General features: G+C 73.7%; 24 protein-coding genes (1 of these 24 running past the window's edge). 5 read left to right on the top strand and 19 right to left on the bottom strand.

Features of this window, described 5'->3' with window-relative positions; genetic code table 11:
* Window positions 1-1132, top strand: partial view of a galactose oxidase early set domain-containing protein gene (locus tag P3T41_RS33130; protein ID WP_280694310.1) — the 3' portion only. The gene continues 746 nt to the left of window position 1, outside the view; only the last 1132 of its 1878 coding nucleotides appear in the window; its start codon lies beyond the left edge, outside the window; it ends in the stop codon at window positions 1130-1132.
* 83 nt (window positions 1133-1215) lie between these two features.
* Here the strand turns inward: P3T41_RS33130 and P3T41_RS33125 are convergent, their stop codons facing one another.
* Window positions 1216-2085 carry an LLM class F420-dependent oxidoreductase gene (locus P3T41_RS33125; protein ID WP_280694309.1) on the bottom strand — a complete coding sequence of 290 codons (870 nt, stop codon included), beginning with the start codon at window positions 2083-2085 and terminating at the stop codon, window positions 1216-1218.
* Between the two features lie 421 nt (window positions 2086-2506).
* On the opposite strand from P3T41_RS33125, the gene P3T41_RS33120 reads away from it, so the two are divergent.
* On the top strand, window positions 2507-3487 hold the full coding sequence (locus P3T41_RS33120; RefSeq protein WP_280694308.1) for an aldo/keto reductase: 981 nt from the start codon (window positions 2507-2509) through the stop codon (window positions 3485-3487).
* Window positions 3488-3527: 40 nt separating this feature from the next.
* Here P3T41_RS33120 and P3T41_RS33115 read toward each other — a convergent pair whose 3' ends face one another.
* From P3T41_RS33115 to P3T41_RS33105, 3 genes are all read right to left on the bottom strand, one after another.
* Window positions 3528-4631, bottom strand: a complete 1104-nt coding sequence (locus P3T41_RS33115) for a chitinase (RefSeq protein WP_280694307.1) — start codon at window positions 4629-4631, stop codon at window positions 3528-3530.
* Window positions 4632-4832: 201 nt separating this feature from the next.
* A complete protein-coding gene (locus tag P3T41_RS33110) occupies window positions 4833-5906 on the bottom strand; it encodes an acyl-CoA desaturase (protein WP_280694306.1) in 1074 nt (357 codons plus the stop codon).
* A 191-nt stretch (window positions 5907-6097) separates the two neighbouring features.
* Entirely contained in the window at window positions 6098-6262 is a 165-nt protein-coding gene (locus P3T41_RS33105; RefSeq protein WP_280694305.1) for a hypothetical protein, read from the bottom strand.
* A 615-nt stretch (window positions 6263-6877) separates the two neighbouring features.
* Here P3T41_RS33105 and P3T41_RS33100 point away from each other — a divergent pair.
* The gene (locus tag P3T41_RS33100) at window positions 6878-7243 is read left to right on the top strand and encodes a tetratricopeptide repeat protein (RefSeq protein ID WP_280694323.1); all 366 of its coding nucleotides are present in this window, start codon (window positions 6878-6880) and stop codon (window positions 7241-7243) included.
* 127 nt (window positions 7244-7370) lie between these two features.
* Here the strand turns inward: P3T41_RS33100 and P3T41_RS33095 are convergent, their stop codons facing one another.
* Window positions 7371-8114, bottom strand: a complete 744-nt coding sequence (locus tag P3T41_RS33095; protein ID WP_280694322.1) for a TetR/AcrR family transcriptional regulator — start codon at window positions 8112-8114, stop codon at window positions 7371-7373.
* A gap of 232 nt (window positions 8115-8346) precedes the next feature.
* Between P3T41_RS33095 and P3T41_RS33090 the strand changes: the two genes are divergently transcribed.
* Window positions 8347-9360, top strand: a complete 1014-nt coding sequence (locus P3T41_RS33090; RefSeq protein ID WP_280694321.1) for a medium chain dehydrogenase/reductase family protein — start codon at window positions 8347-8349, stop codon at window positions 9358-9360.
* 116 nt (window positions 9361-9476) lie between these two features.
* On the opposite strand, the gene P3T41_RS33085 is transcribed toward P3T41_RS33090, so the two are convergent.
* The 8 genes from P3T41_RS33085 to P3T41_RS33050 form a co-directional block, all read right to left on the bottom strand.
* On the bottom strand, window positions 9477-10547 hold the full coding sequence (locus tag P3T41_RS33085; RefSeq protein WP_280694304.1) for an alkene reductase: 1071 nt from the start codon (window positions 10545-10547) through the stop codon (window positions 9477-9479).
* 58 nt (window positions 10548-10605) lie between these two features.
* Complete coding sequence (locus P3T41_RS33080) at window positions 10606-11538, bottom strand: pseudouridine-5'-phosphate glycosidase (protein WP_280694303.1); 933 nt, start codon at window positions 11536-11538, stop codon at window positions 10606-10608.
* Window positions 11535-12527, bottom strand: coding sequence for a DMT family transporter (locus tag P3T41_RS33075; RefSeq protein WP_280694302.1), 993 nt, complete (start codon window positions 12525-12527; stop codon window positions 11535-11537). Before P3T41_RS33075 ends, P3T41_RS33080 begins: the two co-directional genes overlap by 4 nt.
* The gene (gene upp / locus P3T41_RS33070) at window positions 12524-13189 is read right to left on the bottom strand and encodes a uracil phosphoribosyltransferase (RefSeq protein WP_280694320.1); all 666 of its coding nucleotides are present in this window, start codon (window positions 13187-13189) and stop codon (window positions 12524-12526) included. The genes P3T41_RS33075 and upp overlap by 4 nt, the downstream gene beginning before the upstream one ends.
* 52 nt (window positions 13190-13241) lie before the next feature.
* The gene (locus P3T41_RS33065) at window positions 13242-13925 is read right to left on the bottom strand and encodes a phosphoribosylanthranilate isomerase (RefSeq protein WP_280694301.1); all 684 of its coding nucleotides are present in this window, start codon (window positions 13923-13925) and stop codon (window positions 13242-13244) included.
* 300 nt (window positions 13926-14225) lie between these two features.
* Window positions 14226-15977: an acyl-CoA dehydrogenase gene (locus tag P3T41_RS33060; protein WP_280694300.1), complete on the bottom strand. Its 1752-nt coding sequence runs from the start codon at window positions 15975-15977 to the stop codon at window positions 14226-14228.
* Window positions 15974-21925, bottom strand: coding sequence for a type I polyketide synthase (locus tag P3T41_RS33055; protein ID WP_280694299.1), 5952 nt, complete (start codon window positions 21923-21925; stop codon window positions 15974-15976). The genes P3T41_RS33060 and P3T41_RS33055 overlap by 4 nt, the downstream gene beginning before the upstream one ends.
* Complete coding sequence (locus P3T41_RS33050) at window positions 21922-23784, bottom strand: methyltransferase (RefSeq protein WP_280694298.1); 1863 nt, start codon at window positions 23782-23784, stop codon at window positions 21922-21924. The genes P3T41_RS33055 and P3T41_RS33050 overlap by 4 nt, the downstream gene beginning before the upstream one ends.
* Window positions 23785-23950: 166 nt before the next feature.
* On the opposite strand from P3T41_RS33050, the gene P3T41_RS33045 reads away from it, so the two are divergent.
* Window positions 23951-24151 (top strand): hypothetical protein, encoded by a 201-nt coding sequence (locus P3T41_RS33045; protein ID WP_280694297.1) that lies wholly within the window; start codon window positions 23951-23953, stop codon window positions 24149-24151.
* Between the two features lie 36 nt (window positions 24152-24187).
* On the opposite strand, the gene P3T41_RS33040 is transcribed toward P3T41_RS33045, so the two are convergent.
* From P3T41_RS33040 to P3T41_RS33015, 6 genes are all read right to left on the bottom strand, one after another.
* Entirely contained in the window at window positions 24188-25579 is a 1392-nt protein-coding gene (locus P3T41_RS33040; RefSeq protein WP_280694296.1) for a hypothetical protein, read from the bottom strand.
* A 321-nt stretch (window positions 25580-25900) separates the two neighbouring features.
* A complete protein-coding gene (locus P3T41_RS33035; protein WP_280694295.1) occupies window positions 25901-29383 on the bottom strand; it encodes a beta-ketoacyl synthase N-terminal-like domain-containing protein in 3483 nt (1160 codons plus the stop codon).
* A 66-nt stretch (window positions 29384-29449) separates the two neighbouring features.
* Window positions 29450-44860: a type I polyketide synthase gene (locus P3T41_RS33030; protein WP_348533717.1), complete on the bottom strand. Its 15411-nt coding sequence runs from the start codon at window positions 44858-44860 to the stop codon at window positions 29450-29452.
* Between the two features lie 22 nt (window positions 44861-44882).
* Window positions 44883-54356 carry a type I polyketide synthase gene (locus P3T41_RS33025; protein WP_280694294.1) on the bottom strand — a complete coding sequence of 3158 codons (9474 nt, stop codon included), beginning with the start codon at window positions 54354-54356 and terminating at the stop codon, window positions 44883-44885.
* Window positions 54356-54586 carry a hypothetical protein gene (locus P3T41_RS33020; RefSeq protein WP_280694293.1) on the bottom strand — a complete coding sequence of 77 codons (231 nt, stop codon included), beginning with the start codon at window positions 54584-54586 and terminating at the stop codon, window positions 54356-54358. The genes P3T41_RS33025 and P3T41_RS33020 overlap by 1 nt, the downstream gene beginning before the upstream one ends.
* Window positions 54587-54596: 10 nt before the next feature.
* On the bottom strand, window positions 54597-57671 hold a 3075-nt coding region (locus P3T41_RS33015), incomplete at its 5' end, for an SDR family NAD(P)-dependent oxidoreductase (protein WP_280694292.1).

The raw sequence follows: 57671 nt of genomic DNA, 5'->3' as shown, positions 1-57671 counted from the left end.
GCAGGACATGGCGGTCGGCCGCTGGTACCCGAGCGTGGTCACCACCTCGGACGGCCGGCAGCTGATCATGTCGGGCCAGACCGAACTGGGTTGGGGCACGCCCACCCCGCTCATCGAGCGCTTCCCGGTGAACACCTCCGACGTCCCCTACGGCGAGAACTTCACCGCGAACAACCCCGTGTACCAGTGGAAGAACGCGGACGCGCCCTACCGGATGGACTATCCGCACCTGTTCGCGCTGAACGACGGCAAGGTCTACGGCTTCGGCCGCGACGCCGACCAGCAGTTCCTGTTCGATCCGGCCAAGGAGACCCGCAGCCAGCTGCCCAACCGCCCGGACGGCGGCCTGCGGATGTACGGCTCCGCCGTCGCGCTGCCGAACGGCACCGCCGGCCCGAACTCCGTCATGGTCCTGGGCGGCAACCACGACGACAAGAACACCTACCGGTTCGCGGGCGGCCGGTGGACCACGGACACCCCGCGGGCGTTCGGCCGCGCCCAGGACGACACGCTCATCCTGCCCAACGGCCAGCTGTTCACCGTCAACGGCTCCTACGGCATCCGCGACTACGGCTTCGGGGACTACAACCCCAACGCCGACCTGAAGTACCGCCAGACCGAGATGCGCGCCGCGAACGGCACCTGGACGCTCGGCCCGGCCGAGCGCCTGCCGCGCGGCTACCACTCCAACGCGGTGCTGCTGCCGGACGGCCGGATCATGGTGACGGGTGACGAGCTCCAGCAGCTCGCCAGCAACCCGGACATCAAGGACCCGAACGCGAACGGCACCATCGAGATCTACGAGCCGCCGTACCTGTTCCAGGGCCCGCGTCCGGAGCTGACCAGCGTCCCGAACACCCCGGTCGGCTACAACCACTACTTCCCGGTGGGCACCACCTCGACCGGGATCAGCAAGGCCGTCCTGGTCGCGCCGATCACGTCGACCCACTCGGTGGACACCAGCCAGCGGTACATCGAGCTGCCGATCGCCAACACCGGCCGCAACCAGCTCCTGCTGAAGTCGCCCACGAGCGCCGAGGCGGCCACCCCCGGCGTCTACATGCTCTTCCTGCTCAACGACAAGGGCGTGCCCAGCATGGCCAAGTGGGTCCAGCTCGACCCGAACGCCTGACCCGCACCCCGCTCTCCGGTCCTGCCGTGTCCTACTCTGCCCTGGCTGGTCTCCCCGACGGCGACCAGCCAGGGCAGGGCTGCTCACGGAGCATGGGCGAGCCACTGGTCGGCGAGGGCGCCCACCCAGCCGGCGGCCGCCTCCGGCCTCGCCGGTGGCGCGTCGACCACGACCAGTTCGGTCACGCCGGCTTCGGCCAGGCCGGGGAGCAGCTCGGGGGCGCCGTCGCTCAGCGCGACCGCGACGGTCAGCTCGTCCACCCGACGGCCCTGCCGTTCGCAGTACCCGGCAAGGGCGCTGAGGCGCTCCGCGACGGTGGCGGCCGGGAGGTTGAAGCCGTACCAGCCGTCCCCGAGGGCGGCGGTCCGGCGCAGGGCCGCGTCGCTGTTGCCGCCCACCACGATCGGCAGCCGTCGCCCCCGCACCGGCTTGGGATTGACCCGGATCGCCTCGAAGCGCACGAACTCCCCGTCGAACGAGGCGACGTCCTGCGACCACAGCGCACGCATCGCGGTGATGTACTCGGCGGTACGCCGACCACGCCGGGCGAAGGGCACCCCGAGCGCGGCGAACTCCTCGGCGGACCAGCCGACGCCGACGCCGAGGGTGAGCCGCCCCGCCGAGAGCACGTCCAGCGTCGCGGCCTGCTTGGCCACCACCACCGGATGGTGCTCGGGCAGCAGCAACACGCCCGTGGCCAGGCCGATCCGGCCGGTCACGGCCGCGGCGAAGCTCAGGGTGAGCAGCGGGTCCAACCAGTCGGCGGGGGCGGGGATCGGGATCCTCCCGTCGGCGGAGTACGGGTAGCGGGACATCGGGTCGTCGACCAGCACCACATGCTCGCCCACCCACAGCCTCGCGAACCCGCGAGCCTCGGCGGCTGCCGCCACCGCACGGATCACCTCCGGCCGAGCGCCGTTCCCGATGCCCAAGGCGTGCAGGCCGATCCGCATCCGTGCCACCTCCTGAGGCCGCAGCGCCGCGCCACCGCACCGCCGCGCCGACAGGGGCCCGAACGACCAGCGTATCGAGGGTTCGGACGGCCGGCCACGCGAGCGGACGTTCCCCTTCGGCAGAGCCGAACTGCCAATCATGCGAATCCAGTTGACCGTGGCCGGACGTCAGAGCAGCTTCCCTCGTCAAGCAGGGAAGCTTTCCTGACGGGAACTCCTCCCTCACGGGAGGGAACGCACATGAACAGATCGGCCAGAACACCGGGTACGCCCAGCAGCCGTTCGATCTGTCCGGCTACGCGGGGCAGACGGTGACGCTGAAGTTCACCGGGCGTGGCAGCGGCGTGGCAGCGGCGTGGTCCGCCGGGCGACGCGGGTACGGTGGCGGGAAACGTCACCTCCGAGCAGGGAGCACCCGCCCGTGTCCTTCGAGCACCTCGTTGCCGCCGCACCGACACCTCGGTTCGGGCTGGGCCTGGCCGCGCTGGGCCGGCCCGGCTACATCAACCTCGGCCGGACCGAGGACCTCCCGGTCGAGCGCACGGTGTCCGCGATGCGCGATCGCGCCTTCGAGGTGCTCGACGCCGCGTACGCGCAGGGCGTGCGCTACCTGGACGCGGCCCGGTCCTACGGCCGTGCGGAGGAGTTCCTCGCCGAGTGGCTGGACCGCCGCCCCGAGGCCCGGGACGTCGTGGTCGGCAGCAAGTGGGGCTACACCTACACGGCCGACTGGCGGGACGACGCGGAGGTGCACGAGGTCAAGGACCACAGCGTGCAGACCTACGACCGCCAGCTGATCGAGAGCCGCAACCTGCTCGGCAAGCGGCTGGACCTCTACCAGATCCACTCCGTCACGCCGGACAGCCCCGCACTCACCGACCCCGCGCTGCACCGCAGGCTGGCCCGGCTCGGCGCCGAGGGCGTGCTCATCGGCCTGTCCACCAGCGGTCCGTCCCAGGCGGACGCCATCCGTGCCGCGCTCACCATCCGGGTGGACGGCGCGCCGCTCTTCCGCAGCGTGCAGGCCACGTACAACCTGCTCGAACCCTCGGCCGGCGCGGCCCTCGCCGCGGCGCACGAGGCCGGCTGCGTCGTCATCATCAAGGAGGGCATGGCCAACGGACGCCTCGCCGGGGGCCCCGCCGACGCGGCGTCGACCGCCGTCCTGCAGCAGGTGGCCAAGGAGGCGGGCACCAGCTGCGACGCGGCCGCCCTGGCCGCTGTCCTCCACCAGCCCTGGGCGGACGTGGTGCTGTCCGGCGCGGCCACCGTCGAGCAGCTCACCAGCAACCTGCGGGCCGCCACCGTCCAGCTCGACGCGGAGCAGCTCACCCGGCTCGCCACGCTGGCCGAGCCTGCCGGCGCGTACTGGCAGCACCGGTCGCAGCTGCCCTGGAGCTGACCGCAACCTGCCAGGGGCCGGCGGTCGGTGCCGCAAGGGGTCAACCGGGCAGCTGCCAGGGATGGTTGACGGTGCCGGCGGCGCCCGTACCGCCGGCACCGGTCACGGCGTTGAAGGTGCCGGAGAACTGGTACGGGCGCTGCGCGGTGCCGCTGCAGGCGTCGGAGAGGGTGCCGGTGCTCGCGCAGGCCTGGTCGCGGCCGAGTGCCCAGAACGACAGCTCCTGGATGCCGTTGGCTGCCGCGAACCTCTCCAGGGTGGTGGCGTCGTCGGCGCTGAAGACCTCGTTGGTGGCGTCGTTGACCCCGATCATCGGCGTGTTGCCCTCCATCGCCCAGAGCTGGGTGGAGGTCTTGGCGCTCCAGATCCGGCCGAGCTGGTCGTGCAGCGCGCTCGCGGCACCGGTGGCGGCCTGCCCCATGTCCAGCGAGTCGCCGTAGTCCATGGTCATGATGTTGACCAGATTGACGTTCAGGCCCTCGCTCCGGGCGTTGCCCAGCAGGCTCAGCGCGTTGGCGCTCAGGCCGTTCGGGTTCACCGGCAGGGTGTAGTCCACGTCCAGCGTCCGGCCGTCGGCGGCGTACTGCTGCTGGAGGTTGGCCAGGGCCTGGTCGCGCCGGTCGTTGGCGTCGGTGTCGTCCAGCGCGGCGCCCTCGATGTCCAGGTCGATCCTGGTCAGGTTGAGCGTGTCGATCACCTGCTCGTACTGGGCCTGGAGCGAGGGGACGTCGGGACACGCCTGGGCCAACTCGGTGCCGGCCGCCCCGCCGAAGGAGGCGATGACATCGCCGCCGGCGGCGCGCAGGCTGTTGATGGCGCCGGTCCAGCTCGCGTCGTCGACGGCGTCGTCGCCGTTGAAGGTGGCGTTGCAGCTGCCGTCGCTGAGGACGAAGGCCAGCGTGAAGTACTTCAGACCGGTGGCCGACTGGACGGCGGTCATGGCCGAGGGGGCGTTCCACGTCTCGACGTAGGGTGCGGCGTACTGCGCCGGGAAGCCGGGGCCGGGTTTGGCCGCGGTGTGCGCGGTGTGCGCGGCCTGCGCGGCGTGTGAGGCCGTGCTGCCGCCGAGCAGCAGCGCGGTCGCGGCGAGCGCGACGGCAGCTGCCGGCAGCCTCCTTCGGGCGCGGGATCCGTATCGGGGCATGGTGGGTCCTCCAGCCGGCCGCAGGGCAGAGAGTCGAACTGATGGACCGTCAGTCGGCAGCTGGGGCAGCGGACTTCGCATCCAGAACGTGAACGCGAAGCACCGTTCCTTCGCCGCCTGGTTCAAGGCTTGATTGAACTGGTGCCGCATGGCCGCGTCAAGGATCCGGGCCGATGCCCGCCGGCACCGTTCTGATCACCGCTACTGCGCCGACCGCAGCGGTGCGCCCACCTCGTGCATGTGGCGAAACGCCTGCCGGTAGGAGTCGAGCAGTGACGTCTCGGCGTACGGGATCCCGACGGCCGCGCAGTGGGCCCGGACCAGCGGCTGGGCGAGCCGCAGGTGGGGCCGCGGCATGTTGGGGAACAGGTGGTGCTCGATCTGGTAGTTGAGGCCGCCGAGCGCCCAGTCGGTGACCAGGCCGCCGCGCACGTTGCGGGAGGTGAGCACCTGGCGGCGCAGGTGGCCCCAGCCTTCGCCGTCCGGGTCGGGCATCTCCATGCCCTTGTGGTTCGGGGCGAAGGTGAGGCCGAGGTGCAGGCCGAACAGGGCATGGTGCACCAGGGCGAAGACCAGGGCCCGGCCCGGGGAGAGCACGCTCAGCAGCAGCGCCGCGTAGCCGACCAGGTGGGCCACCAGGAGCAGCCCCTCGACGGCGCGTTCGCGCGGCGCCTGGCGCTTGAGGTCCTGGAACCCGTACACCTTCAGCGCGATGCCCTCCAGCAGCAGCATCGGCAGGAACAGCCGGGCCTGGTTGCGGGTGAGCCAGCGGGCGAAGCCCGCGCGCTGCTCGGCCTGCTGCTGGGTCCAGACGAGCGCGCCGACGCCCACGTCCGGGTCCTTGTCGACATGGTTGGGGTTGGCGTGGTGACGGTTGTGCTTGTCGTTCCACCAGCCGTAGCTCAGCCCGAGCAGCAGGTTGCTGTGCAGCAGGCCGACGGCTCGACCGGCCCGCTTGCCACGGGTGATCTGGGCGTGGCCCGCGTCGTGCCCGAAGAAGGCGGTGCGCGCCCACAGGACGGCCAGCGGCACGGCGAGCAGCACGGTCCACCAGGAGTCGCCGACGAGCACCATGGCCGCGACCGTGCCGGCCAGGGCCAGCAGGTTCGCCGTGGTGCCGGCCGCGTACCAGCCGATCCGGCGGTCGAGCAGACCCTGCTCCCGGACCGCCCGCAGCAGGGGTGCGAAGTCGCTGCCCGCACGGGGTTCGGCAGTGCTGGTCGGAGTGGTGCTGGTCGGAGTGGTACTGGTCAGGGTCGTGCTGGCGTGTGGCATGGCGTCTCCGGCCGGTCGTCGTCCCCCGCAGTGACCTGCGCTGACCCCATGAAACGTACGGACGCGGCACCTTCGACGACCATGACGGCACCACCCCGAAGCCGCCGGGGGCAGCCCCCGGGGCAGGGTGGTGCTAGCCCTACCGTCCGGTCCTGGTCCGGTCCTGGTCCGGCAAGGTCATTGACTACCGGTCAGCGGCCCCGGCTCCGGGCGTGCCGCAGCCCGGCCCGCGCGGCTTTCGCACCCGCCGTCGCGGCGACGGCACCGGCAACGGCGGCCCAGGCTCCCGCCGCGGCGGCGACGGCGCCGCAGGTGGCGGCCGCTCGCGTGGCCCAGCGGGTGTACGTGTCGTCCATCTCGGCTCTCCTCGCGACAAGGGGGCAGCGCCCCAGGCCGACCCCTCCCCCACCAGCATGCGCGACGAGAAGCGGATCGCCTCGTGGTGCCAGGCGGCAGCACCCCGCCGTCCCTGGCGACTACCGGCTGGCATATGCCGCGCCAGCCTGCACAGACGCCGCCCGGCGCGCCGGACGGGCCGGCGGACGGGCCCGGCCGGCGGACGAAGGATCCGGGCCGGACGACCTGATGGCCGGAACAGGACCCAGGAGTCCCAGCCGGTCTTGTGAGGCGCGATTCCTCCGCACAGACTCCATCACACAGAATCTGACCGAACGTGATCACTCCGTTTCCGTCCGTGGCCCTTGGGGCCCCTGAGGTCGACAGCGAACGACGCGTCATCCTCGCGGGAAGGGTGAGTCGTATCAGTGCCGCTGTTTCTTGAAGAGCACGAGGCCCTCGACTCCGCACATCGAGAGCAGTTCGCGGACACGGGATATCGGGCGGCTGATCGTGGGGAATCAGACGGTGAAGTTGATGGTTCAACCAGCCGAGGGCGAGGCAGCAGCCGACACCCTGGCACCACACCGGGAGGAGTTCTCGTGACCGTCCACTTCAACGCCTGGACCCCCGAGCTGCCGCCGTTCGACGGCGAGAACGGCTCGACCCGCACGGAGACCGTCACCGAGCGCTGGGCACGGGCGGAGCTGTTCTTCGACGCCAAGGACTACACCGAGGCGGCGCGCCTGCTCGCCACCATCGTCGAGCGGGTCCCCGAGCAGGTCGCCCCCCGGCTGCTGCTGGCCCGCGCCTACTACCACTCGGCGCAACTGCGGCGCGCCGAGGAGCAGTTGCGCGAGGTGATCGCGCGCGACCCCGTCGAGCACTACGCCCATCTGATGCTGGGCCGCACCCTGGAGCGCCAGGGCCGCGCCGCCGAGGCCGCGCCCTGGCTGCGCATGGCCGCCGCCTTCACCGGCGAGGCCGCTGCGCGGAGTTGAACCATCGGCGCCCCGACCGGGCTCACCGCCCGGCGGGCGCCGACCCGATCTCGACCACAGGGGCCCACTCGGGCAACACTCTTGCTGGAGGGCGGAGTCGGCCTCTGCCTACCGCCGACCACTCCCGCTACGCCCGTGAGTCGCCGGGCGGCCCGAGCTCGCCCGGGTGCGGGTGCTGTGCCTGGTGGATGAGGCCGTCGACCTCCGCCTGGTAGAGCAGGGCGGGGTCGACGCCGGTGGAGGTCAGGTGGTGGCCCAGTTCCAGGCTGATCACTCCGTGCAGCCTGGTCCAGCAGAACAGACCCAGGGCGAGGACCCGCGGGGGGAGGTCGGGCAGGGCGGTGCGTGCGGCCCAGGCGCGGATCTGGTCGACGAGGCGGTGGTCATCGAGGCCCTGGGCCGGGCCGTCGGCCGCGGCGCCGGCGAGCGGGGCGAGGGCGCTCAGCAGGGCGACCATGCTGCGCGAGGCCGCGGGGATGGTGCGGTCGGGGGCGAGGTCCTGGCCCGATCCGCTGGTGGTCTGGAAGATCAGCCGGTAGGCGTTCGGGTGCTCCAGCGCCCAGGACCGGCAAGCCTGCGCCACCGCGGTGAATCGCCGGACCGGGGTGCCGAAGGGGCGACCGGCGGCCTCGATCTCGTCGGCCAGCGCGTCGTACACCTCGACCACGAGGTCGGCCAGCAGGGCGTCGCGGTTGTCGAAATAGCGGTAGATGGCCGCCGGCGACATGGCCATGGTGCGGGCGATGCCGTTGAGCGAGACCGCGTCGGGGCCGCCGGCCGCGATCTGCTCCATCGCCAACGCCTTGATCTCCTGCAGCGTCTGCTCGCGCCGCTGCTCGCGCCGACTCGGCCGAGCCTCCCCTGCCACCATCTGCGTCACCCGTTCACTCTGCGATTGCCTTGACATCGTAACGGCCGCTCCATACTGTGATTGGTATTAACTTTTCTATAGAGCATAGCAAAGTACCGATCACCAACAAGGAGCGTGGGCCGTGAACAGCAAGCAGACCCAACAGGCCGAGAACGCCGCGCAGGCCGCACAGGCGGCGCAGGCGGCGCAGGCGGCGCAGGCGGCGAGCCGCGAGACCGACACCGCCGTCGAGATCGTGCTGCCAGGACTGGTCGAACCGGACGGGCTGATCGTCCGCCGGCGGCCGATACCGACCGCCGCCGCGGGGCAGGCACTGATCCGCGTGGAGGCGAGCGGGGTCTCCTTCGCCGAGCAGGGGATGCGCCGGGGTCGGTATCCGGGACAGCCGAAGTTCCCCTTCGTGCCGGGCTACGACCTGGTCGGGACGGTCGCCGCGGTTGGACCTGGCGTCGACGCCGCCCTCCTCGGCACCCGGGTGGCCGCGCTCACCAAGACCGGCGGATGGACCTCGCACGCGGTGCTGGCCGCCAACACCCTGGTCCCCGTGCCGGCCGGGGTGGGACCGGCCGAGGCCGAGACCGTCGTCGTCAACGGCCTGACGGCGTGGGGGTTGCTGCACCGCAAGGCCCGGGTCCGGCGCGGCCAGACCGTCCTGGTGCACGGCGCCAACGGCGGGGTCGGCACGGTGCTCGTCCAACTCGCCCGCCACGCCGGGGTGCGGGTGATCGGCGCCGCCTCGCCGCGCCACCACGACGCGCTGCGCGCCCTCGGCGTCGAACCGGTCGACTACGCCGACCCGGACGCCCTGGTCGCCCGGGTGCGGGAGCTCGCCCCGGGCGGGGTGGACGCGGTGTTCGACAACATCGGCGGGGCCACCCTGCACCGTTCCTGGCAACTGCTGGCTCCCGGGGGCACCTTGGTCAGCTACGCCATCGCCTCCGCGACCAAGGGCACCGGCGCGCTGGCTCCCCGGTTCATCGCACTGCTCGCCCGGCTGGCCGCCTGGACCATGCTGCCCAACAAGGGACGCCGCGCCACCTTCTACCACGTCTGGAGCGGCCACCGGATGCACGCGGCCCGCTTCCGCGCCCACCTGCGCCAGGACCTGAGCACGGTCCTCGGCCTGCTCGCCGACGGCACCCTGACCGCCGAGATCGGCGCCCGCTTCCCGCTCGCCGAGGTCAGCGCGGCGATGCGGCTGGCGGAGTCGCACACCGTCCGGGGCAAGGTCGTGCTGCTTCCGTGAAGCCCGAGGACGCACGCGGCCCCGGGCACCTGGATCGGTACCCGGGGCGGCGCGTCGTCGGTGCTACAGCGCGAAGATCTCCCGGACGTCGCGCTCGGTGCCCCGGGCGGCCGACGTCACCGGCCGAGCACGGGGTAGTCGGTGTAGCCGTGCTGGTCGCCGCCGTAGAAGGTCGACTCGTCGGCCGCGTTGTAGGGGCCGTCGGCCTCGATCCGGGCGGGCAGGTCGGGGTTGGCCAGGAAGAGGGCGCCCAGCGACACGGCGTCGGCCAGGCCCTCGTCGAGCACCTGCTGGGCGGTCTTCGCCGTCGCGGGGAACGAGTCCGGCGTGGCGTGCGGGTTCACGATCATGTTGCCCTGCCACAGGACCCGGATCTCGCGGGTGGCCGGGCGGTTGACGATCTCGCAGACCTCCAGGAAGGCCAGCTCCGGCAGGGCCGGGATCAGCGCGGCGTACAGCGCCTCGGTGTCGCCCTCGGCGATGTCGTTGTAGGGGTTGGCCGGCGAGACCCGGATGCTGGTGCGCTCGTTGCCGATCGCGGCGACGACGGCCTCGGTGGCCTCGACGGTGAAGCGGATCCGGTTGGTGATCGAACCGCCGTAGCCGTCGGTGCGCCGGTTGGTGTTCTCGGCGAGGAACTGGTGCGGCAGGAACCCGTTGCCCGCGTGCAGTTCCACGCCGTCGAACCCGGCCTCGACGGCGTTGCGGGCGGCGGTGACGAAGTCCTCGATGGTGGCGGTGATCTCGGCGAGGGTCAGCTCGCGCGGGACCGGGTAGTCCTGCGGGCCGTCCGGGGTGTAGTTCTGGCCGCTGGCGGCGATCGCGGACGGGGCGACGGACTGGTGCGCGCTCTCGTACAGCGAGGGGTGGCCGATCCGGCCGGCGTGCATGAGCTGGGCCACGATCCGGCCGCCCTTGGCGTGCACGGCATCGGTGACGGCCCGCCAGCTGCGCACCTGCTCGGGCTCGTGCAGGCCGGGCGAGTTGAGGTAGCCCTGGCCGACCTGGGAGGGCTGGATGCCCTCGGTGATGATCAGGCCGGCCGAGGCGCGCTGGCTGTAGTACTCGGCCATCAGCTCGGTGGCGTTGCCGCGCGGCGTGGCCCGGTTGCGGGACATCGGCGCCATCACGAGCCGGTTCTTCAGGGCGATCTTGCCGAAGGTGGCGGAATCGAACAGCGAGGTCATCTGAGTACGCCTTCTCGAACGGTGGGTGCAGGAAGCGGTGGGTGCGGGAAGCGGTGGGTCAGGACTGGTCGGACAGGTGGCGGGTGTAGGCGGCGGCCAGCCGCCCGCCGACCTCGGCCGTCGAGATGAGGACCGCCATGTTGGCCTGCGCGGTGCGGCCGCCGGTGGCCCGGTCGACCGCGTGCATCAGGTACTTCGTCAGGCCCTGGCCGGTGACGCCGTCCCGCTCGGCCTGGGCGAGCGCGTCGTCGATGGCTGCCTCGGCCACGGCCGGGTCGACCGCGTCCTCGTCGCGCGGCGGCGCGGTGATCACCACGCCACCGGGGTGCCCGGCGGCCCAGTGGGTGCCGACCACCTTGGCGATCTGGTCCTCGTCGTCGATCCGGTGGGGTGAGCGGATGCCGCTGGACGCGCAGTAGAACGCGGGGAAGTCATCCGACCCGTAGGAGATCACCGGCACGCACTGGGTCTCCAGGTACTCCATCGTCAGCTTCAGGTCGAGGATCATCTTCGCGCCGGCGCAGACCACCGCGACCTTCGAGCGGGTGAGCTGGATCAGGTCCGAGGAGATGTCCATGGTGGTCTCCGCTCCCCGGTGCACCCCGCCGAGCCCGGCGGAGGAGAAGAACGGGATGCCGGCCAGCTCGGCGGCGACGAGCGAGGAGGCGACGGTGGTCGCGCCGCGGCCACCGCCGGCCAGCACCACGGGCAGGTCGCGGCTGGAGACCTTGGGGATCCCGGCCTGGGAGGCGAACCGCTCGATGTCGGGGCCGGTCATGCCGACCCGGATCGCGCCGTCCTCGATGCAGATCGTCGCCGGGACCGCGCCGCCCTTCCGGACGGCGGCCTCGACCTGCTGCGCGGTCTCGGCGTTGTGCGGGTACTTCAGGCCGTGCGTGATGACGTTGGACTCCAACGCCACCACCGGGCGGCGCTCGTGCAGCGCCTCGCGGACCTCTTCGCTGTAGACGATCGCGATGGTGGTGCTCATCGGATTCCCTCGGTCGGAACGGGTGGGGTGGTGGTGCCGCCCGTGGGACTCTGCTGGAGCGGCGCGGGCTGTGCTGCAGGCTCCGTCGCGGGCTGCGGCGCACCGGGCCGCGCGGCCCGGCCACGGCGGGGCTGGGCGATGACCACGGCGCCGATCACGGCGACCCCGCCGAGCAGTTGGAGCGGGCGCAGCGACTGGTGCAGGAACAGGTACCCGAGGACGGTCGCGCACAGCGGCGAGGCGAACGAGAGGAACGAGGCCGCCAGCGCGGGCAGTCGGGCCAGGCCGCGGAACCAGAGGGCGTAGGCGATCAGCGCCCCGATGATGCCCAGGTAGGCGAAGCCGCCGATGTTCTTCCAGCTGAGGTGGTCGGGCAGGGTCTCGGTGGCCAGGGTGATCGGCAGCAGCAGGACACCGCCGACGGTGAGCTGCCAGCCGGTGAAGGTCAACACGGTGACGCCCTCGGGCCGGCCCCAGCGCTTGACCAGCACGATGCCGGAGGCCATGCAGAGCGCGCCGAGCAGACCGGCCACCACCCCGATGCCGTCCAGGCCGGCCTTCGGTTCGAGCACCAGCAGCGCGACCCCGACCGCGCCCAGCACGCAGGAGACGATGTGCTGGGGCAGGATCTTCTCGCGCAGCAGCACGGCGCCGAGCAGCAGCACGATCATCGGCTGGATGCTCATCACCAGCGCCGCCACCCCGCCGGGCAGGTGGTAGGCGGCCAGGAAGAGGAAGTAGAAGAACGCGCCGATGTTCAGCACGCCGAGCACCACCGCCCGCCACCACCAGATGCCCTTGGGCAGCACCCGGGTGAACCCCAGCAGGATCAGCCCGGCCGGCAGGGCGCGCAGGGTGGAGGCCAGCAACGGCTTGTCGGACGGCAGGAACTCGGTGGTGATCAGGTAGGTCGACCCCCAGACGAGGGGGGCGAGCGCGGTGACGGCGGAGGTGGTCGCGAGACGCTGACTGCTCAGCTGATTGCTCATTTCACGGCTCCGGAATCCGTGGTGCCGAAGAACCGGTCACCGAAGTCACCGATTCCGGGGATCATGAACGCGTGCTCGTTGAGCCGGTCCTCGATCGCACTGGTGACGAGCTGCACCCCGGGCCGCTCGACGAGGACCCGTCGCAGCCCCTCGGGTGAGGAGAGGAAGTTGATCATGATGATCTTCTCCTCCGGCACGCCCGCCTCCAGCAGCACGTCGATGGCCGCCAGCGCCGAGCCGCCGGTGGCCAACATCGGCTCCAGCAGCAGCACATGGCCCTCGGCGATGTCGTCGGGCAGCTCCTTGTAGTACAGCCGCGGCAACTTGGTCCGCTTGTCGCGCTGGATGAGGATCTTGCCGATCCGGATGCCCCGTTCGACCTCCAGCAGTTCGCCTTCCATCGCCTCGCCGGCCCGGATCACCGGCACCGCGCACACCTTGGTCCCGAACTCCAGCCCCGGGTACGTGGCGCCCGCCGGGGTGGTGACCTCCCGCTGCTCGAACGGCAGCAGGTCCATCCCGGCTTCGAGCAGATGGCGGATGATGCGCCGCGAGTAGAACCGGAAGTCCTCCTGCGTGCACTCCCTGTCGCGGATGATCGTATGCATGACGCGGAGCTCGTTCGTCTGCGGGAGCAGATGGACGTGCTGTTCGGCGCTCACGGCTTTACCTCCTCGGTGGTCGAGATCGCGACTTGACGGAACACCGAGCGGATCAGCCGATCTCGGCGAAGGCACCGCGCGCCTCCGCGATGAACTTGACGACCTTTGCACGGTCCTTGCGGCCGTCCGGGCCCTCGAGCCCGGTGTGGGCATCGATGGCGGCGGGCCGGACGGCGCGGATCGCGTCGGCGACGTTCTCGGGATTCAGGCCGCCCGCCAGCATCAGCGGCTTCGGGGAGCGGCGGACCAGTTCGGCGGAGACGTTCCAGTCGTGAGTCAGGCCGGTGGCGCCCTTGGCGCCGGTCTTCGGGTCGAAGGTGTCCGTGATGTACATGTCGACGAACGGGTGGGTGTCGTCGACGAGTTGGAGCAGCTCGTCGAGGTTGTCCGCCTTGACCACCAGCGACTTCAGCACGAACAGCTCGGGACGCAGCTCCTTGAGCCGGCTCAACTGCTCGGTCGCCACCTCACCGTGCAGCTGGACCGCGACGACGCCGAGCTCGGAGCAGAAGTCGCTGACCTCCTGAGCATCCGTCAGATAGCTGATCAGCACGCCCGCGTGCGGAGCCTCGAGTCCCTTGATGATCAGGGCGGCATCCTGCTCGGCGATGTCATCCCGGCCGGACGGCAGGCGCAGCGCGAAGCCGATCCAGTCCGCCCCCTCGCCGATGACCATCTCGGCCTCGTCGGCATCGATGATCCCGGCGACCTGAACGAGCTTGTTGACGGTGGTCATGAAGGTTCCCCAGTCAGTGGAATGTGAAGCGGCGACGGGCAGGCGAAAGCCGCCCCCCACCGCTCCGGAGCACGTCGGCGCGCGCAGGCCTGGCCGACACGGGTCGGCACACGGTCCCCTACGTTCGCCCCCGATTCGACGTCAAACGTTCCGATATCGAGAGACTACGAAGAGATTGCCCGGATCTCAGCCTCCGGCGGCTACACGGGCTGGACTACGCCACGTTGGTGCACGGTGGACCGGTTCAGGCGTCGGGTTCCGGGCGTCAGGGGGCAGGGGTCAGAGGTCAGGGGTCAGAGGTCAGGTCAACGCCTCGACGTAGTCCGGCGCGGCGAGCGGACCCAGCAGGGCGGCTCGGGGCGTCGCCATCAACTCGACCAGTTCGCCGACTCGGGGCAGCAGGCGCCGACACAGCGCGTCGAGCCGGTCCGGCAGCGCTCGGGCCTGAGCGGGGGTCAGCAGTCCCTCGGTCAGGAACCAGCCGACGTTCACGGAGACCTCCTCCAGCGCGCCGTACCGGCCGAGGTCGCGCAGCAACGCTCCAGCCGGGGCCTCGGCGGCCTCCAAGGCAGCGGTTTCCAGGGTCTCGGCGGTGGTGCGGGCCAGGTGGGCCTCGGCGAAGAGCAGCGCCAGGCCCGAGTGGTCGTCCCAGGCCTGGGTGGGCGCCACACCCGCGTCCTCGGAGGCACTCAGACGGTCCGTCAACTGGGCGTGCAGCAAACGTTCGCGAGCCCGGAAGAGGGCGCAGAATTCCTCCTCCTCGGCCTCGTTCTCGGCCGGCGGACGGTAGGCGAGCGATTCGGCCATGGCCCGGGCGGCGTCCAGCAGGATCAGCCGGTTGTCGCCGCCCGCCGAGTGGAAAGCCATGGTCAACGCCTGATACTCGATCAACCGGTTCTCCGAGAAGAAGCCGAGCGCACCGGCCGCCGAGCGGCAGCGGGCCACCGCCTGGTCGGCGAGCCGGTCGACGCCCGCCTTGGTCAGCGCGAGTCCGCGCATCACCTCGGCCGGCGGGCCGCTGCCCCGGCCACCACCCGGGGGGATCCGCCAGCAGGCCGCCGTCGCCCGGCGAGCCAGCACGGTGGCCGTCTGCGCGGCAGCGGCCGCACCGAACAACAGCCTTTGTTGGTGCAGGAGTTCGAGGGCCGGCCGGTCGCCGGCCGCTCGGTCGGTGGTGATTCGCCGCAGGGCGTGTGACAGGGAGATGGCAACGGCCGCCCGGGCGGCCGCGGCGAGCCCGGCGGTGACCGCACCCCAGGCGAAACGGCTCATCGCCAGACTGCGGCGGGTGCGCTGCTCCGGCCCGCCGGTCGGATCGTGGAAGCCGCCGTCGGCCTCGAAGCCTGCGCCGTCGGCCAGCCAGCGGTGACCGGGCACCCGGACGCCGTCGAACCGCACGGTGGCGTAGTCCAGCGGCAGCAGCGCGGTGGGCGGGCGGCGCCCGATGGTCACCCCGGCCGCCGGCCCGTGCTCGTCCCTGAGCGCCACCAGGAAGAGGAAGACGCCCCGATCAGTGCCGTCCACCCGCAGCCGGGCGCTCACCACCGCGAGCCGGGAGAGCCCCTGTTCCCCCACGTTGGGCGGGTACTTGGCCGCCCCGGCCGCCGGCGTGTGCAGCACGAACTCGCCGCTCGCCCGGTCCAGGACGGCTTCGGTCCGGATGCCGGCGCTGCTGTTGCCCCGGCCCAGCTCCGTCATCAAGGCCGCACCGATCGAGCGGCCCTGGGCGAGCTCGGCGACGTCGGCGGCGAGCGCGCCGTAGTCCAGCGCTGCACCGATGGTCATGCAGTGGTGCAGGAACATCACGTGGAACAGCCGGGGATCGGCGGCGGCGGTGACTTCGAGCAGCGCTCTCAGCCTGGCCTGGTCGGTGGCCAGCAGGGCTTCGCCGCCGCCGAGTTCAGCGGTGATGCGGCGCAGCGCCGGATAGGGCGAGACGTCGGGGCGACCGGCGCCGGCCCGCAGGATCGCGACGGCCAGGGCGTCACGGTCAGCGGCGTCGCGATCAGCGGCGTGGCGATCGGCGGCGTCGCCGTCGAGGTCGGTGCTCACGGGGCGGGCTCCTCGGGGAGGGTGGGACCACCCGGCGGCCCGGCGGCGGCCCAGGAGTCGATCTCCCGGGCCACCAGGGCCGCGTGCTCGGTCAGCATGGTGAAGTGGTCGCCCGGAACGTCGGCCCGGACGTGCGGAAGTGCCCACGAGGTGAGGGCGCCGACTCCGTCCAACGGCCGTTCGGCCCGGACCAGCAGGGTCCGCGTGGACACCGCGCCAGGGGTGCGGCCGTCCAGCAGCCGCAGGTAGGCGCCGGTCGCGGTCAGCCGGGTCGGATTGACGGGCTCGGCGGCGAGCGCGCCGGGCCGGTCGGCCAGCAGGGCCAGGACGGCGGGCAGAGTGTCGGCCTGGAAGCCCCGGTCCGGCCAGGGCGTGTCGAGCAGCACGACACCGGCCGCCGGCCGCCCGAGTCGCTCCAGATGCTGCGCGAGCGCCTGGGCGATGAGCCCACCCGAGGAGTGGCCGCACAGCAGGACGGGCGCGGCGCCGGCGTGCCGCAGCGCACCCTCGGCATGAGCGGCGATCAGCGCAGCCAGGTCCTGTGGCACCAACTCTCCAGGGAGGAAACCAGGTTGGGGGAGCACCGCCGTCTCCCACGTGCCGAGATGGCGGGCCAGCTCCGTGTACTCGTGCGGACCTCCGGTGGGCAACACCGACGGCAGGCAGAGCAGCACGGGCGCCCGTCGGTCCACCCCGGCCGCCTGACCGGCCATCCGCCCAGTCGCCTGACCGGGCAGGCGGACGGCGACCGGTGCGTGCTCGGCCGCCACGTCGCCGGCGAAGGACGGCCGCAGCCGCGAAACGGTCCGCAGCAGGTCGGCGGCGACCGTACCGAGGCCGCTGCGGCAGGCGTGGCGGTACAGGGCGTCCAGGCCGTCAGGCAGTTCGCCGTCGAGCGGCGCGCCGGTGGAGGGTGTGGCGCCGGCGGAGGCTGTGGCGGCGGCGGAGGCTGTGGCGGCGGGCCGATGGCGCCGCTCCACCAGGTGGGCGGCGAGCCGCCGGGGCGTCGGGTGGTCGAAGACGGCGGTGGCCGACAGCGCCAGACCGAGCTCACCGCCCAGCCGAGCGCGGAGTTCGACGGCGGCCATCGACCCCGCACCCAGCTCCTGGAAGGCGACGTCAGCAGGCAGCCTGGCCCCCTCGGGGTGGCCGAGCACGGCGGCCGTGTGGGCCAGCACCACGGCCAGCACATCCGGCTCGGACTCCGCCGCGTGTGGTCTCTCGGCGCCGGGCACTTCGGGTGCGGGCCCGGGCCGGCCGGTGGACCGATCGACCGTCAGCCAGTAGCGCTGCCGCTGGAACGGATAGGTCGGCAAGTCGACATGGCCGTGCTCCACCCCGGTGAACGCGGCCGCCCAGTCGACCGGTACGCCGCTGAGCTGCGCTTCCGCCGCCGACAGCAGGAACCGGTGCGGGCCGTCCGCCGCCCGGCGCAGGGTGGCGACCGCCGCCGCGGTGATACCGGCGGCCTCCGCCGTCTCCTCGACGGCCTGGACCAGCACCGGGTGCGGGCTGATCTCGACGAACCTGCGGTGGCCCCGTTCCAGCAGGGCCCGGACCGTATCGTGCAGCCGGACCGGCTGCCGCAGGTTGCGGTACCAGTACTCGGCGTCCAGGCGGGTGGTGTCCAGCGGGCCCGGTTCGAACGCGCCGACCGGCCCGAGCGGTTCGAGCGCCCCGACCGTGGAGAAGAACGGCACGCTGCCCGGGCGGGCGACGATGCCGGCCAGGCTCCCGGCCAACTCCGCCGCCAACTCTTCGACCGCCGCGGAGTGCGAGGCGTACCTGACCGGCAGCACCCGGGCCGGGACGCCCCGCCCGGTGAGCTCGGCGACCAACTCCTCGACGTCCTCGACGCCGCCGGCGATCACGGTGGACCGTGGCGAGTTCTCCGCCGCCACCGCCAGACCGGGGCGCCGGGCCAGCAGGCCGCCGACCTCCCGGGCGGGCAGGCCCACCGCCGCCATCCGGCCGGGCGCCAACCGCCGCACCGCCCGCGCGCGGACCGCCACCACCCGGGCCGCGTCCGCCAGCGTGAGCGCGCCGGACACGTGGGCGGCGGCGATCTCGCCCTGGCTGTGCCCCACCACCGCGTCCGGGTGGACGCCGAAGGAGCGCCAGAGCGCGGCGAGCGAGACCATCACGGCGAAGAGCGCCGGCTGGGCGACGTCGTCGCGCGTCAGCGGGGGCGCGTCGGGTTCGGCGCGCAGCACCGCCCCGAGCGAGAAGTCGACGTGCGGCGCGAACGCCCGCTCGCACTGCGCGATGGAGTGGGCGAAGGCCGGGAAGGCGTCCAGCAGGTCGGCGGCCATGCCGGGCCACTGCGCGCCCTGGCCGGGGAACACGAAGACCGTCCGGCCCTCTCCCGCGCCGCCTGTCTCTCCCGCACTGCGTCCCTCCCCCGCGCTGCGGACCTGGACCACGTCCGCCGACCAGTGCCCTGACGCGACAGCGGCCAGCCCGGCCCGCAGGCCGTCCCGCTCCCGCCCGACGACGACAGCCTGGTGCTCGTAGCAGGGCCGCGACCGGACCAGAGCGGCCCCGACCGCGGCCGGAGCGGGGGCCGGATCCGTCCCGATGGCCGCGGCGAGCCGCACCGCCGCCGCGCGCAGCGCCTCGGGGCTGCGCGCCGACAGGACCCAGGGCACCGGCCGGCCCGCCCGCGCCCCCGACACCGCCGGCGCAGGCGCAGGCGGACTCGACGGCGCAGGCGGCTCGGCGAGGATCACGTGGGCGTTGGTCCCGCTGATCCCGAAGGCCGAGATCCCGGCGCGCCGCGGCCGGACCGAGCCGGGCCAGGGCCGCGCCGCGTGCAGCAGCCTCACGGCCCGGGTCACTTCGCCGGCCGACGGGTCGGTCGGCAGGGCGGCCCCGTCGACGTGAAGGGTGCGGGGCAGCAGCTCGTGCCGCAGCGCGAGCACCATCTTGATCAGCCCCGCGGCCCCGGCCGCCGCCTGGGTGTGGCCGAGATTCGACTTCACCGACCCGAGCCGCAGCGGGCGTTCGGGTGCCCGGTCCGGACCGAACACGGCGGTCAGCGCGCCCGCCTCGACCCGGTCGCCCAGCGGAGTGCCGGTACCGTGCGCCTCCACGACATCGATCTGATCCGGCGTCAGACCCGCGTCGGCCAGGGCCAGCTGGATCACCTGCTGCTGGGCGGGCCCGCTGGGTGCGGTGAGCCCGTTGCTGGCACCGTCCTGGTTCACCGCGGACCCGGCGACCACCGCGAGCACCGGGTGGCCGTGCGCGCGGGCGTCCGAGAGCCGCTCCAGGACCAGCACCGCGGCCCCCTCCCCCCAGCCCGCGCCGTCGGCGTCGGCGGCGAAGGCCTTGCACCGCCCGTCGGAGGCCAGCGCCCGCTGCCGGGCGAAGTCGACGAAGGAGGCCGCGGTGGCCATCACCGTCGCCCCGCCGGTGATGGCGAGGTCCACCTCGCCACGGCGCAGCGCCTGGACGGCGAGATGGAGGGCGACCAGGGAGGAGGAGCAGGCGGTGTCCACGGTGAGGGCCGGCCCGGTCAGCCCGAGCAGGTAGGCGAGCCGCCCGGACGCCACGCTCGAAGCGTTGCCGGTGAGCAGTTGGCCGTCGTAGAGCTCGGGTGCCTCGGTCAGCCGCGGCGCGTAGTCGGCGGCCATCAGGCCCAGGTACACCCCGGCCGCCGTGCCGCGCAGGGTCGCGGGGTCGATCCCCGCCCGCTCCAGCGCCTCCCAGCCGGTTTCGAGCAGCAGGCGCTGCTGCGGGTCCATGCCCAGCGCCTCGCGTGGCGAGATGCCGAAGAAGGCGGCGTCGAAGGCGCCGGCGTCGGCGAGGAAGCTGCCGCCGCGCGCGGTGGTGCGACCTGCCCTGCCCGGCTCCGGGTGGTGGAGCCGGTCGAGGTCCCAGCCCCGGTCCGTGGGGAAGCCGCCGACCGTCTCCCGGCCCTCGGCGAGCAGCCGCCAGAGGTCCTCGGGTGAGTCGACCCCGCCGGGGAAGCGGCAGCCGATACCGGTGATCACGACCGGATCAGCGCCGGACTCCGGGCCTGGGGACCCCGCCGGGGAGACGGAGGAGGCCGGGGACGGGTCGGGTCCGGCCGCCGCGAGGATGTGCCGGGCCAGCTCCCGAGGGGACGGGTGGTCGAACGCCGCGGTGCTCGGCAGCGGCCGTCCGGTCAGGTCGGCGAGCCGCGCCGCTAGCCGGACAGCGCCGGCGGAGTCCAGGCCCAGCTCCCGGAACGGCGTTCGCGGGCCGGCCCCGCCGTCCGCCGGTGGCACACCCTCGGCCGGCCGCCCGGTGACTGCGGCGACCTCGGCCTCGACCATCGCGAGCACGGCGTCCAGGCTCGCCGAAGCAGGCGGAGCGGGGCGCGCCGGCGCACCGCCCTCCAGCAGTGGGGCGAGCCGCCCCCGCGCCACCTTGCCGGTCGGCGTCACCGGGATCCGGTCGACGATCAGCAGCTCCAACGGCCACTTGTACGGGGCGACCCCGGCGCCGGCCAACCAGGCGTGCACCTGCGCGAGTTCCAACGTGCACCCGGCGCGGAGCTCGGCCAGCAGCACCGGGTACTCGCCGAGCCGGTCGTCGGGCCGGGCGGCCACCGCGAGGGCCTGCGGCTGGGGCAGGCCGCCGAGCACCGTCTCGACCTCCGAGGCGGTGAACTTCAGCCCGCCCACGTTGATCAGCTCGGCGTGCCGGCCCCGGTAGCCGAAGGTGCCGTCCGGGTCGCGCCGGGCGCGGTCGCCGGTGCGCAGCCAGCCGTCCGGGGTGAAGGCCGCGCGGGTGGCCTGCGGATCGTCGAGGTAGCCGCGGAACAAGGACGGGCCGCGGTACTGGAGTTCACCGGTCTCCCCGTCGCCGCACGGTGTGCCGTCCGGTCCGGCCACTCGGGCCCGGGCGCCGGGGAGCGGCCGGCCGATGCTGCCGGCCGCCACCTCGGGCGGGTCGTCCGGTCCGGTGACGGTGCCCGCGCCCAGCTCGGACATGCCCCACTGCACGACCGTTCGTGCACCGAGCACCTCGCGGATCCGGGTGACCAGTTCGGCGGGCACGGCCGCGCCGCCGGTCCTGACCTCCCGCAGGGTGCTCGAGACGACGCCGCCCGCCCGCACCAGGTCACGCAACTGCGCGGGCACGGCGAACAGCACGCTCGCGCCGCCGGCCCCGGCCAGCCGCCCGAAGGCGGCCACGTCCCAGCGCGGCAGCAGCGCCTGCCGCCCGCCGGTGAACAGGCTGAGGTGGACGGAGAGCAGGCCGAAGAGATGGCTGAACGGGCTGGCGCTGACCAGCACGTCGTCCGCGGCGGCCCGGCCGTACTCGGCGACCGCCGCGGCGTTGGCGAGCAGGCCACCGTGCGCGTGCAGGCAGAGTTTGGGCCGCGCGGAGGTGGTGCCGGAGGACGGCATCAGGACGAAGGGGAGGTCCGGCGTCACCACCGTCGGCCTCGGCCGGGCACCGAGGTGCCGGCGGATCAGTTCGGCGAGGTCCCCGGCGCCCGACTCCGGCCCGACCAGCAGCAGCCGTTCGAGCGGCGGCGGCCCGGCCGGCGGGCGGGGCTCGGGGGCGCCACCCGGGGTCGCGGGCTCGGCCACCCGCACCAGGGCCCTGGCCCGCGCCCGGGCCAGCAGCGAGGCGACCTCCCGCTCCCCCAGGGCCAGGTGCAACGGGAGCAGCACCGCGCCGAGCTCGGCCACCGCCACGTGGGTGACCAGGAACTCCCAGCAGTTGGGCAGTTGGACGGCCACCACGTCGCCGACACCGATGCCGTACTGCTGGAGGCCGGCGGCCAGCGCGGACGACTCGGCCCGCCACCGGGACCAGCTGTACGCGCGGCCGCCGCCGTGCACCGCGACCGCCTCGCCGAGCCGGCCGGCCACCGCGTCGAAGAGTGCGGGCAGGGTTGCGGTCAGCGTGGAGCGTTGGGCCGTCTCATCGGGAACCTCGACGAGGTAGTCCCCGGTGATCACGGTCACGCGGCCGCCGTCGCCGGGTCGCCGTCGCCCGCGGCCGTCGCCAAGTCCCCGTCGTCCGGCCCGCGGCGGGCCCGGAGCAGGAAGCCGTCCAGCGGCAGCGGGCTGACGGCCACCAGGGACAGGCCCGCCGCCGCCAGCAGCCGCCGGTAGTGGTCGGCGGTCCGCTCCCGGCCGCCCACGTTGCAGAGCATGTGCACGTCCCAGGCGACCGCCAGCGAGACACCCTGGTCCGGCGCCGCTCCGTCCTCCTCGGGCAACAGCCGTTCCACCAGCAGAAGTTCGGCGTGCTCGGGCATCGCTGCCACGCAGCGCCGCAGGATCTCCACGCAGCGCGCGTCGTCCCAGTCGTGCAGCACCCGCGAGAGCAGGTAGCTGTCGCCGCCACCGGGCACCGCCCGGGTGAAGTCGCCGACCACCACCTCGCACCGGTCGAGCAGCCCGGCGGCAGCCAGCCGGTCCCGAGCGGCCGCCGCGGCGTGCTCGCGTTCCAGCAGGACGCCTCGGGCGTGCGGGGCGGCGGTCAGCACCCGGGCGAGCAACGCACCGTCACCACCGGCCACATCGACGACCGTCCGGGCGCCGGACGCGGCCACCGCCTCGGCCACCGGGGCGAACATCGGGGCGCTGGCGGCCATCGCGCCGTCGAACAGGGCGGCCAGGGTGGTGTCTTGGGCGAAGTGCTCGAAATGGCCCTGGCCGAAGACGTGCTGGAACGCCTCCTGTCCGGTGCGCACCGAGTACACCAACTCGCCGAAGGAGCGGTAGAAGGGGCCGCCGTAGAGCAGCGCGAGCGGGCGCAGGCTGTGCGCGGCGTCGGCGCGCAGCGGCACGCCGAGCGGCCCGAGCCGGTAGGCGGGGGTACCGGTGTCCGGCACGGCAGTTTGCTCCTCCGGCGCCGCGGCCCCATCCTCCGGTACCGGTACCGGTACCGGTGCCGGTTCCGCAGCCGCGATCCGCAGCGCCGCGAGGTGCCGCAGCAGCCGGCCCAGCGCGTCCGGATCCGTCCCGGTCCGGTGGGCCAACTCCGTTGCGTGCAGCGCCGGTCCGTCGCCCGGCGGCAGTGCGTCGACGATGCCGAGCGCAGCCGCCGTGGCGATCGTCTGGGTGGTCCAGGCGCCGGTCATCAGCTCCAGCAACCGCCGCTCCGGCTCGGGGGCCCGGGCCCGCAGGTGGGCGGCCAGCACGGCGGGGTGGCAGCCTCGGGCGTGCAGTTCCAGCCGCCGGTGTCGGACCCGCTCCCCCGCCCTCGGACCGGGCGCGCCGCTGCGGAAGTAGAGGACGGTGCCGTCCTCGTGGGCGTTGTAGCCGCCGCCGTCGGGCAGCAGCTCCCCCCGGTCCACCAGCAGTGCCCGCAGCCCGTGCAGCACGACACCGTCCGGCCGGGTCACCCGGAGCGCGAGGTGGGCCTCGTTGGCTTCGGCCCGTTCCCGCTCGGCGACCCGATCGAGGCCCGATCCCGCCGGCACCGCCACGGCGAATATCTCCAGCTCCCGCGCGCTCCCGTCGGCCGCGGCGACCGGGGCCCGCAGGATGTCGACCTCCAGTCGCGCCGGGTCCAGGCCGTAGCGCTCGGCCAGTCGCTGCCGGACCACCACGCTCGGGGCCGGCTCGCCGACCGGCAGGCCCCAGGAGCGAAGCGCCTCGGGCAGTCGGTCGGGCGAGCGGGTGAAGACCGCGACCGCCGCGTGGATCAGCGTGCAGTGCGCCGCCAGATCGGCGCGCTCCGCCGAGGCGACGGCCGGCAGCAGCTCGGTGAGGACGTCCGTGAGGTCGGCGGAGCGGATGAGCTCGGTGGCCTCGGCGACCATCGCGAGGTCCGCCGGATCGATCGCCGGTCGGCGGGATATTCGGGTTGTCATGCACCTACCTCTGTCCACTTCCACCAACGACCATGCGAGCGGGGTCCGACCCCCTGCCGGTCCTCGAGTGGCCTCGCGAAGCGCGGCGCAGGACAGGACAGGTGATGACATCGAGGAGGCAGCAGAGTAGAAGAGAAGACAGACCACCGTTTGCGTGGGAGAGACGATGAACGAGACGTTCTCGCCGGGGTCGGCGCGCCCGACGCTGGTGCCGAGTCACGTCGCCGTGGCGCCGACCCGGGGCGGTTTCGGGTGCTCGGCGCTCACCCCGACGGTCCGGGTCGGCCGGACCCGGCGGCACAAGGTGCGGCGGCGGTGCGCGGCGGCCGACCGTGGCGCGCTGTGGGTGCTGCGGCACAGCAGGTGAGGCGCCAGGTCCTGACGGGCGCGCCGGACGGGCAGCTCAGCCGTCCTCGGTACCGGTGCCGGGCTGCGGGCCTGTGCCCGGCTGCGGGTCGCTGTCGGGCTGCGGGGCAATGCCCGGCTGTGCCAGGCCCGGGCCCGGAGCCAGGAACTCGCGGATCCCGAACGCGGCCAGCACCGCGACGGCGAACCAGATGATGACCAGGCCCGTCGGATGATCCACCGTGATGAAGATCGCGGCGGCGATCAGCAGAATCGCGATCCCGATCCAGCGCTTGTGACGGCGGACGAACGGCTCGACCGGTCCGGCACGGAACCCGATCGACTCCGCGACCCGGCGAACCCCGCCGACCCCGGCGCTGCCCGCTTCACGCACGGTCGTCGCGACGCGGGACGGGCCGATCAGGAAGGCCCCGAGCGCCACGAGCATCGCCAGCACGCCGACCGACCGCACCGCCTGCCGCAGGAAGTGCACCAGCGCGTCGTAGACGGCGCCGGCCGCCGCCGGGGAGGCGTCGGTGGGCAGCTGGTCCAGGAAGTAGGAGCGGAAGACGGCCAGTGCGACCCCGAGCAGCAGCATCGCCGCCGCGATCCCGAGGGCCGCCCCGATCAGCGCTCTGCGCCGGTTCCAGGCGAGGTAGACGCCCCCGGCCGCGACCAGCACCGCGATGACCGGGAGCCAGTTGCCGAGGATCTGCAGCAGCCGGAAGCCCGACCTGATCTTGGCGATCTGCGGCGACGCGAAGACGGTGAACTGGGTGTGCACGGTCGGGATACTGCCGGCGAGCGAGAATCCCGAGCTGACCAGCTGGGCCTTCACCTGGTCGATCACCGGCCCGAGGTCGATGTTGACCTCGTTGTTCGTGAGCTGGATGGCGCCGCCGCCCTGGCCGGTGAGCGCCTTCTCGATCGAGGAGTGGGCGGCGCGGATGGCGTTGGCCCAGATCGACGCGAACGCGTCGCTGGTGACGACCCGGTCGACCGCTGCGCCGACGAGGCTGTTCAGACCGCTGCCGATCGGGCCGCTGAGCCCGTTGATCAGATTGGCGGCCTGCGGCGGGACGCCGTTCTGGGCGGCGGCCTGGGAGAGCTGGTTCACCAGGCCGGGGACGTTGATCTGCTGCACGACCACGGTGGTCACCCGGTCGGAGACCGCGGCCTGGACCTGGGGGTCGCGCGCCAGCGGCGCCATGGTGGCGACGAAGCGATCGGTGTCCGTCACCTGGTCCTGTGCCCAGACGGAGAGCACGGACAGCAGCGACAGCACCGAGGCGATGATGATCAGCAGCACCGACCCGGTGGTCCGCAGCCGGTGGTGCGATGGGGCCTCCGGTGCGGTCGTGGTCTCCAACTGGGCCACCCGCCGCCGGAGTTCCGCCAGCTCGTCATCGTTCGGGCGCTCGGACGGCGGCTCGGCACCCGTGGACGACATGGCGGACTCCCGGTTCTCGCTGTGCTCTCTGCTCACTGCGCGAATGCCCGGTCGGCCGACCGGGCATCCACCCACCAAGCAAAGCCGCGCAGCCGACCCACCACGACCGGTGATCCCCCAGCCGGGTGGCGCGGCGTCCGCCGGCTCGGAGCTGCCGATCGCGGCCCGGATCTCCCCGGGGCCGCCCGTGAATGATGGGGCAGAGTGACGTCGAGATGTCCCGAGGGGTCTTGGCGCGGCGCCAGGTCAACTGAGACTGAGCCAACCGCGCCGAGACCGTCGGTCCGGCCGCCCCCATGGGCAGCCGGACCGACGGGCAGCTCAGGCGAGGTCGTTGATGAAGGCGAACAGCTCCTCGTCCGAGGCCTCGTCGAGACCGTCGATCTCCGCCTGGTCGGCGTCGGCCGAGGCGGCCTCCGCCGCAGGCTGCTGGGCCTCGCCGAGCCGGGCGGCCAGGGCGTTCAGGCGCATCTGCAGCCGGGCCCGGGTGACGCCGTCGGGGGTGCTCGCGGCCAGCGCGGCCTCCAGCCGGTCGAGCTCCTCGGTCACCGCGCTGTCCGGGTCCTCGCCGCCGGCCAGCAGTTCCTTGCGCAGGTAGGCCGCGAGCAGGGCCGGCGTCGGCTGGTCGAAGACCAGCGAGGCGGGCAGCGACAGGCCGGTGGCATCCGCCAGGCCGTCGCGCAGCAGCACCGCCAGCAGCGAGTCCACGCCGAGGTCCTTGAACGCCTGGCCGGGCTCGATCTCCTCCGGTCCGCCGAAGCCGAGGATGAACGCCGCCTCGGTCCGGACCAGGGCGAGGACCACGCTCTCGCGCTCGAACTCGGCCATCCGCGCCAGGCGGACCGCCAGCGGGGCGTCGGCGTCGTCCGGGTCTGTCATCTCCGGCTCGGCGGCCCGGTCCGTGGTGGTGGTCGGCGCCGCCGCGGGCTGCCCTTCGTGCCGGCTCTGGAACCAGGAGGACATCGCGGGCAGCGCCGCGCTGAGCGGCTGGTCGCCGTCCAGGCCCAGGGTGGCGAGCAGCGCGGCCAGGTCCTCGCTCTGGACGGCGGCCCAGAACTGCTCGTCCACGGCGAGCGGCGCCGGCTGCTCGTCCGCTGCCTCCTCGGGCCAGAAGCGGCGGCGCTGGAAGGCGTAGGTGGGCAGGTCGACCCGGCGGGCGTCGCTGCCGGCGAAGAAGGCCGACCAGTCGACGCCGATGCCACTGGCGTGCGCCTCGGCGAGCGCCCGGATCACCGCCTGGGTCTCGGGACGGTCGCGGCGCAGCACGGGCGCGAAGATGCCGTTGCCGGCGCTCTCCTTGCCGAGTGCGGTGAGGGTGCCGTCGGGGCCCAGTTCGAGGAAGGTGCGGGTGCCCTGGCGCTCCAGGGTCTGGACGGCGTCGGCGAACCGGACGGCCTCGCGGACGTGGCGGACCCAGTACTCGGGCGAGGTCAGGTCGGCCTGCTGGTCGAGCGTGGAGACGATCGGCAGCTGCGGCGGGTTGAAGGTCAACCCCTCGGCGATGGCACGGAACTCGGCCAGCATCGGGTCCATCAGCGGCGAGTGGAACGCGTGACTGACCGTCAGGCGCTTCGTCTTGCAGCCCTCGGCGGCCAGCTCCTCGGCGACCTCCAGAACAACCGCCTCGACGCCCGAGATCACCACCGAGGTGGGCCCGTTGACGGCGGCGATGCCGATCTCGTGCTCGCGGCCGTCGAGCAGCAGCAGTACCTCGTCCTCGGTCGCCTGGACGGCCACCATCGCGCCGCCGGCCGGCAGTTGCTGCATCAGGCGGCCGCGCGCGGCGACCAGTTCGGCCGCGTCGGCGAGCGAGAGGATGCCCGCGACGTGCGCGGCGGCCAGCTCACCGATCGAGTGCCCGGCCAGGAAGTCGGGGCGCAGGCCCCAGGATTCGAGGAGGCGGAACAGCGCGACCTCGATCGCGAAGAGCGCGGGCTGGGTGTAGGCGGTCTGGTCGATCAGCGCGTCGGCGTCCTTGAGCGGCGTCGCCAGGTGCCGGTCCAGCTCCGTGCAGATCTCGTCGTAGGCAGTCGCGAACACCGGGAAAGCGCGATACAGCTCGGCGCCCATGCCCGCCCGCTGGCTGCCCTGGCCGGTGAAGAGGAAGGCCAGCTTGCCCTCGCCCGCAGTGCCCCGGACCAGTTGCCGGGCGGCCGAGCCGGACGCCAACGCCGCCAGGCCGCTGAGCAGTTCGGCACGGTCTGCGGCCACCACGACCGCGCGGCGGTCCAGCGCCGCCCGGGTGGTCGCCAGCGCGTGCGCCACCTCGTGCGCGGTGAGAGCCGGTCGGGTGTCCAGGAACTCGTGCAGCCGCGCCGCCTGGGCGCGCAGCGCCTCGTCGCTCTTGCCGGAGAGCGGCACCGGGAGCACGGCATGCGGCGAGCGCGCGGGCCCGGCGGCGGCCGTGGGGGTGTCCTCGGCGGGGGCCTGCTCCAGCACGGTGTGCGCGTTGGTGCCGCTGATGCCGAAGGAGGAGACCGCGGCCCGGCGCGGGCGTCCGGTCTCGGGCCACGGCTGGTTCTCCGTCAGCAGCGCGACCGCGCCGGCCGACCAGTCCACCTGCGGGCTCGGCTCGTCCACGTGCAGGGTGCGGGGCAGCACGCCGTGCCGCAGGGCCATCACCATCTTGATCACGCCCGCGACACCGGCCGCCGCCTGGGTGTGCCCGAGGTTGGACTTCACCGAGCCCAGCCAGAGGGGCCGGTCCTCGGGACGGCCCCGGCCGTAGGTGGCGAGCAACGCCTGGGCCTCGATCGGGTCGCCGAGCTTGGTACCGGTGCCGTGCCCCTCGACCACGTCGATCTGGTCGGCCGTCAGCCGGGCGTTGGACAGCGCTTGCCGGATCACCCGCTGCTGGGACGGGCCGTTGGGGGCGGTCAAGCCGTTGCTTGCGCCGTCCTGGTTGACCGCGCTGCCCTGGACCACGGCGAGCACCTGGTGCCCGTTGCGCCGGGCGTCGGAGAGCCGCTCGACCAGCAGCAGGCCCACGCCCTCGGCCATGTTGGTGCCGTCGGCCGCCCCGGCGAAGGACTTGCAGCGGCCGTCGGCGGCCAGCCCGCGCTGGCGGCTGAACTCGATGATGGTGCCCGGGTTGGGCATCACGGTGATGCCGCCGGCCAGCGCCAGCGTGCACTCGCCGGTGCGCAGCGCCTGCACCGCCAGGTGCAGCGAGACCAGCGAGGCCGAGCAGGCGGTGTCGACGGTGACCGCCGGGCCCTCCAGGCCGAAGGTGTAGGAGAGCCGCCCGGACATCACGCTCGCGGTGTTGCCGGTGCCCAGGTGGCCCTCGAAGTTCTCGCTCGAGCGCATCAGGACCGGGGTGTAGTCCTGCCCGTTGGTGCCGACGAAGACACCGGTGCGGCTGCCGCGCAGCGTCGTCGGGTCGATGCCGGCCCGCTCGAACAGCTCCCAGGAGGTCTCGAGCAGCAGGCGCTGCTGCGGGTCCATGGCGAGGGCCTCGCGCGGCGTGATGCCGAACAGCGCGGCGTCGAAGCCGTCGATGCCTGCCAGGAAGCCGCCCTCGCGGGTGTAGGAGGCGCCCTGCGCGTCGGGGTCCGGGTCGTACAGCCCCTCGATGTCCCAGCCGCGGTCGGTCGGGAAGCCGGAGATCGCGTCACCGCCCGAGGCGACGAACTCCCACAGCTCCTCCGGGCTCTGCACACCGCCGGGGAAGCGGCAGCTCATGGCGACGATCGCGATCGGCTCGCGGGCCTTCTCGTCCAGGTCGCGCAGTTGGGTGTGGGCCTCGTCGAGGTCCTTCAGTACCCGCTTGAGGTATTCGCGGAGCTTGTCTTCATTGGCCATCGGAGCGCTGCCCATTCGGATCGTCGGGGTAGGGGGTGGGGGTGCGGAGCACGGCGGGCACGCCGCTCAGCCCCTGCCGAACTTCTTGTCGATGTAGTCGAAGATCTCGTCGTCGCTGGCCTCGTCGATGCCCGCCGCGTCCGCGCTCTCGTCGGCGCCGCGAGCGGCGTTCCAGCTCGCCAGCAGGGTCTGCAGGCGGACCGCGATCTGTGCGTGGGCGGCGTCGTCAGGGGCGACGGCGGTGTGCTCGTCCGCGCTGAGCGAGGCGACTGCCGCCTCCAGCCGGTCGAGCTCCTCGAGGAGTTGGGGCGCCGCCGGCTCGCCGGCCGGAGCCAGCTCGGCCAGCAGGAACTCGGCCAGCAGGGTGGGCGTCGGGTGGTCGAAGACCAGGGTCGCGGGCAGCCGCAGCCCGGTGGCCTCGGTCAGCCGGTTGCGCAACTCGACGGCGGTCAACGAGTCGAAGCCCAGCTCGCGGAAGGCCTGCCCGGCACCGACCAGCTCCACCGAGGTGTAGCCGAGCACGGCCACCACATCGCCACGCACCAGATCGAGCACCAGTCGTCGCTGCTCGGTCGTCGACAGGCCGGCCAACTTCTGTGCCAGCGTGGCCTGCTCGACCTCGGCCGGGGCCGCGCTCGCGACCGCACGACGGGCCGGCATGCGGACCAGACCCTGGAACGGCCCGGGCAACGCGTCAGGCACCGTCGCCAGCGCACGCAGCGCCCGCAGGTCCAGGTGCATCGGCACCAGCACCGGCTCGCCGCTGACCGCGAGGGCGTCGTCGAAGAGGGCCAGTCCCTGCTCGGCGGTCATCGGGAGCACCCCGCCGCGCGCCGACCTGGCCAGGTCCACCTCGCTCAACCGGCCTGCCATGCCCCGCCGTTCGGCCCACATGCCCCAGACCAGCGAGACCGCGGCCAGGCCCTGGGCGTGGCGGTGGCGGGCGAGTGCGTCCAGGAAGACGTTGGCCGCACCGTAGCTGCCCAGCCCCGCGCCGCCCAGCGTGCCGGCGGCGGCCGAGAAGAGCACGAACGCGTCCAGGTCCAGGTGCGCGGTGAGTTCGTGCAGGTGCACCGCCGCGTCCACCTTGGGGCGCAGCACCCGCTCGACCCGCTCGGGGGTGAGCCCGCCGATCACGCCGTCGTCCAGCACGGCGGCGGTGTGCACCACGGCCGTCAGCGGATGCTCGGCGGGCACCTGGGCCAGCAGCTCGGCCAGCTCCTCGCGGTCGGCCACGTCACAGGCCGCCATCGTCACCTCGGCGCCCAAGTCACCCAGTTCGGCGACCAGTTCGGCCGCACCCTCGGCGGCGAGGCCACGCCGACCGGCCAGCAGCAGGTGGCGGACGCCGCGCTCGGTCACCAGGTGGCGGGCGAGCAGCGCACCGAGTCCGCCGGTGGCGCCGGTGATCAGCACCGTGCCCTCGGGGTTCAACTCGCCTGCTGTGGGCAGCTGTTCGTCGCTCGCGGCCGGACGGGCGACCCGGGCCAGCCTGGGCACCCGCACGGTGCCCGCGCGCAGCGCGAACTCGTGCTCGCCGCCGGCGACCGCGAGCGGCAGCAGGCGGCGGGACTCCTCGTCGTCGTCCAGGTCCACCAGCACGAAGCGGTCCTGGTTCTCGAGCCGGGCGGCCCGCACCAGGCCCCAGATCGGGGCGTGGACCAGGTCGATCGCCCCGTCACCGGAGCCGGCCGCCACCGCGCCGCTGGTCACCAGCACCAGGCGGGACGCGGCGAGCCGGTCGTCGGCGAGCACGCCCTGCACCAGGCCGAGGGCCTGTTGGGTCGCCGCGTGGACCTCGGCCGCGAGCTTCCCGCTGTCGCCCGGCGCTACCGGGAAGGCTGCGGGGAACGCCGCTGGGAAGGCCGCCACGACGGCGTCCGGTGCGGGCCGGCCGGCTGCGACGGCTGCGCTCAGCTCGGCCAGGTCGGCGTAGAACTCGGTCTGCTCACCGGTCAGTTCGAGCGTCGCCCCGATCTTGAGCTGGTCGGCGCCGAGCACCGCCCAGCTCGTGGCGCGACGGGTCGCGGCCGGCGCCGACTGCGACTGCGACTGCAGATGCGGCAGCGGCGTCCAGTCGACCCGGAAGAGCGCGTCGTGCCGACCGGCCGCCGTGCCCCGGCTGAGCTGCTCGGCCGAAACCGGGCGCAGTTCCAGCGAGTCCACCGAGGCGACCGGCGCACCCGAGCTGTCCGCCACGGTCAGCGACACCGCATCCGTACCCGTGGGCGTGAGCCGCACCCGCAGCGCCGAGGCGCCGGCGGCGTGCAGGGCGAGGCCGCGCCAGGCGAACGGGTGCCGGCTCTGCGGCTCGTCCCGGGCCGGGTCGGCCGTACCCGGTGCGGGGGTGAGCGCCAAGGCCTGCAAGGCGGCGTCAAGCAGCGCCGGGTGCAGGCCGTAGGCGCCCGCCTGCGGCTGCAGCTCCTCCGGCAGCTGGACGGTCGCGTAGATCGCGTCCTCGTGCTGCCAGGCCTTGCGCAGGCCCTGGAACGCGGGCCCGTAGCACAGACCGGCCAGCGCCAGCCGCTCGTAGCGGCCTTCGACCGGCAGCTCGACGGCCCCGGCCGGCGGCCACGCGGCGGCCGGGTCGAGCGGCGTGGCGAGGGTGGCGGTGGCGGTGGCAGTGGCGCTGGCCAGGGTGCCGCTCGCGTGCCGGGTCCACGGCTCGGCCGGCGCCGCCTCGTCGGGTCGCCCGTAGAGGTTCAGCGACCGGCGGCCCGCGCTGTCCGGACCGCCGACGACCAGCTGCAGCTGAAGCGCGGCCTCCTCGGGCAGCACCAGCGGCACCTCCACCGTCAGTTCCTCGACCAGGTCGCAACCCACCTGGTCGCCGGCCCGGATGGCGAGCTCGACGAACGCCGCCCCGGGCAGCACCACGGTGTCGCCCACCGCGTGGTCGGCCAGCCAGGGGTGGGTGCGCAGGGCGAGCCGGCCGGTGAACAGGAACCCGTCGGAGTCGGGCAGTTCGACGGCCGCGCCCAGCAGCGGGTGCTCGGCGGAGGCCAGGCCGGCCGAGGCGACATCCGCACCGGCGGCGCCGGCGGCAGCGGTCAGGGCGGGCTGCACCCAGTAGCGTTCGCGCTGGAAGGCGTAGGTGGGCAGGTCGATCCGGTGGGCGCCGGTGCCGGCGAAGTAGGCCGGCCAGTCGACGGCCGCGCCGTTCGCGTGGGCCAGGGCGAGCGCGGTCGTGATCGTCCGGGCCTCGGGGCGGTTGGCCCGCAGGGTCGGCGTGAAAGCGCTTTCCTCGGCGATGGCGCACTCCTGCGCCAGCGCGGTGAGGGTGCCGTCCGGGCCCAGCTCCAGGAAGGTGCGAACGCCCTCGCGCTCCAGGGTCACGATCGCGTCGGCGAAGCGGACGGCCTCGCGGACGTGACGCACCCAGTACTCGGGCGAGGTCAGATCGGCGGACTGGTCGAGAGTGGAGACGATCGGGATCTGCGGCGCGTTGAACGTCAACTCTGCGGCGATGGACCGGAACTCGGCGAGCATCGGGTCCATCAGCGGCGAGTGGAACGCGTGGCTGACGGTGAGGCGCTTCGTCTTACGGCCCTCGGCGGCCAGCTTCTCGGCCACCTCCAGGACGGCCGCCTCGGCACCCGAAAGCACCACCGAGGTCGGACCGTTGACGGCGGCGATACCGACGTCCGAGCGGTCCGCGAGGAACGGCAGCACATCCGTCTCGGCGGCCTGCACCGCCACCATCGCGCCACCCGAGGGCAGCGCCTGCATCAGACGACCACGCGCCGCCACCAGCTTCGCGGCGTCGCCCAGCGAGAACACACCCGCCACATGCGCGGCCGCCAGCTCACCGATCGAGTGACCCGCCAGGACATCGGGGCGCAGGCCCCAGGACTTCACCAGCCGGAACAGCGCCACCTCGACCGCGAACAGGGCGGGCTGCGTGTACGCGGTCTGGTCGATCAGCGCGTCGGCGTCCTTCAGCGGCGTCTCCAGGTGCCGGTCCAGCTCCGCGCAGACCGCGTCGTAGGCCGCCGCGAACGTCGGGAAAGCGCTGTACAGTTCGGCGCCCATGCCGAGTCGCTGGCTGCCCTGGCCGGTGAAGAGGAACGCGAGCTTGCCCGGCGTCCCCGTGCCCCGGACCGCACCGGTGGCCGCGTCGCCCGACGCCAACGCGCCGAGCGTGTTCAGGAGTTCCTCGCGGTCCTCGGCGACCAGCACCGCGCGGTGCTCCAGCTGAGCCCGGCTGGTCGCCAACGAGTAGGCCACATCGACCGGTTCGGTCTCCGGCCGGTCCGCCAGGAAGGTGCGCAGCCGCTCCGCCTGCGCTCGCAGCGCCGGCTCGGTGCGTGCGGAGATCACCAGCGGGAGGGCCGCCGGGGCCGGGGCTGCCGGCTCGGCCACCGCGTCCACAGCGGCGGCCGGTGCTTGCTCCAGGACGACGTGGGCGTTGGTACCGCTGAGACCGAAGGAGGAGACGCCGGCCCGGCGCGGCCGCCCGGTCTCCGGCCACACCTGGTTCTCCGCGAGCAGCGCCACCGCGCCCGCCGACCAGTCCACATGCGGGGTCGGCTCGTCGATGTGCAGGCTCTGCGGCAGCACACCATGGCGCATCGCCAGCACCATCTTGATGATGCCCGCGACACCAGCGGCGGCCTGGGTGTGACCGATGTTCGACTTGATCGAGCCGAGCCAGAGCGGCCGGTCGACCGCCCGGTCCTGCCCGTAGGTGGCCAGCAGAGCCTGGGCCTCGATCGGGTCACCCAGCTTGGTGCCGGTGCCGTGCGCCTCGACCGCGTCGACCTGGTCCGCCGTCAGGCCTGCGTTGGAAAGCGCTTGCCGGATCACCCGCTGCTGCGAGGGACCGTTCGGGGCGGTCAGACCGTTGCTGGCTCCGTCCTGGTTGACAGCGCTTCCACGCACGACCGCGAGCACCGGGTGCCCGAGGCGCTGAGCCTCGGAGAGCCGCTCCACGAGCAGCATGCCGACACCCTCACCCCAGCCCGTACCGTCCGCGCCACCGGCGAACGGCTTGCAACGCCCGTCGGCGGCCAATCCGCCCTGGCGACTGAACTCCACGAAGGCACCCGGCGAGGACATCACCGTCACACCACCGGCCAGCGCCATCGTGCACTCGCCGCTGCGCAGCGCCTGCGCCGCCAGGTGCAGGGCGACCAGCGAGGAGGAGCACGCGGTGTCAACCGTGACCGCCGGGCCCTCCAAGCCGAAGGTGTAGGAGAGCCGGCCGGAGACCACACTGGCGGCGTTGCCGGTGCCGAGGAAGCCCGCGAGGTCGTCGGAGGCGTCCATGGCCAGCTGGAGGTAGTCCTGGCCGTTGGTGCCGACGAAGACGCCGGCCCGGCTGCCGCGCAGCGTGGCCGGGTCGATGCCGGCCCGCTCGAACGCCTCCCAGGAGGTCTCGAGCAACAGCCGCTGCTGCGGGTCCATCGCCAGCGCCTCACGCGGCGAGATGCCGAAGAAGGTCGGGTCGAACTCCGCGACCTCGTAGAGGAATCCGGCGCTGCGGGTGTGCGAGGAGTGTGCCTCGTCGGTGTCGGTGTCGAACAGCGACGCCAGGTCCCAGTCGCGGTCCGTCGGGAATCCGGAGATCGCGTCGCCGCCGGAGACCAGCAGTTGCCAGAGGTCCTCGGGCGAGCCGACACCGCCGGGGAAGCGGCAGCTCATCGCAACGATCGCGATCGGCTCATCATCCACCGCGGTCGGCGCGGCGGCGGTCGGAGTGGCCACCACCCCGCCGAGCAACTCGTCGCGCAGGTGGTCGGCCAGCGCGGCCGTGGTCGGGTAGTCGAACACCAGGGTGGCGGGCAGCACCAGTCCGGTCGCGGTGCCCAGCAGGTTGCGGAACTCGACGGCGGTGAGCGAGTCGAAGCCGAGTTCGCGGAACGCCTTGCCGACCTCGACGGACTCCGGGTTGCTGTAGCCGAGCACGGCCGCCACGTTGCCGCGCACCACGTCGAGCAGCGCGCGCCGCTGCTCGACCTCGGGCAGCGCGGCCAGGCGCTGCGCGAGCGCACCGGCTCCACCGGAGGTGGCGATGGCGTCGGGGGTGGCCGCCTCGATCGCCGCGCGGGCCTCGGGCAGCCCGTCGAAGAGGCGGCTGGGCCGGGCGGCGACGAAGGCCGGGGCGAACTGCGCCCAGTCCAGGTCGGCAGCGGTCACCGCAATGTCCCCGACGGAGAGCGCGCGGTGCAGGAAGGCCAGTCCCAACTCCGGTGCCATGGTGTGCAGGCCGCCGCGGCGCAGGCGCTCGGCCAGCGCCTCGTCGGCGGCCATGCCGCCCTGTGCCCAGGGGCCCCAGGCGATCGAGGTGGCGGGCAGGCCGTCGGCGCGGCGCTGCTCGGCGAGCGCGTCCAGATAGGCGTTGGCGGCCGCGTAGTTGGCCTGACCGGCGCTGCCGACGACACCGGCGATCGAGGAGAAGAGCACGAACGCGCCCAGGCTGCTGGTGAGTTCGTGCAGGTTGCGGGCGGCTTCCACCTTGGGACGGGCCACGACAGCGAACCGCTCGGCCGTCTGGCCGTCCAGCACGCCGTCGTCGAGCACGCCGGCGGTGTGGAAGACAGCCGAGACCTGGTGGGCCGCCAGCAGCTCAGCCAGCGCCGCACGGTCGGCCACGTCGCACGCCACGACGGTCGCGGCCGCGCCCAACTCGGCCAGCTCGGCGACCAGTTCCTCCGCACCAGGGGCCTGCGGGCCGCGTCGGCCGACCAGCAGCAACTGCTCGGCACCGTTGCGGGCCAGCCAGCGCGCCACCTCGGCGCCCAACGCCCCGGTGCCACCCGTCACCAGCACCGTGCCGGACGGCTGCCAGGCGACCGCCTCACTGCGCGGGGCGCGCAGCAGGCGGCGAGCGAGGGCACCGGACGCGCGGACGGCGACCTGGTCCTCACCACCGGCCCCGCCCAGCACGCCGGCCAGGCGGGACAGCGCACGGTCGTCCAGGTTCTCGGGGAGGTCGATCAGACCGCCCCAGCGGTCGGGGTGCTCCAGCGCCACTACCCGGCCCAGGCCCCAGAGTTGGGCCTGCTCGGGGTTCGCCAGCCGCTCGGCGGACCCGGTAGCGACCGCACCTCGCGTCACGCACCACAGCGGCGCCGCGATCGCGGCATCGCCCAGCGCCTGCACCAGCGCGAGCGTCCCGGCCACGGCCAGCGCCTCGTCCAATCCGAGCAGCGAGAGCACGCCCGCCACCGGGTCGGCGCCGGCCGCCTGCCGCAGGCGCTCGGCGAGCGGGGCGCGCTCGGCCTCCGCCGCGGTGAGGTCGATCCGCTGCACCGCGACGCCGCGATCGGTCAGCAGGCGCAACGTGTCCAGCACCGCGGCGTCCTCGGCGGCGCCGACCGGCACCGCCACCAGCCAGCGGCCCGCCGGGCCGCCATGGCCGGCGTCGGCGATCGGCTGCCAACCGGCCTGGTAGCGCCAGCCGTCCACGGTGGAGCGGTCGCGCTGCTGCCGGCGCCAGGCCGACAGCGCGGGCAGCAGCGAGCCCAGCGGCCCTTCGCTCCGGGCCTCGACGGCGAGCGCCGCCGCGAGGGTGTCCAGGTCGCCGCGCTCCACCGCGTCCCAGAACTCCGCGTCCACCGGGTCGGTCGCCGTGCTGCCGGAGGTCGGCGCCGCAGACTCCAGCCAGTACCACTCGTGCTGGAATGCGTAAGTCGGCAGGTCCACCCGGCGGGCATCCCGGCCGGCGAACACCGCCGTCCAGTTCACGGCCACGCCACGGGTGTGCAGCGCGGCGAGCGCGGTGGTCAGCGCGCGGGCCTCGGGGCGGTCGGCGCGCAGGGTAGGCGCGAAAGCGCTTTCCTCAACGGTGGCGCAGTCCTGGCCCATCGCCGAGAGCACCCCGTCCGGGCCCAACTCGACGAAGGTGCGGACGCCTTGGCCCTCCAGGGTGGCGATCGCGTCGGCGAACCGGACGGCCTCGCGGACATGGCGCACCCAGTACTCGGGGGACGTCAGGTCGGCGGACTGATCGAGCGTGGAGACGATCGGCAGCTTCGGCGCGTTGAAGGTCAACTCCGTGGCGACCGCGCGGAACTCGGCCAGCATCGGGTCCATCAGCGGCGAGTGGAACGCGTGGCTGACGGTGAGGCGCTTGGTCTTGCGGCCCTCGGCCGCGAGTTGAGCCGTGATCTCCAGGACAACCGCCTCGGCGCCCGAAAGCACCACCGAGGCAGGCCCGTTGACGGCGCCGACACCGACGTCCGAGCGGCTCGCCAGCAGCGGCAGCACCTCGTCCTCGGTCGCCTGCACCGCCACCATCGCGCCACCCGAGGGCAACGCCTGCATCAGACGGCCACGCGCCGCGACCAGCTTGGCAGCATCGGCGAGTGACAGGATGCCCGCCACGTGCGCGGCGGCCAGCTCGCCGATCGAGTGACCCGCCAGGACGTCCGGGCGGATGCCCCAGGACTCGACCAGCCGGAACAACGCCACCTCGATCGCGAAGAGCGCGGGCTGGGTGTACGCGGTCTGGTCGATCAGCGTGTCGGCGTCCTTGAGCGGCATCTCCAGGTGCGGGTCCAGCTCCGCGCACACGGCGTCGTAGGCGGCCGCGAACACCGGGAAAGCGCTGCACAGTTCGGCGCCCATCCCCGCCCGCTGGCTACCCTGCCCCGTGAACAGGAACGCGAGCTTGCCCGGCGTCACCGTGCCCCGGAGCACACCGGCCGCCGCGTCACCCGACGCCAACGCGCCCAGCGCGCCCAGGAGTTCCTCACGGTCCTCGGCGACCAGCACCGCGCGGTGCTCCAGCTGGGCCCGGGTGGTCGCCAACGAGTAGGCCAGGTCGGCCGGTCCGCCGGTCGGCCGATCCGCCAGGAAGGCGCGCAGCCGCGCGGCCTGGGCCCGCAGCGCGTCGCTGTCCTTCGCTGACAGCAGCCAGGGCAGCACGGTCGTGCGCACCGGCTCGGCGGCGGCCCGGGCCGGCTCGGCAGCCTCGGGGGCCTGCTCGAGGACGGTGTGCGCGTTGGTGCCACTGATGCCGAAGGAGGAGATCGCCGCGCGGCGCGGGCGGCCGGTCACCGGCCAGGGGCGCGCCTCGGTCAGCAACTCGACCGCGCCGGACGACCAGTCGATGGTCGGCGACGGCTCGTCCACGTGCAGGGTGCGCGGCAGCACACCGCTGCGCATCGCCATCACCATCTTGATGATGCCCGCGACACCGGCGGCGGCCTGGGTGTGCCCGATGTTGGACTTGATCGAGCCGAGCCAGAGGGGCTCGTCCTGTGCCCGCTCGCGGCCGTAGGTGGCGAGCAGGGCCTGGGCCTCGATCGGGTCGCCCAGCGTGGTGCCGGTGCCGTGCGCCTCGACCGCGTCGACCTCAGCGGGTGTCAGCCCCGCGCTGGAGAGCGCTTGCCGGATCACCCGCTGCTGGGACGGGCCGTTCGGCGCGGTCAGACCGTTGCTGGCGCCGTCCTGGTTGACGGCCGAACCGCGCACCACGGCGAGCACCGGGTGCCCGAGGCGCTGCGCGTCGGAGAGCCGCTCGACCAGCAGCATGCCCGCGCCCTCGCCCCAACCGGTGCCGTCGGCGGCGGCGGCGAAGGACTTGCAGCGGCCGTCGGCGGCCAGGCCGCGCTGGCGGCTGAAGTCGACGAAGGTCTCGGGCGTCCCCATCACGGCCACGCCGCCGGCCAGCGCCATCGTGCACTCGCCGGTCCGCAGCGCCTGGATCGCCCAGTGCAGCGCGACCAGCGAGGAGGAGCAGGCCGTGTCCACCGTGACCGCCGGGCCTTCGAGGCCGAAGGTGTAGGCGACACGTCCGGACACGATGCTGCCGGAGTTGCCGGTGCCCAGGTAGCCCTCGACGCCCTCGGGCAGTTCGCTGATCCCGCTGGTGTAGTCGTGGTACATCAGGCCGGCGAAGACGCCGGTCCGGCTGCCGCGCAGGGTGGCCGGGTCGATGCCCGCGCGCTCGAACGCCTCCCAGGAGACCTCCAGCAGCAGCCGCTGCTGCGGGTCCATGGCGAGCGCCTCGCGCGGCGAGATGCCGAAGAAGGACGGGTCGAACAGGCCCGCGTCGTGCAGGAAAGCGCCTTCACGGGCGTACGAGGTGCCCTGGTGGTCCGGGTCCGGGTGGTAGAGACCGTCCAGGTCCCAGCCACGGCCGGTCGGGAAGCCGGAGACCGCGTCCTCACCCTCGAAGACCAGCCGCCACAGGTCCTCCGGCGAGGCCACCCCGCCCGGGTAGCGGCAGGCCATGCCGACGATCGCGATCGGCTCGTCGTCCGCCGCCGTGAACACCGGGCCTGCCACGGCCGTCTCGGCCTCGTCGCCCAGCAGCTCGGCCCGCAGGAAGGCGGCCAGCGCGAGCGGGCTCGGGTAGTCGAAGACCAGCGTCGCCGGGAGCCGCAGGCCGGTCACACCGTTCAGCTCGTTGCGCAGCTCGACGGCGGTCAGCGAGTCGAAACCCAGCTCCTTGAACGCCCGGCTGCCCTCGACGGCACTCGCGTCCGGGTAGCCGAGCACGGCCGCCACCCGGGCGCGCACCAGGTCCAGCAGCGCGGCCTCGCGCTCGCCCGCAGGCAGTGCCAGCAGGCGGGTGGCCAGCTCGGAGCCGCCGGCTTGGAGTGCGCGCGCGGCCCGGCGGGCGGGCGCCCGCAGCAGCCCGCGCAACAGCGGCACGATCTCCCGTGCTGGGTCCTTGCTCAACGCCGCCAGGTCCAGCCGCATCGGGATCAGGGTCGCGGTGTCCGCGCCGAGGGCGGCGTCGAACAGCGCCAGGCCTTCGGCGGCGGCCAGCCCCTGGACGCCGGAGCGCGCCATCCGGTCGACGTCGCCGTCCCCGAGCGCGGCGGCCATCCCGGCGCCTTCGGCCCACAAGCCCCAGGCGAGCGAAGTAGCAGCGAGCCCCTGGGCCCGGCGCTGCTCGGCCAGGGCGTCCAGGAAGACGTTGGCGGCGGCGTAGTTGCCCTGGCCCGGACCGCCGAAGGTGCCGGCGGCGGACGAGAAGAGCACGAACGCGCTCAGGTTCTCAGTGAGTTCGTGCAGGTTGAGCGCCGCGTCCAGCTTCGGACGCAGGACGGTGTCGAGCCGCTCGGGAGTGAGCGAGGAGACGATTCCGTCATCCAGCACACCGGCGGTGTGCACCACAGCCGACACCGGATGCGCCGCCAACAGCTCGGCCAGCGCGTCACGGTCCGCCACGTCGCACGCGGCGACCGTCGCGGCGGCACCCGACTCGGCAAGCTCGGCCACCAGTTCGGCCGCACCCGGCGCATCCGCACCACGGCGCGAGACCAGCAGCAGGCTGCGCACTCCGTGCTCCGCCACCAAGTGGCGAGCCACCAGACCACCCAGGGTGCCGGACGCGCCAGTCACCAGGACCGTGCCGTCAGCGTCGAAGACCGGCGCCGACTCGACGGCAGCGGTGGCACGGGCCAGGCGGGGCACCCGTACGGCGCCCGCGCGGACGGCGAGTTCCGGTTCGTCGGTCGCCAGCATGCCCGCCAGGAGGGCACCGGAGGCACCGTCGGCGTCAAGGTCGAGCAGCACGAACCGGCCGGGGTTCTCGGACTGCGCCGAGCGCACCAACCCCCAGAGCGGGGCGTGCACCAGGTCGTTGAGACCAGTCGCGTCGGCGGCCACCGCACCTCGGGTCACCAGCACCAGGCGGGAGTCCACGAAACGTTCGTCCGCCAGCCACTCCTGGACCACAGCGAGCACACGGTGCAGGACGGAGCGGACAGTTGACGCAGTGTCAGTCTCGGTGCCTGCGTCCAGTGCGAGGAAGACCACCTCGGGCACGGCCAGACCGCTGTCCACCGACGCACCCAGCGCCGCCAAATCGACGAAAGCCGGCGCACCGAACGTCGCTGCGCCCAGCGCGGCCCAGTCGCCGGCCGACCCGGTCGAGACCGCGAGTGGCTGCCACGCCACGCGGAACAGCGAATCCGTGAACCCGCCACCGGCAGCGCGCACCTGCTCCTCGGACACCTCGCGCAGCACCAGCGAATCGACCGCGGCCACCGGCCGACCGGTCTCGTCGGCCAGTTCCAGCGCGATCGCGTCCGGTCCGGTGCGCGACAGGCGGGCGCGCAGCACGGCGGCGCCCGAGGCGTGCAGGGTGACGCCGTTCCAGGAGAACGGGAGCCGGCCGCGCCCGGTGTCGTCCAGCAGGGTGCCGATGCCCACCGCGTGCAGCGCGGCGTCCAGCAGCGCGGGGTGCAGGCCGAAGGCGGCCGCGCTGTCGCGGGCCTCCTCGGGCAGCGCCACCTCGGCGAACACCTCGTCCGCTCGCCGCCAGGCCGCCCGCAGGCCGCGGAAGAGCGGCCCGTAGCCGAAGCCGGCCGCGCTGAGCCGCTCGTACAGGTCGGTCACGTCGACGGCGTCCGCGCCGGCCGGCGGCCAGGCGGTCAGCTCGAACGACGGCTCGGCAGCCGTGCCCGGTGCGAGCACACCGGTGGCGTGCCGGGTCCACGGCTCTTCCGCCGGGGCGTCCTCCGGACGGGAGTGCAGGCTCAGCGGTCGCCGACCCGACTCGTCCACCGCGCCCAGGGCCAGGCGTAGTTGGACGCCGCCGTGCTCGTGCAACACGAGCGGCGCCGCCAGGGTCAGCTCCTCCAGCACCGAGCAGCCCACCTGGTCGCCGGTGCGGATCGCCAGCTCGACGAATGCGGTCCCCGGCAGCAGGATCGAGCCCAGCACGGCATGGTCGGCCAGCCACGGGTGGGTCTGCACCGAGAGCCGGCCGGTGAACACCAGGCCGTCCCAGTGCGGGAGTTCGACGCTGGCGCCGAGCAGCGGGTGCCCGGCGGCGGTGAGCCCGAGCGAAGCCGGGTCGCCCGTCGAGGTGCCGCCTTCGAGCCAGTAGCGCTGACGCTGGAACGGGTAGGTGGGCAGGTCGATCCGGCGGGCGCCGGTGCCGGCGAAGACCGCCGACCAGTCCACGGCCAGGCCGCGCGCGAAGCCCTGGGCCAGGGCGGTGGTCAGCGCGCGGGCCTCGGGGCGGCCGGCCCGCAGGAGAGGCGTGAATGCGCTTTCCTCGGCGGTGGCGCAGTCCTGGCCCATCGCCGAGAGCACCCCGTCCGGGCCCAACTCGACGAAGGTGCGGACGCCTTCGCGCTCCAGGGTGGTGATCGCGTCGGCGAAGCGGACGGCCTCACGGACGTGGCGCACCCAGTACTCGGGGGACGTCAGGTCGGCGGACTGGTCGAGCGTGGAGACGATCGGCAGCTGCGGCGCGTTGAACGTCAACTCCGCGGCGATGGCGCGGAACTCGGCCAGCATCGGGTCCATCAGCGGCGAATGGAACGCGTGGCTCACGGTGAGCCGCTTGGTCTTGCGCCCCAGCTCCGCCAGCTGTCCGGCGACCTCCGACACGGCCTGCTCAGTACCCGAAACCACCACGGAGGTGGGCCCGTTGACGGCGGCGATGCCGATCTCGTGCTCGCGGCCCGCCAGCAGCGGCAGCACCTCCTGCTCGGTCGCCTGCACCGCCACCATCGCACCACCCGAAGGCAGCGCCTGCATCAGACGACCACGCGCCGCCACCAGCTTCGCGGCGTCGGCCAAGGACAGGACACCCGCGACATGCGCGGCGGCCAGCTCACCGATCGAGTGCCCGGCCAGGAAGTCCGGGCGCAGGCCCCAGGATTCGACGAGGCGGAACAGCGACACCTCGATCGCGAACAGCGCGGGCTGGGTGTACGCGGTCTGGTCGATCAGCGCCGAAGCATCCTTCAGCGGCGTCTCCAGGTGCCGGTCCAACTCCGCGCACACGGCGTCGTACGCCACCGCGAACGCCGGGAAAGCGCTGTACAGCTCCGCGCCCATCCCCGCCCGCTGGCTGCCCTGCCCGGTGAACAGGAACGCCGACCGGCCCTCGACGACGGCGCTCTCGACGACGTTGCCCGCCGGCTCCCCCGCCGCCAGCGCGGCCAGCCCGCTCAGCAGTTCTTCGCGCTCGCCGGCCACGACCACCGCACGACGCTCCAGCGCCGCCCGACCCGTCGCCAACGAGTGCGCCACATCCACCAGTTCGGCGTCCGCGACGACCGGCAGCAGCCGCTCGGCCTGCTCCCGCAGCGCACCCGCGTCCCGCCCCGACAGCACCACCGGCAGCACCGAGGGCGACGCCGCCGGCTCGGCCACCGGCTCCGCCTCGGCCGACGGCGCCTGCTCCAGGATGGTGTGCGCGTTGGTGCCGCTCACGCCGAACGCCGAGATGCCGACCCGGCGCGGCTCGCCGGTCTGCGGCCACCCGGTGGTCTCGGTCAGCAGCGAGACCGCGCCCGCCGACCAGTCCACATGGGGCGACGGCTCGTCCACGTGCAGCGTCTTCGGCAGCACGCCGTGCCGCATCGCCATGACCATCTTGATCACACCGGCGACACCCGCCGCCGCCTGGGTGTGACCGAGGTTGGACTTGAGCGAGCCGAGCCAGAGCGGCCGGTCGGCCGCCCGCTCCTGCCCGTAGGTGGCGAGCAACGCCTGGGCCTCGATCGGGTCGCCCAGGGTGGTGCCGGTGCCGTGCGCCTCCACCGCGTCGACCTGATCGGCCGTCAGCCGGGCGTTGGACAGCGCTTGCCGGATCACCCGCTGCTGCGACGGCCCGTTCGGCGCCGTCAGACCGTTCGAAGCACCGTCCTGGTTGACCGCCGAGCCGCGCACGATGGCGAGGATCGGGTGCCCGTTGCGGCGGGCGTCGGAGAGCCGCTCGACCAGCAGCATGCCGACGCCCTCGGACCAGCCGGTGCCGTCGGCCCCGGCGGCGAAGGCCTTGCACCGGCCGTCGGCGGCCAGCCCGTGCTGCCGGCTGAACTCGACGAACACGTCCGGGGTGGCGAGCACCGTCACGCCGCCGGCCAGCGCCAGCGAACACTCGCCGTTGCGCAGCGCCTGGACGGCCAGGTGCAGCGAGACCAGCGAGGAGGAGCAGGCGGTGTCGACCGTGACGGCCGGCCCCTCGAAGCCGAAGGTGTAGGAAACCCGGCCGGAGACCACCGCCGCCGCGTTGCCGGTCAGCAGGTAGCCCTCGACGCCGTCCGGCAGTTGGTCGGTCACGCCCGCGTAGCCGGAGGCGGAGGCCCCGACGAAGACGCCGGTCCGGCTGCCGCGCACCGTCTCCGGGTCGATACCGGCCCGCTCGAAGGCCTCCCAGGAGGTCTCGAGCAGCAGCCGCTGCTGCGGGTCCATGGCCAGCGCCTCGCGCGGGCTGATGCCGAAGAACGCCGGGTCGAACCGGTCGGCGCCGGCCAGGAACCCGCCGCCACGGGCGTAGAAGGTGCCCTGGCGGTCGGGGTCCGCGTCGTACAGGTCGGCCAGCTGCCAGCCGCGGTCGGCCGGGAACTCGCCGATCGCGTCCACGCCCTCGGCGACCAACCGCCACAGCGCCTCCGGTGACTCCACGCCGCCGGGGAAGCGGCAGCTCATCGCGACGATCGCGATCGGCTCCTTGGAAGCCGCGATCAGCTGCTGGTTCTGCCGGCGCAGCCGCTCGGTCTCCTTGATGGAGGCCCGAAGCGCGGCAACGACTTTTTCGTTCGGCGTGGTCATCATGGGCTCCGCTTCGGACGGGTCAGGAATCGTTGCTGTCTAGAGCGATGTCGATCAGGCTGTCGAGGTCGAGCGAGTCGATCAGGTCCAGCCCGTCGCCGCTGTCCGGGAGCACGCTGTCGGCACCGGGATCGGCCAGGCTCAACAGGGTTTCCAGCAGCCCCAGTTCGCGGAACCGGGCCAGCGGAATGGCTGCCAGTGCCTGGCGCAACTCGGCCTCCTGGGGGTCCAGGGCGGCTTCGCGGGCCTGGTCGGGGAACAGCTCGTCGCGCAGGTGCTCGGCGAGTGCCGCGGGCGTGGGGTAGTCGAAGACCGCGCTGGCAGGCAGTTTGAGGCCGGCCGCCCCGGCGAGCCGGTTGCGCAGCTCGACCGCCGTCAGCGAGTCGAAGCCGAGTGCCCGGAACGCCCGGGCGGGCTCCACCGCGTGCGCACCGGCGTAGCCGAGGACGTCGGCCACCTGGCCGCGCACCAGCTCCAGCAGTGCGCGATCGCGCTCGACGCCGCTCAACTCGGCCAGCCTGGACCGAAGTCCGCCCTGCTGACTGTCGGCGACCGGCGCGGCGGCGGCCTGCTCGGCGGCCAACGCCTGCCGCACCTCGGACAGTTCGCCGATCAGCGGGCGCGGCCGGGCGGCGGTGAAGGACGGCACGAAGCGGGCCCAGTCGACGTCGGCGACCACGCCCGTGGCAGCCCCGCTGTCCAGGGCCAGTTGCAGGCCGAGCAGCGCGGCGGCGGGATCCATCACCGGCAGGCCGAACCGGCGCAGGTGCTCCTCGGCCGCCTCGCCCGCCGCCATGCCGGCCTCGCCCCAGGGGCCCCAGGCCACCGAGGTGCCGGACAGGCCGCGGGCTCGGCGAGCGTCCACCAGGGCGTCCAGGAAGGCGTTGGCGGCGGCGTAGGCCGCCTGGCCGCCGCTGCCCCAGACTCCGGCGATCGAGGAGAAGGTCACGAAGGCGTCCAGCTCGGCGTCGCCGAGCAGCGCGTCCAGGTGCACCGCGCCGGTCACCTTGGCATCGATCACCGCTGCCAGGTCGGCGAGTTGACTGTCCATCAGGCTGGCGTCGGCCACCACGCCGGCCGCGTGCACCACCGCACTGAGCGGGCGGTCCAGCGAGCCGAGCAGCGTCGCCAGTGCCTCGCGGTCGGCGACGTCGCAGGCCGCGATGGTGACGGTGACGCCCAGGGCGGTGAGTTCCTCGCGCAGCTCGGCCGCGCCGGGGGCCTGCGGGCCGCGCCGGCTGGTGAGCACCAGGTGCTCGGCGCCGCCCCGGGCCAGCCAGCGGGCCACCTGGGCGCCCAGCGCGCCGGTGCCGCCCGTGACCAGCACGGTGCCGCGCGGGCGCCAGGCGGTGCCGGTCGCGGGCTGCGACGCCCGGACCAGCCGGCGGGTGCGCAGGCCGGCGGGGCGCACGGCGAGCTGGTCTTCGCCGTCACCGGTGGCGAGCGCGCCGACCAGCAGGGCTTGGGCGCGCTCGTCCAGCTGCTCGGGAAGGTCGATCAGGCCGCCCCAGCGGTCGGGGTGCTCGAGCGCCACCACCCGGCCCAGTCCCCAGACTTGTGCCTGCCCGGGGTTGGTCAGACGGTCGGCACGGTCGGTGGCGACCGCGCCACGGGTCAGGCACCAGAGCGGTGCCGCCGACTCCACGTCGCCCAGCGCCTGCACCAGCAGCGCGGTGACCGCCAGGCCCGTGGGCAGCGCGGGGTGCGCGGCGTGCGGGGTCTCGTCGAGGGCGAGCAGCGAGACGACGCCGGCCAGCGGGCCGGTCACGGCGAGTTCGGCGCGCAGCCGGTCGGCGAGGGTGGCGCGGTCGGCGTCCGCCGTGCCGACGGTGAGCTGCCGGACGTCGGCGCCGTGCCCGGTCAGCGCGGCGCGGGTGGCCGCGGTGAGCTCGGAGTCGGCGTCGGCGGCCGCGGTGACGAGCAGCCAGCTGCCGGTGAGCGCCGCGGCGGGCGTGCCGGTGACGGGGTGCCAGCCGACCTGGTAACGCCAGCCGTCCACGGTCGCACGGGTGCGGCTGTGCCGGCGCCAGGTCGACAGCGCGGGCAGCACCGAGCTGAGCGGCTGGTCACCGTCCAGGCCCAGGGTCGCGGTCAGCGTTTCGAGGTCCTCGCGCTCGACGGTCTCCCAGAAGCGGTCGTCCGTGGTGTCCCGGCCGCGGTCTCCGGCGGACGGGGCGTCGGCGGACGGGGTCGGCCAGTAGCGTTCGCGCTGGAAGGCGTAGGTGGGCAGGTCGATCCGGTGGGCGCCGGTGCCGGCGAAGTAGGCCGGCCAGTCGACGGCCGCCCCGTTCGCGTGGGCCAGGGCGAGCGCGGTCGTGATCGTCCGGGCCTCGGGGCGGTCGGTGCGCAGGGTCGGTGTGAAAGCGCTTTCCTCGGCCGTGGCGCACTCCTGGGCCAGCGCGGTGAGGGTGCCGTCCGGACCCAGCTCCACGAAGGTACGGACGCCCTCGCGCTCCAGCGTCACGATCGCGTCGGCGAAACGCACGGCCTCACGGACGTGACGCACCCAGTACTCGGGCGAGGTCAGATCGGCGGACTGATCGAGCGTCGAGACGATCGGGATCTGCGGCGCGTTGAACGTCAACTCCGCGGCGATGGCACGGAACTCGGCGAGCATCGGGTCCATCAGCGGCGAGTGGAATGCGTGGCTGACGGTGAGGCGCTTCGTCTTGCGACCCTCGGCGGCCAGCTTCTCGGCCACCTCCAGGACGGCCGCCTCAGCGCCGGAGAGCACCACGGAGGTCGGGCCGTTGACAGCGGCGATACCGACGTCCGACCGGTCCGCCAGCAGCGGCAGCACGTCCGTCTCGGCGGCCTGCACCGCCACCATCGCGCCACCGGCCGGCAGCGCCTGCATCAGACGACCACGCGCCGCCACCAGCTTCGCGGCGTCGCCCAGCGAGAACACACCCGCCACGTGCGCGGCCGCCAGCTCACCGATCGAGTGACCCGCCAGGACGTCGGGGCGCAGACCCCAGGACTCCACCAGCCGGAACAGCGCCACCTCGATCGCGAACAGGGCGGGCTGCGTGTACGCGGTCTGGTTCAGCAGCTCGCCGTCGCCGGCTTCGAACAGCACCTCCCGCAGCGGACGCTCCAAGTGCCCGTCGAACTCCGCGCACACGGCGTCGAGAGCCTCGGTGAACACCGGGTACGTCTCGTACAACTCAGCTCCCATGCCCAGCCGCTGACTGCCCTGGCCGGTGAAGAGGAAGGCGAACCTGCCGCCCGTGGCCGAGCCCCGGATCACAGTCGCACCGGGGTCACCCGAGACCAACCCCTCAAGACCCCCCAGGAACCCCTCATTACCGCTGGTCACCACTACGGCCCGGTGCTCCAGCGCCGCCCGGCCTGTCGCCAGCGAGTAGGCCAGGTCCAGCAACCCGGCCGGGTCCGGCCGGTCGCCGGCCCAGGAGCGCAGCCGCTCCGCCTGTGCACGCAGCGCGGGCTCGGTGTGGGCGGAGAGCAGCAGCGGCACGGTGCCGAGGGTGCTGGGTGCGTCAGCCGACTCGGCCACGGCGGCTGCCGGTGCCTGCTCCAGGACGACGTGGGCGTTGGTGCCGCTCATGCCGAAGGAGGAGACGCCGGCCCGGCGCGGCCGCCCGGTCTCCGGCCACACCTGGTTCTCGGCCAGCAGCGTGACCGCGCCCGCCGACCAGTCCACATGCGGGGTCGGCTCGTCGATGTGCAGGCTCTGCGGCAGCACACCATTGCGCATCGCCAGCACCATCTTGATGATGCCCGCGACACCAGCGGCGGCCTGGGTGTGACCGATGTTCGACTTGATCGAGCCGAGCCAGAGCGGCCGGTCGGCCGGTCGGCCCTGCCCGTAGGTGGCCAGCAGAGCCTGGGCCTCGATCGGGTCACCCAGCTTGGTGCCGGTGCCGTGCGCCTCGACCGCGTCGACCTGGTCCGCCGTCAGGCCGGCGTTGGAAAGCGCTTGCCGGATCACCCGCTGCTGCGACGGTCCGTTCGGGGCCGTCAAACCGTTCGAAGCGCCGTCCTGGTTGACAGCGCTTCCACGCACGACCGCGAGCACCGGGTGCCCGAGGCGCTGAGCCTCGGAGAGCCGCTCCACGAGCAGCATGCCGACACCCTCACCCCAGCCCGTACCGTCGGCGCCGCCCGCGAACGGCTTGCAGCGCCCGTCGGCGGCCAATCCGCCCTGGCGGCTGAACTCCACGAACGCCCCGGGGGTGGACATCACGGTCACCCCGCCGACCAGCGCCATCGTGCACTCACCGCTGCGCAGCGCCTGCGCGGCCAGGTGCAGGGCGACCAGTGAGGAGGAGCAGGCGGTGTCGACCGTAACGGCCGGGCCCTCCAGGCCGAAGGTGTAGGAGAGCCGGCCGGAGACCACGCTCGCCGCCGTGCCGGTGCCCAACTGGCCCGAGAGCTCGTCCGCCGAGGTCGCGGCGAGGGTGAGGTAGTCCTGGCCGTTGGTGCCGACGAAGACGCCGCCCTGGCTGCCGCGCAGCGTGGCCGGGTCGATGCCGGCCCGCTCGAACGCCTCCCAGGAGGTCTCGAGCAACAGCCGCTGCTGCGGGTCCATCGCCAGCGCCTCACGCGGCGAGATACCGAAGAAGGTCGGATCGAACTCCGCGACCTCGTAGAGGAAACCACCGTCGCGGGTGTGCGAGGACTGCGCCTCATCGCTGCCGGAAAGCGCTTCCAAGTCCCAGCCGCGGTCGGTCGGGAAGCCGGAGATCGCGTCGCCGCCGGAGGCGAGCAGCTGCCACAGCTCCTCGGGCGAGCCGACACCGCCGGGGAACCGGCAGCTCATCGCGACGATCGCGATCGGCTCATCAGCCACAGCCGCGCTGCGCGCGGTGGTCGACTCGGCGGCGGCCTCCCGGCCGAACAGCTCGGTGCGCAGGTACTGGGCGAGCGCCGCCGAGGTCGGGTAGTCGAAGACCAGCGTGCTCGGCAGGCTCAGGCCGGTGACGGCGTTCAGGCGGTTGCGCAGCTCGACGGCGGTCAGCGAGTCGAAACCCAGTTCCTTGAACGCTCGGGCCGCGTCCACCGCGTCCGGCCCGGGATAGCCGAGCACGGCCGCCACCTCGGTACGGACGGCTTCGAGCAGCGCGCGGTCCCGCTCGGTCGGAGCCAGGCCGGCCAGGCGCTGCGCCAGCGGACCGTGCTGCACCTCCTGGTCGGCACCGGAACCGGCACCGGCCGACGCCAAGGCCTGGCGGGCCTCGGGGATCGCGTCGAACAGCATGGTGGCGCGGCGGCTGCCGGTGGCACCGCCGAGCAGCAGGTCCCAGCTGATGTCGGCGACCGCGAGTGCGGTGTCGCCGTTCTCCAACGCCTGCTGCAGGGCGGAGATCGCCGGAGCCGGGGCCATCGGCGGCACGCCCTCGCGGCGCAACCGCTGCTCCAGGCCCCCATCGGCGGCCATCCCGCCACGACTCCACGGACCCCAGGCGATCGAGGTGGCCGGCAGACCGTCGGCGCGACGCTGCTCGGCGAGCGCGTCCAGATAGGCGTTGGCGGCCGCGTAGTTGGCCTGACCGGGGTTGCCGATGACGCCGGCGGTGGAGGAGAAGAGGACGAACGCGCTCAGGTCGCTGGTGAGTTCGTGCAGGTTGCGGGCGGCGTCCACCTTGGGACGGGCCACGCTCTCGAACCGCTCGGCGGTCAGGCCGTCCAACACGCCGTCGTCGAGCACGCCGGCGGTGTGGAAGACGGCCGAGACCGGCTGGGCCGCCAGCAGCTCGGCCAGCGCCGCGCGGTCGGCCACATCGCATGCCACGACGGTCGCGGTGGCACCCAACTCGGCCAGCTCGGCGACCAGTTCCGCCGCACCCGGGGCTTCCGGGCCGCGTCGGCCGACCAGCAGCAGCTGCTCGGCGCCGTTGCGGGCCAGCCAGCGCGCCACCTCGGCGCCCAACGCCCCGGTGCCACCCGTCACCAGCACCGTGCCGGACGGCCGCCACGGGGTCGCCGCGCCGCGCGGGGCGCGGACCAGGCGGCGGGCGAGCAGGCCCGCGGAGCGCACCGCGAGCTGGTCCTCGCCGCCGACGCCGCTCAGCGCGGCGGCCAGCAGCGACAGCGCGCGGTCGTCCGGGGCTGCGGGGAGATCGATCAGACCGCCCCAGCGCTCCGGCTGCTCCAGCGCGGCCACCCGGCCCAGGCCCCAGAGTTGGGCCTGCACCGGGCTCGCCAGCCGCTCCGCGCGCTCGGTGGCGACCGCGCCACGGGTCACGCACCACAGCGGCGCCGCGATCGCGGCATCGCCCAGCGCCTGCACCAGGGCCAGCGTCCCGGCCACGGAGGTGGCTTCGTCCAGCGTGAGCAGGGAGAGCACGCCGGAGACCGACGCTCCGTCAGAGAGACTGTCATTGAGCTGAGTTGTGAAGGAACCGCGCGCGGCGCCGGTCAGTTCCAGCAGCCGGACCGTCGCGCCGCGCGCGGTCAGCAGCCGCGCGACGCCCTGGACGAGCGCCTCGTCGCGCTGCCCGGCCGGGAGCGCCACCAGCCAAGTGCCCGACAGCACAACCGATGCGGCGTCTGCGAGCGGCTGCCAGCTGATCCGGTAGCGCCAACCGTCGACCGTGGACTGCGCGCGGCTCTGCCGGCGCCAGGCCGCCAGGGCGGGCAGCAACTCGCCGAGCGCGCCGCCGTCCTCGACCGCGAGCGTCGCAGCCAGCTCCGTGACGTCCTCGCGCTCAACCGCTGCCCAGAACTGCGCGTCGGTCGCATCGGCCGCGGCGGCCCCGGCCAGGGTGCCGGCACCACCCGACTCCAGCCAGTACCAGTCGTGCTGGAAGGCGTAGGTCGGCAGGTCGACCCGGCGAGCGGGGCGGCCTGCGAAGAGTGCCTCCCGGTCCAGCGCGCCGCCACGCACCTGGACCCGGGCGACGCCGGTCAGCAGCGTCTCCACCTCGGGCCGATCGGCGCGCAGGGTCGGCGCGAATGCGCTTTCCTCGGCGGTGGCGCAGTCCTGGCCCATCGCGGAGAGGGTGCCGTCGGGGCCCAGCTCCAGGAAGGTGCGGACACCCTCGCGCTCCAGCGTCTCGACGGCGTCGGCGAAGCGGACGGCCTCACGGACGTGGCGCACCCAGTACTCGGGCGAGGTCAGGTCGGCGGACTGGTCGAGCGTGGAGACGATCGGCAGCTGCGGCGCGTTGAACGTCAACTCCGCGGCGATGGCGCGGAACTCGGCCAGCATCGGGTCCATCAGCGGCGAGTGGAACGCGTGGCTGACCGTGAGCCGCTTGGTCTTGCGCCCCAGCTCCGCCAGCTGTCCGGCGACCTCCGACACGGCCTGCTCAGTACCCGAAACCACCACGGAGGTGGGCCCGTTGACGGCGGCGATGCCGATCTCGTGCTCGCGGCCCGCCAGCAGCGGCAGCACCTCCTGCTCGGTCGCCTGCACCGCCACCATCGCACCACCCGAAGGCAGCGCCTGCATCAGACGACCACGCGCCGCCACCAGCTTGGCCGCGTCGGCGAGCGAGAGGATGCCCGCGACGTGCGCGGCGGCCAGCTCACCGATCGAGTGCCCGGCCAGGAAGTCGGGCCGCAGGCCCCAGGATTCGACGAGGCGGAACAGCGCCACCTCGATCGCGAACAGCGCCGGCTGGGTGTACGCGGTCTGGTCGATCAGCGCGTCGGCGTCCTTGAGCGGCCTCTCCAGGTGCCGGTCCAACTCCGCACAGACCTCGTCATAGGCCACCGCGAACACCGGGAAAGCGCTGTACAGCTCCGCGCCCATCCCAGCCCGCTGGCTGCCCTGCCCGGTGAACAGGAAGGCGAGCCGGCCGTCGGTGACCTCGCCCCGCACGACCCGCTGACCAGTGGTCTCGCCGGCCGCCAGCGCGCGCAGCTCGCGGCGGAAGTCGTCCAGTTCGGCGGCGACCAGCACCGCGCGGTGCGGGAGCGCGGCGCGGGTGGTCGCCAACGAGTAGCCCAGGGCGGCCGGATCAAGGTCGGCGTCGGCCCCGGCGTCGGCGTCGGCGGTCAGCTGGGTCAGCAGCCGTCCGGCCTGGGCGCGCAGCGCGTCGGCGCTCTTCGCCGACAGCAGCCACGGCACCACCGCGGTCAGCACCGGGGCCGCGGTGGTGACCGGCGCCGCCGGCTCCTCGGCGACCTCGGCCGGGGCCGGCTCCGGCGCCTGCTCCAGGATGGTGTGCGCGTTGGTGCCGCTGACGCCGAAGGAGGAGACCGCGGCCCGCCGGGGCTCGCCCGTCCGCGGCCAGTCCCGGGCCTCGGTGAGCAGCTCCACGGCGCCCGCCGACCAGTCCACGTGCGGGGTCGGCTCGTCCACGTGCAGGGTCTGCGGCAGCACTCCGTGCCGGATCGCCATGACCATCTTGATCACACCGGCGACACCCGCCGCCGCCTGGGTGTGGCCGATGTTCGACTTCAACGAGCCCAGCCAGAGCGGCTGTTCGGTGGCGCGCTCGCGTCCGTAGGTGGCCAGCAGGGCCTGGGCCTCGATCGGGTCGCCCAGCGTGGTGCCGGTGCCGTGCGCCTCGACCACGTCGACCTGGTCGGCCGTCAACCGGGCGTCGCCCAGGGCCTGGCGGATCACCCGCTGCTGCGCCGGGCCGTTGGGGGCGGTCAGGCCGTTGCTCGCGCCGTCCTGGTTGACCGCGCTGCCGCGCACCACGGCGAGCACCGGGTGCCCGAGGCGGCGGGCGTCGGAGAGACGCTCGACCAGCAGCATCGCGACGCCCTCGGACCAGCCCGTGCCGTCCGCGCCGGCCGCGAAGGACTTGCAACGGCCGTCCGCCGAGAGGCCGCGCTGGCGGCTGAACTCGATGAAGACGTCCGGGGTGGCCATCACGGTGACGCCGCCGACCAGGGCCTGCGAGCAGTCGCCGCGGCGCAGCGCCTGGCACGCCCAGTGCAGCGCCACCAGCGAGGAGGAACAGGCGGTGTCCAGAGTGGCGGCCGGGCCCTCCAGGCCCAGGGTGTAGGCGATCCGGCCGGAGAGCACGCTGGTCGCGTTGCCGGTCAGCAGCCGGCCCTCGACGCCCTCCGGCACCTCCTTCAGCTCCGAGCCGTAGCCCTGGTAGCTGCCGCCGACGTACACGCCGGTCCGGCTGCCGCGCAGCGTGGCCGGGTCGATGCCGGCCCGCTCGAACACCTCCCAGGACGCCTCGAGCAGCAGGCGCTGCTGCGGGTCCATCGCCAGCGCCTCGCGCGGGCTGATGCCGAAGAACTCCGGGTCGAAGCGCCCCGCGTCGTGCAGGAAGCCGCCGCCGGTCGCGTAGACCGTGCCGGGGTGGTCGGGGTCCGGGTGGTACAGGCCGTCGACGTCCCAACCCCGGTCGGCCGGGAACGGGGTGATGGCGTCCCCGCCGGTGGCGACCAGCCGCCACAGGTCCTCCGGCGACCGCACGCCGCCGGGCAGGCGGCAGGTCATCGCCACGATCGCGATGGGCTCCTGCTCGGCGTCCTCGACCTCGCGCAGCTTGCGGGTGGTCTTGCGCAGCTCGGCCGTCATCCACTTGAGGTGGTCGAGGAGCTTCTGTTCGTCTGCCATCAGAGGGCCACCTTCGGGGAAGCCGGAACACGTGCGGTCGGGGAGCGGAAGATCGCGGTCATGAGCTGACCGATGGTGAGCTGATCGGCTGTGGCGATGAGGTGATCAGCCGTCGGCTGATCGGCTGTGGGCCGGTCGAGCGCGAGCTGGTCGAGCGTGGGCCGGTCGAGCGTGGGCTGGCCGGGCAGCAGTTGCTCGGTCGGCGGCCGTTCGGGCGGTGCGGAAGTCATCTCGGTCGCCTCAGTCCCGGCCGAATTCACGGCTGATGATGTCGAAGAGGTCGTCGGCCGACGCGTTCGCCAGCTCGTCGTTCTCGGCGTTGTCGGCCGCTTCCTCGGTCGCGTTCCACTTCGCCATCAGGGCCTGGAGTCGGGCCGTGACCCGGGCCCGGTCGGCGTCGTCGGAGTCCATCGCGGCCAGCGACCGGTCGAGCGCGTCCAGTTCGGCCAGCACCGGCGCGGCGGCGTCGGCCGCATCGGGCACCAGCTCCGCGCCCAGGTACTCGGCCAGCGCCTTCGGGTTCGGGTAGTCGAAGACCAGGCTGGTCGGCAGGCGCAGACCGCCGGCCGCGTTGAGCCGGTTGCGCAGTTCGACGGCGGTGAGCGAGTCGAAGCCGAGCTCGTTGAAGGCCCGTTCGGCCTCCACCGCGCCGGCCCCGGCGTAGCCGAGGACGGCGGCGACCTCGGTGCGGACCAGGTCCAGCAGGGCGCGGTCCCGGTCGGCGGCGGGCAGCGCCCGCAGCCGCTCCTGGAACGCGGCCGACTGCTCGGCCGCGTCGCCCTCGCCGGCGGACGTGGTGTCCGCCAGGGCTTCGCGGGCCTCGGGGACCTCGTCGATCAGCGGGCGCGGCCGGGCCGCTGCGAACGCCGGGGCGAACAGCGCCCAGTCCACGTCGGCGACGGTCAGCGCCGTCTCCTGGTGGTCCAGTGCCTGCTGCAGGGCCGTGATCGCGAGCTCCGGGGCCAGCACCCGCAGGCCACGGCGGCGCAACTGGTCGGCGGCCTGCGGGTCCTCGGCCGCCATGCCGATCTCGCCCCACGGGCCCCAGGCCACCGAGGTGGCCACCAGGCCGGCCGCGCGGCGCCGCTCGGCGAGCGCGTCCAGGAAGGCGTTTGCCGCCGCGTAGCCCGCCTGGCCACCACTGCCCCACACCCCGGCGATCGAGGAGAAGAGGACGAAGGCGTCCAGTTCGGTGTCGCCGAGCACCGCGTCCAGGTGGATCGCGCCGGAGACCTTGGCGTCCATGACCCAGGAGAGTTCGCCCAGGTCGCTGTCGGTCAGCGCGGTGTCCTGGGTGACACCGGCCGCGTGCACGACCGCGCGCAGCGGCATGCCGTCGTACTCCTCCGCGGTGAGCCGCTTGAGCAGCGCCTCCACGGCCGAGCGGTCGGCGACGTCGCACGCCTCCAGGGTGACTCGGGCGCCCAACTCGACCAGCTCGTCCTGGAGTTCCTCGGCTCCGGGGGCATCGGCGCCGCGTCGCCCGGTGAGCACCAGGTGTTCGGCACCGTTGCGGGCCAGCCAGCGGGCCACCTCGGCGCCCAGCGCCCCGGTGCCGCCGGTGACCAGCACCGTGCCGCGCGGCTTCCAGGCCGGCACGGACGCCTGCGGCCGGCCGGCCCGCGCCAGCCGGCGGACCAGGACGCCCGAGCGGCGGATCGCCAGCTGGTCCTCGCCGGCGGTGCCGACTCCGGCTGTGGTTCCGGCTCCAGCTGTGGCTTCGGCGAGGACGGCGGCCAGACGGTCGGCCGCGCGCTCGTCGGCTGCCACCGGCAGGTCGACCAGACCACCCCAGCGCTCCGGGTGCTCGAGCGCCACCACCCGGCCCAGGCCCCAGATCTGGGCCTGCGCGGGGTTGCCGATGGTGTCGGCAGGACCGGTCTGGACCGCACCGGTGGTCGCGCACCAGAGCGGCACGCCGACACCCGCGTCACCGAGCGCCTGGGTCAGCACCGCGGTCGCGGCGAGCCCGGCGGGCAGCACCGGGTGGGTCGGGTGCGGCTCCTGGTCCAGCGCGAGCAGCGAGAGCACACCGGAGAGGCCGCCGGTCTCGGCGGTCGCGGTGCGCAACTCCTCGGCCAGGTCGGCGCGGTCGCACGCGGTGTCGATGGTGAGGCGTCGGACCTGGGCACCGGCGTCGGCCAGGGCCTGGTCGGCGGCGGACACCCAGCCATCGGCGGCCCGCGCGGCCGGGACGACCAGCAGCCAGGTGCCGGTCAGCAAGCCCGTCGGCTCGGCCGCCAGCGGCTTCCAGTCGACCCGGTAGCGCCAGGTGTCCACCAGCGACTGCTCACGCTGCTGGCGTCGCCAGGCCGCCAGCACCGGCAGCACCGGGCCCAGGGCGCTCAGCGACGACTGCGCGTCGTGGGCGTCCACCTCCAGGGTGGCGGCCAGCACGGAAAGGTCCTCGCTCTCGACGGCCTCCCAGAAGCGGGCGTCCGTGCTGTCCACTGCGGTCCGGCTCGCGCCGGGTGCGGTGGCGGCGGGCAGTCGCTCGGGCCAGTACGACTGGCGCTGGAAGGCGTAGGTGGGAAGGTCGATCCGGCGGGCGCCGGTGCCGGTGAAGACCGCCGACCAGTCCACCTCCAGGCCGCGCACGTGCAGCGCGGCGAGGGCGGTGGTCAGCGTGCGGACCTCGGGGCGGGCGGCGCGCAGGGTCGGCTGGAAAGCGCTCTCCTCGCCGGTGGCGCAGTCCTGACCCATCGCGGAGAGGGTGCCGTCGGGGCCCAGCTCCAGGAAGGTGCGGACACCCTCGCGCTCCAGCGTCTCGACGGCGTCGCGGAAGCGGACGGCCTCGCGAACGTGACGCACCCAGTACTCGGGGGACGTCAGGTCGGCCTGCTGGTCGAGCGTCGAAACGATCGGCAGCTGCGGCGCGTTGAACGTCAACCCCTCAGCGATGGACCGGAACTCGGCCAGCATGCCGTCCATCAGCGGCGAGTGGAACGCGTGGCTCACGGTCAGGCGCTTGGTCTTGCGACCCCCAGCCGCCAGCTGCGCGGCCACCTCCAGGACAGCCGCCTCGGCACCCGAAAGCACCACCGCCGTAGGCCCGTTGACGGCTGCGATGCCCACCTCGTCCGTGAGCAGCGGCAGCACCTCGTCCTCGCTCGCCTGGACGGCCACCATCGCGCCACCGGCCGGCAGCGCCTGCATCAGACGACCACGCGCCGCCACCAGTTTCGCGGCATCGGCGAGCGACAGGACACCCGCGACATGCGCGGCCGCCAGCTCACCGATCGAGTGACCCGCCAGGAAGTCCGGGCGCAGACCCCACGCCTCAACCAGCCGGAACAGCGCCACCTCGACCGCGAA

Origin of the sequence: Kitasatospora sp. GAS204B, from assembly GCF_029892155.1 — a bacterium.
GTDB lineage: Bacteria > Actinomycetota > Actinomycetes > Streptomycetales > Streptomycetaceae > Kitasatospora.
Note: the sequence above shows the minus strand (reverse complement) of the source record. Positions and strands in the feature narration are given on the sequence as shown.

Coding starts and splice junctions, on each gene's coding strand:
- P3T41_RS33125 (WP_280694309.1), bottom strand. CDS start 2,085: ATGCGGATCGGCCTGCACGCCTTGGGCATCGGGAACGGCGCTCGGCCG.
- P3T41_RS33115 (WP_280694307.1), bottom strand. CDS start 4,631: ATGCCCCGATACGGATCCCGCGCCCGAAGGAGGCTGCCGGCAGCTGCC.
- P3T41_RS33110 (WP_280694306.1), bottom strand. CDS start 5,906: ATGCCACACGCCAGCACGACCCTGACCAGTACCACTCCGACCAGCACC.
- P3T41_RS33105 (WP_280694305.1), bottom strand. CDS start 6,262: ATGGACGACACGTACACCCGCTGGGCCACGCGAGCGGCCGCCACCTGC.
- P3T41_RS33095 (WP_280694322.1), bottom strand. CDS start 8,114: ATGGTGGCAGGGGAGGCTCGGCCGAGTCGGCGCGAGCAGCGGCGCGAG.
- P3T41_RS33085 (WP_280694304.1), bottom strand. CDS start 10,547: ATGACCTCGCTGTTCGATTCCGCCACCTTCGGCAAGATCGCCCTGAAG.
- P3T41_RS33080 (WP_280694303.1), bottom strand. CDS start 11,538: ATGAGCACCACCATCGCGATCGTCTACAGCGAAGAGGTCCGCGAGGCG.
- P3T41_RS33075 (WP_280694302.1), bottom strand. CDS start 12,527: ATGAGCAATCAGCTGAGCAGTCAGCGTCTCGCGACCACCTCCGCCGTC.
- P3T41_RS33065 (WP_280694301.1), bottom strand. CDS start 13,925: ATGACCACCGTCAACAAGCTCGTTCAGGTCGCCGGGATCATCGATGCC.
- P3T41_RS33050 (WP_280694298.1), bottom strand. CDS start 23,784: ATGACAACCCGAATATCCCGCCGACCGGCGATCGATCCGGCGGACCTC.
- P3T41_RS33045 (WP_280694297.1), top strand. CDS start 23,951: ATGAACGAGACGTTCTCGCCGGGGTCGGCGCGCCCGACGCTGGTGCCG.
- P3T41_RS33040 (WP_280694296.1), bottom strand. CDS start 25,579: ATGTCGTCCACGGGTGCCGAGCCGCCGTCCGAGCGCCCGAACGATGAC.
- P3T41_RS33035 (WP_280694295.1), bottom strand. CDS start 29,383: ATGGCCAATGAAGACAAGCTCCGCGAATACCTCAAGCGGGTACTGAAG.
- P3T41_RS33030 (WP_348533717.1), bottom strand. CDS start 44,860: ATGACCACGCCGAACGAAAAAGTCGTTGCCGCGCTTCGGGCCTCCATC.
- P3T41_RS33025 (WP_280694294.1), bottom strand. CDS start 54,356: ATGGCAGACGAACAGAAGCTCCTCGACCACCTCAAGTGGATGACGGCC.
- P3T41_RS33020 (WP_280694293.1), bottom strand. CDS start 54,586: ATGACTTCCGCACCGCCCGAACGGCCGCCGACCGAGCAACTGCTGCCC.